A 50,092-nucleotide genomic window follows, 5' to 3' on the forward strand; every position below is an offset into this window, starting at 1 on the left:
AACCTAAAAGATGAATCAAAAGATCCATTAATCTCTCAAGATACTTCAAATTATTTGAAGGACTATTTAGCCATTCATTTCCCTGAAGCTGAATGGATTGAATTAGCAAAAATGAATGAATTAAAAAATTAGGCCATAAAAAACCGCTCTAAATTGAGCGGTTTTTTTGATTTAAAAGCTTTACTTAGAACTTTTTAAATCCACGGTTAAAACCAGTCGATTTGCGCTGATTGCCTGTGTTAGCTGGCGCTTCTTTTTCATCATCACGACGTTGCTGACGTAAGTAACCACCACGGCGTGCTGCCATTGGCTTTTCTGTCATACGTTCAGTGCGACGTTTTGCCATACCAAATAAGCCTGTACCTTGACGTGGTTTTAACTCAACAGATTTTGCCAAGTTATCGATGTCAGTTTTGTCGAGTTCCATCCAGCGACCAGTACGTAATTCGCGTGGTAAAATGACTGTACCGTAGCGAGTACGCAATAAGCGGCTTACTTTAAGGCCTTGTGATTCAAAAATACGGCGTACTTCACGGTTACGGCCTTCTTTCACTACAACTTGATACCAGCGGTTAATACCTTCACCACCAATTTCAGAGAAAGATTCGAATTTGGCAGGGCCATCTTCAAGCTCTACACCATTGACCATGTTTTGACGTAATTGTGGTGTTACTTCACCCATTACACGTACAGCATATTCACGTTCAATTTCATTAGATGGATGCATTAAGCGGTTAGCAAGCTCGCCATCGTTTGTAAAAAGTAATAAACCTGTACTGTTAATATCTAGACGGCCTACCATTACCCAACGGTCATTTGCAATTTGTGGTAAATGATCAAATACGGTTGGACGCTTTTCAGGGTCATTACGTGAACAGATTTCACCCTCTGGTTTATAATAAATCAGTACACGACGACGAATTTCATCTTCGATCTGGAACTGAACTTTACGGCCATCAATGCGTAATTCATCGCCTGGTTCAATGCGCTCGCCAACTTGGGCAACGCGGCCGTTCACACTCACGCGTCCTGCGGCAATAACCTCTTCCATATATCGGCGAGAACCTAATCCGATTCGCGCTAATACTTTTTGCAATTTTTCACTCATGACAGCACAACCTTAGACATAATGATCAACAGTCCACCTCTTTATGACTTCGGTGCATTTGCATCGAGAGCCATAAATGCTTCCTTGGCGTTCTGCAGGGGAGGCAATTGGCCTAGAGAGGCTAGACCAAAAGCATTCAGAAATTGAGGCGTTGTAATTAGCAACGCAGGTCTTCCGGGTAAATCTCTAAAACCGGCTTCTTTAATCCAGTTCCAGTCAAATAGCGTTCTGAGAATCTGACTATTATTAGATACACCACGAATTTGTTCAATATCAGCACGTGTGACTGGTTGATGATACGCAATGACAGCCAACGTTTCTAGTAATGATGGCGACAGTTTTGTTGGTCGCTCTGGCCAAATCTGCGCAATGATATTGCGATATTTGGATCTTACCTGAAAACGAAAGCCCTGCGCAGTTTCAATCAACTCAATGGAACGGCCATGTTGTAACAGGGCAAGCTGTTGTAAAAGCTGACGAAGCTGTTGTTTGTTATATTGATTATTAAATGCTTCTTTTAAACGGGCAATTGAGACAGGCGCTTCACTAGCAAAAATAATGGCTTCAAGCTGTAATAAAACTTCATGATGAATATCGGCTAATGACAAATCATTATTATTTTGTTCAAAACTGCTCATATTGAAGACCCTTGAATAGCTAGTGGAGCTTCAACTCCTGTAGCAATAATCTTAATCTTTTGTTGTCGGGTCAATTCTAAAACAGCCATAAAAGTTACAACCATTCCCATACGGCCTTGTTGGGGATTAAGTAATTCTTTAAAACTTAACACGTCGCCTGACTCTAATTTCTCTTCAATATAAGCAATACGTTCTTCTAACAGTACAGGCTCTTGCGCAATTGTGTGTGTTACAGGTTCCGGACGGTTAAATACACAGAACAAAGCATCGTGTAATGCTGAAACATCATAACCTTCATAAACAGGTGCAATATGACCTAAGCTTACATTGGCACTGAATGTATCACGGTCAAGAACTGGCATTTGGCCTAAACGTTCAGCGGCTTGTTTAATGCGTAAATAAGTTTCGAGTCGATCAATAAGATCTTGTTTAGGATCTTTTTCGATGCTTACTACAGTAGGCTTAGGTAAAAGTAAGCGAGATTTCAAATCAGCCAATAAAGCAGCCATGACCATATAGTCGGCAGTCAGCTCAATGTTTAAGGATTTCATACTATCCATATAAGCCAAATATTGAGTTGCAATAGGAGCAATATCAAGCTGGATGAGATCAAAACCGTTTTTTTGAATCAGATAAATTAAAAAGTCGAGTGGTCCTTCAAACTGTTCGAGCAAAATCTCAAAGGCAGCTGGAGGAATATAAAGATCCTCAGGAATCGTATCGTGCCACTCATCTAAAACACGGATGTGTGGAACGTCTTCCATGGATTGATGAAGTGATTGGTTCATTACGATTATAAGCCACGCGAATTTTCAAAAGCATGAGACTTGTTTTTCAAGTCAATAAGAGCTGTAGCAGAAGAACAGCAGATAGTGAGAAGCATTCTAAAGGAATTGTGACTTTTAATAAATTGCTTAACGACTAAAGTGTAAAAAAAATCCAAACTAAATAAAGAGTATTTTTTTTCTTGATAATGCTTTTTTTTAAACTATTGGTAAAAAATGAAAAGTAAGTGCTTATTCAAAAGCACTTACATCACCGACACCACGACGAATAATTTCAGGATGCTCACCTGATAAATCAACAATACTCGTGGTTGTTAAAGTACCAAAACCGCCATCAATAAAGACATCAATACGCTTAGCTAATTGATTTTCAATATCGTAAGGATCATCTAGTGGATCTTCTTGCCCCGGTAAAATTAATGTACTGGTGAGTAAAGGTTCACCGAGCTCTTTTAATAAAGCCTGACAAATTGGATTACTCGGAATACGTAGACCAATCGTTTTCTTTTTAGGGTGCATTAACCTACGTGGAACTTCACTGGTTGCCGGTAAAATGAAAGTGGTGATGGCTGGTGTATTTGCCTTTAGTAAACGGTACGTCGCATTATCAACTTTGGCATAAGTCGCGATATCTGATAAATCGCAACACATAATTGCATATTGATGTTTAGGACCTAAACCACGAATCTGGGCAATCCGTTCCATCGCATTTTTATTACCAATCTGGCATCCGATTGCATAGGCAGCATCGGTAGGGTAGACCACAACATCTCCGGCACGAATACGCTCAACCGCTTGTTCAATGAGGCGTTGCTGTGGATTTTCAGGATGTACATGTAAATGCAGCATATTTTAGAGACTCCATCACGCCATTATTAAAAATAGTATTAGACCTTTCAAACTTATGAAGCAAGTAACTTACGTAGTTTTTTTGTCATTTAATCAAGGAGTTCACGTTTAAATTCATTTAATTGTAATGCTGCACCTGCTCGCGTACATTGGCAAATACATTCAATGAATCTTGCTGCATCGGCAGGCAACTTTGCTTCACCAGAAAAGTAACGTTGAACTTGGGCATAAATATTATCTTTAAACTTTCTGCCATCTCCACCATCGCCCGTAAGGTTATCTAGCGAGACTCTGAATTTTCTGCCAAAAGACTGTGCAAATAACCATTCAATGGCTTGAGGTTTGATTTCTACTTGTTCAAATAAATCTTGCTGTTCTTTAGTTCTGCCATCTGGCGCATACCAATAACCTAAATCGGGTAATAGGCGACGTTTTGCACCTGCAATTGTCCAATGGCTAATTTCGTGAAGAGCACTATTGAAAAAACCATGAGCAAATTGAATTTTCGCTGGCTCATGATCGTTCGCCGGGAAATATTCTGGTTCAAATTCTCCACGAACTAATGTCACATTATGGTGGGAAAACCAGTGATTAAAGTGTAAAATAAGCCAATCAACTTGCTCAGACTCTAATTTTGAGCTTGGCCATGGTGAGAGTTGCACCACGTCAGGTAAAAGAGGGTTCTGGTGGGTTGAATGGGTGCAAACGAGTAATGAAGTGTTAACTTCAGGTTGCGGCTGCAACAGGTGCATTGCTTAATTTACCCCGAGTTCTGTCTAAAGAAGTACAAAATTGTATCTTAATCTTTGACAGAGTACCGATGAATTTGTAGAATTGCCGCCTTAATTATGTCAGCAAATACCTTTCCGGCACAGATTGAGCCGTTTAAATGGGCTGAACAAGGCTTTACATGGTCAGGTCAACTGCCATTGTCTCGCTTTGCTCGTATTGCTCGTGAAGCTGTTGGGTCAATTGATAACCAATTGATCAACATAGACTGTAAGCTATCAATGGATGCCTATCATCGCATTGTGTGGTTAGATGGTCACATGGAAACAAAAGTTCCAATGGAGTGCCAACGTTGTTTGGAACCTGTTGAAATGCCAATTGTTTCTGACTTTCATATTGCACTTGTAGATGATGAGTCACTGATAGAGCGCTTGGATGAGGATGCTGATTTCATCGTTTTAGGTGAAAGTGAGTCTTCGACAAAAGGTGATTTTGATACACCTGCCTCGATCAACTTACTCGCATTACTAGAAGATGAACTGTTATTGTTGATGCCTTTATCTCCCAAGCATGATGCTTGTGAACATAAACATCAACCTACCATTCAGAACGTTGTCGAAGAGAAACGGGATAATCCGTTTGATGTTTTGGCAGGTTTGAAGGGTAAACTTAACTCATAATTTGTGTTATGATTATGGGATAAGACAACTGAATTTGTTCTGATCCATTTTTTCGATCTTTGTAAGGAGCCATCATGGCCGTTCAGCAAAACCGTAAAAGTCGCTCTCGCCGTGACATGCGCCGTTCACATGACGCTTTAACCGAGAATGCATTAACAGTAGACCAAGCAACTGGTGAAACTCATCGTCGTCACCACGTGACTAAAGACGGTTTCTACCGTGGTCGCCAATTATTCGCTAAAGCAGCTGATGCTGAATAATTGCATGATATGCATTAAGCGTGATGCTTAAGTATAGAAAAAATGGGAGCGAAAGCTCCCTTTTTTTGTTGTTTTTCGCAATTATAAATATACAAATTAAATGTTAAATTTCCGCTCCAGAGAAATGAGTGAAAACCCAAAAAGGATTTCTTATGTCTGCTAAACGTCTTGAACAAGTAGCTTTAGCCACAAAAACTGCATTTGTGTTTCCAGGTCAAGGTTCACAAAAAGTTGGTATGCTCGCTGAACTCGCAGAACAGTTTAGTGGAGTTGGGCAAACTTTTGCCGAAGCTTCAGACGCGCTAGGATTTGATCTTTGGCACATTGCACAAAGTGGTGAAGGTTTAGACCAAACAGAAAATACCCAGCCTGTATTATTAACTGCCAGTATTGCTTTATGGCGTTTATGGTTAGATTTAGGTGGTTTAGCCCCTAAATACCTTGCAGGTCACTCTTTAGGTGAATACAGCGCTTTAGTTGCAGCAGGTTCAATGAGTTTGGCGGATGCAGTTAAGTTAGTTAATTTGCGTGGAAAACTCATGCAAAATGCTGTTCCTCAAGGGGAAGGCGCTATGGCTGCTATTCTTGGTTTAGCTGATGATAAAGTAGTTGAATTATGCCAGAGCGTGTCTGCATCAGGCCAAGGTTCAGTTGAAGCAGCAAACTATAATTCACAAGGTCAAGTTGTGATTGCTGGTAGTACTGCATCTGTACAGCAAGTTATGGCATTGGCAAAAGAACAATCTGCTAAAGCAATTGCTTTACCGGTTTCTGTTCCATCACATTGTTCATTGATGAAGCCGGCAGCAGAAAAATTTGCAGAAGCTTTGGAACAAACTGCCATTGAGCTACCTACCATTCCTGTAATACAAAATGTCAACGCGGGAATTGCTACCGATGTTGCTCAATTACGTCAGGCTTTAACAGCACAATTGTACCAGTCTGTACAATGGACACGTACCATGCAGTCTCTACAAGACCAAGGTATTCAGTACATTGTTGAGTGTGGCCCAGGTACAGTATTGAGTAATCTCGCAAAGCGTTTACCAAATATTGAAAAAGCTTTTTCTATTGATAGTAAGAGCAAAATGGAAGATGCCCTAAATGCTGTTTTAGTGGCAGAAGGAAAAATTGCATGACACAAGAACGCAAAGTTGCATTAGTAACGGGCGCGAGTCGGGGCATTGGCGCTGCAATTGCCCAGCAACTTATTCAAGACGGTTATTTTGTCGTAGGTACTGCGACTTCTGAATCTGGTGCACAAAAGCTAACTGATAGCTTTGGTGAACAAGGTGCAGGTTTGGCTCTCGATGTGCGTAATCTCGATGAGATTGAAGCAGTCGTGTCTCATATTGAACAGAACTATGGTCCTGTACTTGTTCTCGTTAACAATGCAGGTATTACGAAAGACAATTTGTTGCTTCGTATGTCGGAAGATGATTGGGATGACATCCTTAATATCCACCTTAAAGCCGTTTATCGTTTATCTAAACGTGTGCTTAAGGGTATGACGAAAGCACGTTTTGGTCGCATTATTAATATCAGTTCTGTTGTAGCTCACTTTGCAAACCCAGGCCAAGCAAACTATTCTGCTGCTAAAGCAGGTATTGAAGCATTTAGCCGTAGTCTTGCAAAAGAAATGGGTAGTCGCCAAATCACTGTAAACAGTGTGGCACCAGGTTTTATTGCAACAGAAATGACAGATGCACTTAGTGAAGACATTCGCAAAAAAATGAGTGATCAAGTGGCTTTAAATCGCTTAGGTGAGCCACAAGATATCGCAAATGCGGTGAGTTTCCTTGCAAGTGATAAAGCAGGTTACATTACCGGTACGGTATTACATGTAAATGGTGGTTTATACATGGCCTAACGCCGATGTATAAACTTTTAAAAATTTTTATATTCAATTAAACTAGTGGCAAATCAAACGCCACAAGCAATGAGGAGAATTCCTGTGAGCGATATCGAACAACGCGTTAAACAAGCGGTTGCAGAACAACTTGGTCTTAAAGCTGAAGAGATTAAAAACGAAGCATCTTTCATGGATGACTTGGGTGCTGACTCTTTAGATTTAGTTGAACTTGTTATGTCTTTCGAAAATGACTTCGACATCACTATCCCTGATGAAGATTCAAACGAAATCACTACAGTTCAATCTGCAATTGACTATGTAACTAAAAAACTTGGTTAATTCGCATATTGCTGATTAAAAAAGAAGGCCACCGTAAGGTGGCTTTTTTTATACGAGTAAGATAGTTGATAGAGATACATATTTTTACAAGATCAACCTCAATTGATAGCAGAGGCATCTCTTTTTTCAAGTATAACAATAAGGGTCAGTTTAATGACTTTACTATAAACAATAATATGAGGACTAAAAAATGGGTCTTTTTGATTTTGTAAAAGGTATTGGTAAGAAAAATACCGCGCCAGCAGAACCACAAGCAGCTCCAGCAACACCAGCAGAACCTTCTGCACAAGAAATTGCGAATAAATTATTGGGATTGATTAAAAGCTTAGGCCTTGGGGTGGAAGGCTTATCTGTAACATATAATGGCTCAACTGACACTGCTATTATTAAAGGGCAAGTCCAAAGCCAAGCAGATAAAGAAAAAATCATTCTTATTGTGGGTAATGTAGATCATGTGGCACAAGTAGATGACCAGATGACTGTTGCAACTCCTGAGCCAGAAAGCAAATTTTATACAGTGAAATCTGGCGATAATCTTTCAAAAATTGCCAAAGAGTTTTATGGTGATGCCAATCAATATCAAAAAATCTTTGAAGCGAATAAACCAATGCTGAAAGATCCAGATGAGATTTTTCCAGGACAAGTTTTACGTATTCCTCAGTAATAGGAATATAAAAAAGGCGCTTTAAGCGCCTTTTTTATTTATTGGTTAAAACCGTTTTGGAATCTTTTGTCCATTGGGTACAGGTGTTTCAGCATTTTTTAACACACCAAATAACCATGTTTCTGCATGTTGAACTGCAATTTTTAAAGAGTCACCTAGAGCTAAACGACCTGCAATAAAACTCGCTAATGAACAACCTGAGCCATGATATTCACCTTCAAGGCGCGGACATGTACTACTTGCTGCAAGCTCGCCATCAATATATAAACTATTTTTAATAAAGTTAGGTGTGTCTTCATGTCCACCTTTCACCAATACGGCCTTGGCACCCATTTCAAATAACTTTTGGGTTGCTTGATCTAAGTCGGTAACGCCTGTTAAAGCACGCAATTCAACTGTATTTGGAGTAATAAGTGTCGCTAGGGGAATCAGTTCAACAAATGCTTTAACTAAAGTTGCTTGGTCTCCTAACGAACCGCCACTGTTTGCAACTAAGACAGGGTCAAGTACATATTGATAGTCAGGATGAGCACGTAAAAATTCGGCTAGAGCCGCAATATTATCGGTAGTGCCTAGCATGCCAGACTTAACACATTTAATGGGTAAATCGCCTACAACAGCATTTGCTTGGGCTAATAATAGTTCTTTTGAGGTTGCTTCAAAGCCAAATACTTGTTGAGAATTCTGAATGGTGAGGGCTGTACATGCAATTGCTGCATGTGCACCACTTTGTCCAATCGCTTCAATATCGGCTTGTAAACCTGCACCACCTGAAGGGTCTAAACCCGAGAAACAAAGTACGGTTGGACGCACGGTTATTTCCTTTTCAATTTAAATTTACGTTAGTATAAGAGAGTTTAATTAAACTCTCGACCAATTGAATTAAATACTTTACTGGGTTAGTGATTGAATGGCTATAAAACATATTTTGATTGATTTAGATGGAACCTTAACAGACCCTAAAGTTGGTATCCATACATCAATTCGTTATGCAATGGATAAGTTAGGTTATCCATTAGCTGCCGATTTAAATATTGATTGGACGATTGGCCCACCTTTAAAAGCGTCATTAGCAAAATTATTAGCTACTCAAGATGATGCACTAGCTGAGCAAGCTTTACTTGCTTACCGTGAGCGTTTCTCGGTGATTGGTTTATTTGAAAATGAAGTATATCCATCTGTTGCGGAAACACTTAAGGCCTTAAAAGCAGAAGGGTATCGTTTGTTCGTTGCTACTGCTAAACCAACGATTTATGCAAAACGAATTTTAGATCATTTTGAATTAAGCCAATATTTTGTACAAATTTACGGTAGTGAATTAACGGGTGAGCGGACCAATAAAGCTGAGCTTATCCATTATATTCTTGAACGTGAGCAATTAAACCCAGAAGAATGCTTGATGGTGGGTGATCGTCAATATGATGTTTTAGGTGCCCGTCATAATGGTATTGAAGCGGTAGCGGTGACTTATGGTTATGGGACACCAGAAGAACTTGCTCAAGCACAACCTAAAGCAAAGATTACAAAATTTTCTGAACTTTTAGATTATGTTGAAGAACAGGCCGCACAAAAGAAAGTTTCTTAAATTTCAAGAATTATAATTTAGAGGTTTGACCTGCAAGTGAACAAGTCAAACCTTTTTATTTATTTTTAAATACCGTGTTGTTGACGATATTGTACAAGCTCTTCAATTGTAATCACGGTTAAATGATGAGTTTGAGCATATGCTAAAACTTGAATTCCTGATGCCATTGTCCCATCCGGATTGGTTAATTCGCATAACACTCCAGCAGGTTTTAAACCAGCTAATCTTGCTAGATCAATAGTCCCCTCCGTATGACCTCGACGGGTAAGCACGCCACCATTACGTGCGCGTAATGGGAAAACATGGCCTGGACGGTTAAGATCACTTGCAACAGCACCATCTTTAATAGCAGTTTTAATTGTGGTTACACGGTCTTTAGCAGAAACACCAGTGGTAACGCCTTGAGCAGCTTCAATAGTCACTGTAAATGCAGTATGAAACTGACTTGAGTTTTGAGAAACCATTGGTGGAAGTTCAAGATGATCAGCTAACTCTTCAGTAAGGCATAAACATACGATACCTGAGCCATCACGAATCATACGTGCCATGGTCTCAACAGTTAGGGTTTCTGCTGCAACAATTAAATCTGCTTCATTTTCACGATCGAAGTCATCCATCACCAAGACAGGTTTGCCTTGACGGATATCTTCTAATGCTTGTTGAATGCGTTGCTCAGCAGGAGAGAGGGCTGAGAAAAAAAGTTCTGGTTGAATTAAACTAGACATAATGAAACGCTCTCGTAAGAATACGGTTGAACATTTCAGGACTGATGCAAAAACAGGCTGGCACTGAAATAAAATGGATTTATTCCAGTTCGTCGTCTTCTTTCATCCGGACTATACCGTCGGCTTTGGAGTTTCACCAAATCTGCTCAAATTACATAATTTAAGCTCGTGGGCTTGTTAATTTAACAATAAAAATTAACTTTACCACCGGTGGGGAATTACACCCCGCCCTGAAGCGATGGGTTTTATTATAGCGCGCTTGGCAAAATTGGCTAGATGCTTTTGTAGAATGCTAAGTCTCTTTATGAATAAGTATTTTCATAAATTGAAATAGGCTTTTTAACAAGAGCTTACTTGTTGAGCTTAAAAGTGAGTGTTATGTTTTTTCTAGAAAATTATAAGTAAAACCGGTGTTTCATGCAGATAAGAGATTATTATCCTTTTAGGAATACTTTATTTATTCAGCATCTCCATATTTTCAGTTATGTATTTATGGCGCTCAGTATTCTGTACTTAATTGCTGCTAATTGGTTGATGCTTCCAGATAGCATTCAACTCATTATTCCACCTGTTATATTACTTATGACAGCTTGGGTGAGTGTCAAGAAGACTTTAAGTGAGGGAGTAAGGCAAACTTTACATGGTATCTGCGGGTTGATGGTCGGTTTGAGTTTGGCTGTAATTGGGCAAGTTTATCAAACTGGTGCAGACAGTTATTTACTTTTCTTGATTTGGACTTTGCTTTTATTGCCGTGGCTATATCGACCAAATATTGGAATCTTTGCTTTAATTTGTATTACAAGCCAACTCACCCTATTTTTATTTTTTAAACAGACTTTCTGGGCAGAAAAATTTCCCTATCTTTATCTTTTTGCTCTAAATCTATTAAGTCTTGTGCAGTTTTGGATCTGTCAAAAGAAATATACGGCTTTACGTTTTATTTTTATTGCTTGGTTTGCTGTTATTTCAATAACAGGAATGATTCAATTCCTATCAAGAGAAAATTTACCTTATCTGATCTCGGCTTTTTTTCTAGGAATCATCGCTTTTTATTATTTTTTTAATAAAGATGATCAGTTATGTGCCAGTTTAATGGCTGCTGTTCTTGGTGTGACGGCTACCATATGGCTTGTGGATGGTATTAATCAACTATTTAAAGATTCTAATGAGTTCATCTTTTTATTGATCGCGGGGATTATTTTTACTTGGTTTGCACTCATTAGTTATTTCTTAATCAAGATTTTCCGTCAAAGCCGTTTTTATATCATTCCTTTGGCAATTGGTGCTTGGCTTGCTGGTCTAGCGCTTGCAGCATTTACTTTGGTGTTTTGGGATACTATTTCCTTAATTATTGGAATCATCTTTGTTGCTGTAGCTATAACTTTACTAACAAAATCGCAAAGTTATTTCATCCGGCAGTTTGCATATTGTTTATTTGTGAGTGGACAGACTGCTTTTTTATTTCATCTTGGTTCTGAAACAGATCAAATTTTATGGGTATTGATTGCCCAGATCTTTATTTTATGTATTAGTTATTTTCTTAACCCTCACTGGTTCTTTATTTTAATTCAAATGCTTGCAACTTATGGTATAGCAGTAATCTATCTACTACAAATGGATCATTCATTATGGTCCTTAAACTCTACTCAGACTTATTTAAATTTAGTCTTACTTAACTATTTGGTTTTTAGCTCGGTACTACTGATAGGAAGTAAAGCGGTCGTATCGTATAAGCGGAGTATCTTCTTATGTACGCTCGTTGTAATTTGGGTGAGTTCATTCTTTGATACCTTTATAGGATTAGCACTTGTTGATTCGGCTGATCAGTCACTATGGTTCCTTTATGCATTGCCGTGCGTATGGTTATTATGCTTTAGTTTTTTCTATCTCTATCGGCAACTTCACGGTATAACTTTTTTTGCCTTTTTAATTTTTGGCATATTACTTATTGCACTCGGCTATTTTGAAGTATTCATCTTATTTGTTATTTTGACATGGACTTTAAAAAATAAAGTTCGCATTGTTTATGGTGCTACGCTCGTAGTATTTGCCTTTGTGCTTTGGCAACTTTATTACAGTTTACAATTAAGTTTTTTAGCTAAAAGTGCATCAATCTTGGTGTCGGGCATTATATTGCTGGCTCTATATGGGCTACTTATGAAAGAAGCTAAAATTAATTGTATTGAGGGAGAAAAGTAATGAAAAAGTATTTCTCTCTTATGCTTGCAATAGTCACTGTTTTATTTTTTGCAGGTTTAGTGATGAAAAATGAATGGCACCTGAATCAGAGTAAAAGTATTTTTATTAAGCTGAAACCAGTTGATCCTCGTTCTATTTTACAAGGGGACTACATGGCGTTGGCTTATGAATTAAATTTACAATCTCTCAAAGCTCTGACAGGAAGTGAAAGTGAAGCTTTAGATCAGGTGATTTTTAATCATGCTTCTGTTCCAGCAAAAGTTATTTTAGATTCACGAAATCGAGTAATCCGTACTATTTTAGACCCTAACTCTTTATCTAATGAGCAGAATTTAATTTTAAAAAATCCGGACAATCACTATCAATCTTTGTACCCAGCTTCTCGCAGTTTCTTATTTGCCGAAGGCTTAGCTCATTGCTATGAGAAAGCGAAATATGCTGAATTTAAGGTAAATGCAAAAGGAGAGGCGATTTTATTTGATTTACGTGGAGAAGAGCTACAGCCTCTAAATTGTAAGCAGCAACAGAGCTGGTGGAAGGGAACTGCCAGAAGTTTATAAAGTCTTATAAAAAAAGCCCGTATTTACGGGCTTTTTATTATTTTTAAATCTTTAATTAGGCAACTTGCACAGGAATACAGTTCGCTGTGTGATTGACTGTGTTATCTGGGTTTGCATATACCAAGCGTGGTTTATGGGCATTTGCTTCAGCTTCTGTGAAATCACCAAAAGTAGCAATAATAACTAAATCACCCACATCTGCTTGGTGAGCAGCGCCGCCATTTACTGAAATAATGCCAGAGTTATCTTCACCACGAATTGCGTAAGTTGTGAAGCGCTTGCCATTAGTTACGTTCCAAACGTGGATTTCTTCGTATTCACGAATACCAGCTAAGTCCATCAATACGCCATCAATTGCACAAGAACCTTCATAGTGAAGTTCAGCATGGGTTACAACTGCACGGTGAATTTTGCATTTTAATAAACGAGATAGCATGGCTAGCGTCTCCTGAGTAGATCTAAGATGAAGATCTTATGGTGAAATCTTTCGCCTTTGCCGCCGGCTAGGTGGCTGATGCGCATTTTGCTCCTAAAAAAGCAAGATAGCAAGCTTGATTGTTCAACAATTTAAGCTGGTTTATACGCATTAATTTGATTCATGGCCTGTGGTACTTGCCCTTGAACAAGTAACTTTACTTTAGAGAGAGCATGATCGATTGCTCCATCCATCAGGCTTTGTTCACTACTTGGTGCTTTCCCGAGCACATGTCCAGAAACTTTTTCTTTGGAGCCAGGATGTCCAATACCAATACGTAAACGATGAAAATTTGGGCCAATATGCGGGACAATATCACGTAAACCGTTATGACCGCCGTGTCCACCGCCTGTTTTGAGGCGAATTACACCAGGGTTCATATCAAGTTCATCATGAGCAATCAGAATTGCTTCAGGAGCAATTTGATAGAACTTTGAGAAAGGAACAACACTTTGTCCGGAACGATTCATATAAGTCATAGGTAGAAGTAAGCGAACATCGTGCCCTTCTATATTACCACGACCACTGATTCCGTGAAATTTTGGATCATTTTTTAATGTAATGCCATATTTATCTGCAAGCTGTTCGACGAACCAGAAACCTGCATTATGGCGGGTTTGGGCATATTCTGAACCAGGATTGCCCAAACCAACAATTAGCGAAATATTTGACACTAATCTACGCCTTTAAACACTTATGCGCGTTTGAAGTCAGCGTGCATAGGAGTGTTTTTAGCTGGGTGACGTTGTAACGCTTGGATTTTAACGTTTTCAACTTTGTCACCTACTTTGATTTCAACAACTTCTTCAAAGAAAGCGTTGCTTTCTAAAGCTTTTACAAGCTCACGAAGTTCTAAAGTAACTGCTACAGGCTCAGCGTTACCACCGTAGATGATAGCTGGAACTAAAGATTCGCGACGAAGGCGGCGGCTCGCACCTTTCCCTTGTTTGTCTTCAGCACGCGCTTGAGCGTTTAATACGAAGTTTGCCATGAGATAAATCCTCATTAAAGATTAAATAAACTAAACTTGCGACCAGTTTAGTGATAGAAAACCCCAGCCAAAGCTAGGGTTAAGAAAAAAGCTGCAATATTATAAACTATCGAACATCGCGCTGATAGACTCTTCGTTATTAATACGACGAATCGTTTCAGCAACCATGCTAGCAACAGAAACTTGGCGAATTTTACCTAAGTTTAATGCTTCTTCAGAAAGAGGAATTGTGTCAGTTACAACTAACTCATCAATAACAGAGTTACGTAAGTTCTCAATTGCTTTACCTGAAAGTACAGGGTGAGTTGCGTAAGCAACAACACGACGTGCACCGAATTGTTTAAGCGCATCAGCTGCTTTACACAATGTACCAGCTGTATCAACCATGTCGTCTACGATAACGCAATCACGATCTTTTACGTCACCAATCAAGTGCATAACTTGCGACTCGTTGGCTTTTTGACGACGTTTGTCGATGATTGCTAAATCGATATCACCCATCTGTTTAGCAACGGCACGAGCACGTACAACACCGCCAACGTCAGGAGAAACCACCATAAGGTTGTCATGTTGTTGTTGACGTAAGTCAGCAAGCAAAGCAGGAGTACCGTAGATGTTGTCGACTGGAATATCGAAGAAGCCCTGGATTTGGTCAGCATGTAAGTCAATCATTACGACACGGTCAATACCAACAGTGGTAAGCATGTCTGCAACAACTTTCGCTGTGATCGGCACACGTGCAGAACGTGGACGACGGTCTTGGCGAGCATAACCAAAATAAGGGATAACAGCAGTAATACGACCAGCACTTGCACGACGCAAAGCATCTGCCATAACCAAGATTTCCATAAGGTTGTCATTGGTTGGAGCACAAGTAGGCTGAACGATAAATACGTCTTTACCACGAACATTTTCAGTAATTTCTACTGAAATTTCACCATCAGAGAACTGACCGACTGATGCAGCACCTAGAGGGATATGTAAGTGACTTACGACTTTTTGAGCGAACTGTGGATGAGCATTTCCACTAAAAACGACAAGATTGGGCATGAAGCACCCTTGGCGGTTGGTATGTAATGAAGTAGATGGCAGGGGCGGCTGGATTCGAACCAACGGATGGCGGGATCAAAACCCGCTGCCTTACCACTTGGCGACGCCCCTAATGCGGCAGAACTTTAATATTTTTGCAATGCAATGTCAAGGTTAATCAACAAAAAGCAAGGCAATTAAGTCTGTCTTTTAAATAAGAGAATGGCAGGGGCGGCTGGATTCGAACCAACGGATGGCGGGATCAAAACCCGCTGCCTTACCACTTGGCGACGCCCCTAAATTCGATGCTGTATTAAGATGGCAGGGGCGGCTGGATTCGAACCAACGGATGGCGGGATCAAAACCCGCTGCCTTACCACTTGGCGACGCCCCTAATACAATCATCATTACAGGTGGAAAATGGCAGGGGCGGCTGGATTCGAACCAACGGATGGCGGGATCAAAACCCGCTGCCTTACCACTTGGCGACGCCCCTAACTTGCAACTTTAAAATGACGTAAAGGAGATTCTTTTAAACTATGTACCAAGTAAGCTTTACATGGTGCATGTTTAAGAATGTCATCAACATTCATTTCATCGGTTACCTCAGCAAAAACACAAGCACCTGTACCTGTAAGCTTTGCATGACCAAACTGGTCGAGATATTGCATTGCTTCTTCAACTTCAGGGTATAACTCTCTAGCCAGAGGCTCAAAGTTATTTCCGAAATTAGAAGGTTCTAACTGATAGGCGCAAAATGTAGTGGGCTTAGAATCTCTTGTCAATGTTTTTTGTGAAAAAAGCAGTTGAGTGCTGATAAAACAATCAGGTTTTAAAACAATGAATTGTTTTTGATCTAAGTCTATGAATGATAAATGTTCACCAATCCCTTCAGCCCATGCATTTAACCCATAAATAAAAATTGGAACATCGGCACCAAGCTTGACACCGAACTGAGCTAATTGTTCTTCAGTTAGACCACATTGCCATAATTGATTTAAGACAATAAGCGTCGTTGCTGCATTGGAAGAACCGCCACCTAAACCAGCACCCATCGGAATATTTTTTTCAATTTTTATATGGAGTCCGCAAGGATTTTGAGCGTGAGGGCGTAATATCTGTGCCGCCCGATAAATCAGATTTTGCTCAAGTTGAACTTCACCTAAACCTTCAATCTGAATCTCATCTTCAGATAAAGGCGTAAATGTCATCCAGTCATATAAATCAATAAGTTGGAAAATGGTTTGTAGTTCATGGTAACCATTTTCACGACGTCCTGTGATATGCAAAAACAGGTTGAGCTTAGCTGGAGAAGGTACTCGAATCATAGATTTATATAATAAGGATTAGCGGTTTTGGATCACCATTGTAATACGGTTTTCTTTATCTTCAGCAAGAGCCTGTTTTAAAACCAGTTTATTTGGTAGAGTTTGTTCACCATCATAACTAAAATTAACTGTCCAGCCATCTTCGATGAGTTGGCTCACACGATTTGCATTATCTTTACTAATTTGAGCACTTAAAGTTGCAGGTTTCGCTAAAATCCAACTGGTTAAATGAGTAATTGGTGCTTGCCAGCCAGTTGCACGCTCTAAAAGTTCTTCAGGAGATGCAGCCGTAATCAGTCCAGTTTTAGCACTGTTTAGAGTAACTTCACCAGGTTTACCCTGTATTTGTGTTTTTCCAACACCTAAAATACCGCTTAATTCGATATCGAAATTGTCTTGCTGTTGAATCCATGTAAAGAATGCACTACCAGTTTGCTGGGGGGTGCGTACTCCAATTTTACCTTGTAAATTGAAGTGTTTTTCGTCTTGTACTTGGTGGGTAACTGCAGCTTTAGGTTGAGTAAAATGCTGACAACCGGTTAAAAATAAAACACTTGATCCACAGATCGCTGTGCACAGTTGGGCAAGTTTGCTCATAAATTTAACTCTTTTTTGCAGATGTAGGTAAAATTAACGCATCAAGTTGTTGTAATTGTGGATCATTTGCGTGCTTTTGTTTCAGTTGTTGTAACACGGCACTGAACTGAGTTAATGATCCTTGCATATAAAGTGCCTTAGCGTAACGAATGCCAATATTTATGTTATGACTTAGTTCATATGCTTTGCCTAAAGCTTCCGCAGCCGCTTCATAATCATTTTGTAAAAATGCGATATAGCCTAGCGTATCCAGAATAGAAGCTTGTTCTGGGGCATATTCTAAAGCCTGTTCAGCATATTGACGTGCTTCCTTAAGCCTACGATTTTGCAAAGCTAATGTATAAGCATAGGCGTTTAGATACGTTGGGCTATTGGGTTCTAACTGCAATAATTGTTTGAGTGTTTTATCGAGTTTATCGCGGTCAGTATAAGGGTCTAATAATAAAACTTCTGCATAGATGAGCTCCGGATCATCCGGTAAGTTTTTGATCGCTTCATCTAATAAATTTAATGCAGCTTTTTTATTGCCCATCTTCTTTAAAATTTCAGCTTGAGCTTGGTAAAGAAAGCTTGCATGCTGAGGATAATTGACTCGCTCTTGGGTTAAAAAGCGTAAAGCGTCGTGTAAGTTTTCTTGTTTATCATAGATCGCAATGAGATTGCGTCTTGAAACAATATACAAACTACCATCGACTAAACGGTAGTAAGCTTTAGCAGTTTCATAATGTTGTTTTCTTTCAGCATTAATCGCTAAGTAGTAATACGCCTCATTTTGATATTTTGCAGAGTTGCGTAAATCAACCAAATATTGTTCTGCTTTGTCATATTGCTTAAGGTCAATACTGGTTAAACCAGCAATAAACAAAGCCTCTTCAGCATGAGGATTGCTTTCAATAATTTTCTCTAATTTTTCAAGAGCAAGCTGGGGTTGATTAATCTGGATGAGGTAACGTACTTCGGCTAGGCGAATATCTAGATTTTTCTTATATTTACGGCTTGATTTTGCATACCATTTTAAAGCACCTTCCTGATCACTGAGTGCGATTAGTAAATTGGCTTTCATTAAAATAAAGCTGGTCACTTTAGGACGACGTCGTAGTGCGCGATTAATGGTACTTAAGGCCGGTTCTAACTGACCATTTTGTGCTTCTAGGTTGGCAATAAGCGCTAAGATGGATGGGTTGTCTTTCTCTGCACTAGAACGTAAAGCGGTTAATAAAACTTCTCGATCCTGTGCATTTTCAGGTGCAATGCTTGCCAAAATTTGTTCAAGATCGGCAGTTGGATCTATTTTTAAAATTTTATCTAAAGTCTCGGCAGCAAGCTGATATTCGTGTGTTTTTAGTGCAATATGCGATAAATAAAATAGAGCAGGGACATCTTTAGGCTCTTGAACAACCCAATGTGTTGCAATATTTAGGGCAGCTTGTAAGTCGTTATATTCAAGTGCAACGTCTAATGCACGCTGTTTAATTGTTGTTGAGTTGCTTTTTATCGCAAGCACTGTGTAATTGTGCAGTGCTGTGGGAATATCGTCATAAGCTAAGGCAAATTCAGCAACCATACTCTGCTGTAAAGCCTGATCAAATGAATGCACGGCATAGGTCTCTTGCACTGGACGTGCATAGACATATGAGGACATGCTACCTAACAATAAGAATGTGGTAGAATACTGTCTTATCGAAGCACCGTTAAAATTAATACGGCTATTCATTTGACGCAATTTTTATTGATCCAAAGTAATGCTTTTTATGACACCGATGTTGCACAATAGCATAAATTTAGCGAAATGATGATCTGATATGTCTTTCTTTGCATTGGGTGTCAACCATCAAACAGCTTCTGTAGAACTCCGCGAGCAAATTGCTTTCAATGCAGAGCGATTAAGTAATTTGCTTGCCGAACAACGCCATCACGAGTCTTTAAAAGACTTAGTGGTTGTCTCAACGTGTAACCGTACAGAAGTCTACGCCATGGCGGAAGATGCCGAAAGCCTTCTGAAATGGTTAGCCGATGCCAATAATATTGATGTAAAGCAGTTAATTCATCATGTTTATCGTTACGAAAATGCTCAAGCCATCACACATTTAATGCGTGTAGCAAGTGGTTTGGACTCACTCATGTTGGGCGAACCGCAAATTTTAGGGCAGGTGAAAAGTGCTCTAGCATTGTCTAAAGAAGCGCAAACAGTTTCTCCCGAATTAAATAGTGTATTTGAGTACGCTTTTTACGCCGCTAAACGTGTGCGCTCTGAAACAGCTGTAGGTAGTCATGCCGTTTCAATGGGTTATGCAGTTGCCCAGCTCGCTTTACAGGTTTTTAGTAAACCTGAAAAACTAACGGTTATGGTGGTTGCTGCTGGCGAAATGAACAGCCTTGTTGCCAAGCATTTAGCTGAAATGGGCGTTGCCAAGATGATTATTTGTAATCGTAGCCGTGAACGCGCCGATCAATTGGCCCAAGAAATTGCACATCAAGTTGAAGTTGAGATTATTGATTTTTCAGATTTGGCTGAGAATCTATATCGTGCCGATGTTGTTTCAAGCTGTACGGGTAGTTTGCATCAGGTTATTGCTTATGCAGATGTCAAAACTGCATTAAAAAAACGCCGTTATCAGCAAATGTTAATGGTCGATTTAGCTGTACCGCGTGATATTGACCCTAAAGTAGAGTCGCTTGATGGGGTGTATTTATACGGCGTAGATGATCTACAAAGTGTGATCGATGAAAACTTGGCTCAACGTCGTCAAGCGGCTGTTGAAGCTGAGGTGATGGTTAATCAGCTAGCTACCCAGCTAATTACGCATCAAAAAGTCAAAGAGGCGGGCAGTACAATTCATGCTTATCGCCAACATAGTGAAGAAATTAGCCAGCGAGAGCTTACCCATGCATTAGAGGCTCTGCATCATGGTGGAAATCCTGAGCAAGTGTTGCAGCAATTTGCCCATCGTTTGACGCAAAAACTAATACATCCGACCTCTATGTTGTTGCGTGAAGCTGCAAAAGCAGAGAGTCCGGACTATTTTGAATGGTTACAGCAGCATTTACAGGATGTATTTGATCATGAGCGAAAACCCAAACGTTAAGAAAGAAGTCTTAAGCTAATCTGTTTGGTAAGTTCATTGAGTTGTTGTCTTAAGTTTCTTGACTCAACTAATGAGATTTTAGATTTTAGTTTTTGACGTAAATATCTTTCTTGTAAGCCTAAAGCATATTCTTTAGCGAGTTTATCTGCTACTTCCGGTGCTTGAGTTAAGGCTTGAATGTTGGTCCTTTGCATAATATCTGCAATTTCATGGCAATAACTGCTACAAGCACCTAAAACATAATAGGTAGCTAGTTCTTGGTCATCAGGCAATTCGTCAAATATACGGTTTAAAATTGCTAATATTTTAGCCAACAACTCATCTTGCGGAATATAAGCCCGTAATCCTTCAAAATGAATATAAAGAAACGGATGGTGCATCAAAATTGCAATTGCAAAGTCTTCATCTTTCGTTTGAATATTAAAAGATAGGGATGCATCGTGGCTAATTTGTGGAGTGAAGCGCTTACCTAAGCCTAATTTTTCACGGAAAGATTGGGTTAGTAGATAGCGAAAAGACCCTTGTTTTGGCAATAACTCGGTCAACTCTCTTAATTCGCCCATAACAAGACTTTTACCTTCGGGCGTACTAATGTCATGTTGCCCAGTAAGATGAGCAAAAACAAAGTCAGAAAGTAAAGGAGCTTGCTGTAGAAGCTTCTGGAAGTTTTCCACCCCTTCACGGCGGATTAAAGAGTCAGGGTCATGGTCATTTGGCAATACAAAGAATTTGAGCTCACGACCATCATTGAGTAAGGGTAATGCAATTTCTAAAGTTCGGCGTGCGGCCTTTTGACCTGCAGCATCACCGTCAAAAGCAATCGTAATCCGGTTATTTTGTTTAAATAAGATATTAAGGTGTTCGGTATTACTTGCTGTTCCTAAAGTCGCAACTGCACCAGTAATGCCATATTGCTGTAAAGCAATGACATCCATATATCCTTCGACCATTAACCAGTCATTTGCTTTTAATTTTCGGCCTTCATATAGCCCATATAGTAATTGATTTTTGTGGAATACTTCCGAATCGGGCGAGTTGATGTATTTAGGCTTAATTTCATCATTGAGTGCACGACCACCAAAGCCAACTACACGGCCTTTAGGGTCCCGAATTGGAAAAATAACACGATCACGTAAAAGGTCGAAGTCACGACCACTGTCACTTGAACGGATGAGACCAAGTTGCTTTAAGCCCTCAATATCATAAGGGAAAGCTTTTTCCAGATGCTGCCAGTCTTCAGGAGCATAACCTAAACGCCAGAACTGAATAGTCTGGTCACTTAAACCGCGTTGCTTAAAGTAATTTTTAGCTTTTTGACTAGTCGGTAATTGATGTTCATAAAACTGGGCAACATTTTCTAGAAGGTCATATAAATTACCTTCTTGTACTGGCTCATCAAAGCTAAATGGCTGTTCAAACTGGGCAAAGGGATCATCAAAATATACGGGTTCAAACGTATTGTACTGATCTTCTATAGGTGCTTGAGTAGTCGGTTCAGCAACTGTTTTGGGCGGTGTTGATGGCTTTGTAACTTGGCGCGTATAAGACAGTTTTTTATTATCATTATTATCTTTTGGTAATTCGATTCCCGTATTACTCGATAATTCCTTCATTACATCAATAAAGTTTCGGTTATCAATGTCCATTAGGAAGCGAATAGCGTTTCCGTTCGCCTGACAGCCAAAGCAGTGATAATACTGTTTATCGCGGTAAACATGGAAAGAAGGCGTTTTCTCTTGATGAAAAGGGCAACAACCAGAATAAGTTCGTCCGGTTTTTTTCAGTTTCACACGTTGACCAATCAGATCGACAATATCTGTGCGATCTAAGATCTGATCAATCGTATGCTGTGGAATTGCCATAATTCAGATAACCGTGTTTAAACTAATGATGCGATAGGTCAGATTATTCTGACATGATGAATCGAGATATGCCCGATAAATATTTTAATATTTTATAAAAACAAATAGGCAAGTGATATTACTTGCCTGTCTGTTGGTTATTTTTAAGCTTTTATTGCTTATTGAGCAGCGTCATCTGCTTCGTTATCTGCTGGTGAGGCACTCGGTGCTTCACTCGAAGATGTTGCTGGTACAATTGTTGCGCCTTCTGCTGCTTTTGGCTCAGGTTTATCTAATAAACCGAAGCTTAAGCGATTAGTCCAACTACGTTCACTTTTTGGTGCTTCAACAGGTGTGTTAGTTGTTTCTTCAGTTTCTTCTTTACCCGAGTTACCAATTAAACCAAAGCTTACGCGGTTTAGTAGACTACGTTTTGGTTCAGCTTCAGAAGAAGTAGTCGTATCTGGTGTTACAGACTTAGATTCACGACCAAGAATACCTAAGGTTGCACGGTTGATCCAGTTACCTTCTTTACGTGCAGCACGCATGTTGACAGTGCCGTTTTTATTGACAAGGCTCGGATAATTAAGTTTTAAAACTTCGATGTATTGTTGCGAAGTTGCCTTATCACCTAATTGATCATAGCTATATGCCAAAGTTGCTAAAGCTTCTGGTACTTGAGGTGTTTGTGGATAGTGTTCAATCACCCATTGTGAACGTTCAGCCGCGGCAATCCACGCTTTACGTTTAACGTTAAAACGCGCTGCATTCATTTCACTTTCAGCAAGCTCTTGTCCAATAAACTTCATACGCTGTGCTGCATCGACAGAATACTGGCTACTTGGGAAGCGACGGATAAGATCAACAAAGTTTTGATATGCAACTTTTAAATAACTCACATCACGGTGAGATTGTTGCAAAGAGGTGTAACGCAACAAGCTATCGTAGTTCATCTCCATATTAGATACGCCACGTACGTAGTAAGCATAATCTACATTTGGATGCTGAGGATTTAAACGAATAAAACGTTCTGCGAGTGCAATCGCACCTTCATAATCTTTTTGCTTAAATTTTGAATAGAGAAGTTCAAGTTGTGCTTGTTGTGCGTATTGTCCAGTTGGATAATAAGTATCAATCGCTTCTAAAGATTTGGTAGCGTCAAGATATTGACCACGATCAAGAGCTTTTTGAGCCTTGTCAAAATATGCTTGTTCACTTGATTGAGGGCCAGTATCGACCACTTCTTTTTTACTTGGATTGCTGCTACAGCCCACAAATGCAGACGCTACACCTAAAGATAAGGCAAGCATCGTAATTTTATAACGTGGTAGCGACATAAAAACTCCTCTGTTATGTTGGGCAATGAGCTACAATTGCGCTATTAAACCACTTTTATCTAAATGATCAAATGACTTCAGCACAATCTTCAAACACAAACTTCTCTGAAACAGACTTCAATTTACTAGAAGATTCTGAGGATGCAGATAACCATACTTCTGATACAACTGCAACACGTTTATCGTTGCAAGTTCAGTTAGATGAAAGCTACTTAGGGCAACGTATCGACCAAGTGGCAGCCATGGTGTGGAGTGAGTTTTCACGCGAAAAACTTAAACAATGGATGAAAGAAGGTCATCTGTTGGTAAATGGTAACATTGTCAAACCTAAATATCGCTGCGAAGGCAATGAAACGCTAACTTTAAATGTTGAGCTTGAAGCACAGACCAACAGTCAACCAGAAAATATTCCACTCGATATTGTTTACGAAGATGAAGATATTTTAGTCATTAATAAACCGGTAGGTATGGTGGTTCATCCGGGCGCAGGTAATACCTCGGGTACTTTGGTCAATGCTTTGCTTTACCATTCACCTAAGTCAGCCGAGCTTTCACGTGCTGGTCTAGTACATCGTATTGATAAAGATACCAGTGGTTTACTAGTTGTTGCTAAAAATCTCGAAGCACAATTTTCTTTGAGTAAACAATTGGGAGATAAATCTGTTTATCGTATTTATGACTTAGTCACTTATGGCAATATTATTGCAGGTGGCACAATCGATGAGCCGATTAAAAGACATCCGGTTGACCGTGTAAAAATGGCAATTTTGCCGGGTGGGCGTGATGCTGTAACGCACTATAACGTGAAAGAGCGTTTTAGAGACTTTACTCGTGTACAAGCGCAACTTGAGACTGGCCGTACCCACCAGATTCGCGTTCACTTTAGTTATATTGGACATGGTTTGGTCGGTGACCAAGTTTATATGAACCGTGTACGTATTCCGGCAGGGGCATCTGAGTTACTCATCGAAACTTTACGCGGTTTTAAACGCCAAGCACTTCATGCAGCTAAATTGGGCTTAAAACATCCTCGTACTGGTGAAGAAATGTTATTCGAAGCACCATGGCCTGAAGATTTTACGCAGTTGGTTAATGTTTTACGTACAGAAAACGCTGCATATTAAGGACTGGTATATGGAATTTGTTCAAGGTTTACCTCAAGGCGTATTCGTAGGGCAGACACGAGTTCATCACCCTTTGGCATTACCAGCAGAGCAAACAGAGCTAACAGGTTTTAATCTTGCTTTGCACGTTAAAGACGAAGCTCAGCGTGTCCAGCAGCATCGGATGATGCTGTTAGATGAATTTGCTCAGTTTGGGGTTAAAAAAATGACATGGATGACCCAAACACATAGCACGATTTGCCATACAGTAAATGAACAAATTCCTTTTACAGCTTTAATTGGCGACGGCTTGATTACGCAAACCAAAGGTCATGCTTTAATGATGATGACAGCCGATTGTTTACCTGTCGTGCTTGGTAATGCTGAAGGTACAGAAATTGCTAACTTACATGCAGGGTGGCGAGGTTTAGCGGGAGGTATTATTGAAAATACAGTTGCTGCAATGCAGAGCCCTCCAACATGGGCATGGTTGGGTGCAGCGATTAGTCAACCTTGCTTTGAAATTGGAGCAGAGGTAAAAACTGCTTTTTGTAGTAAATATCCTGAATTGGAAACTGCATTTATTGATGGGGCAGCTCCAAATAAATTTCATGCTGATTTGTATGCAATTGCTCGTTTTATCTTACAGAGCCTAGGAGTTGAAAAAGTTTTAGGGGGAGATCAGTGTTCATACCAACAGCAAGATGAATATTTTTCTTATCGCCGTGATGCTAAAACTGGTCGTATGGCAACTTTTGTTTTTATGTAGTTTTGAAAAATCATATTTCTTCTTAAGGATATGATTGTTGTAATAATACTCTCTTATGTTGTTTAAATTTCAAAATAGCATAAGAGAGTTTTTTATTTTGAATTTTCCATATTTATTCAAGAAATTAAGGCCAGTACTGAGATTTCATGTTTATAGAGGAAGGTTTAGCAAGTTTTAATAAAATGATAAAATAGAAAAAATCGCTCAAAATATTAAGCTTATGTCTTTGCCTGAAAAACATCTCTCTATTGTCTATCACAGTCCCTATGGTCACACTGCAAAGGTAGCGTCTGCTATCGCAAGTGGCGCCGAAGTGATGGGCGTCAAAGTACATGTGATGAATATTGAGCATATTGATTGGGATGTTTTAGATGCCTCACAGGGCATTATTTTTGGTTCCCCAACTTATATGGGAAGCGTAACTGCCGATTTTAAAAAGTTTATGGATAGTACATCTAAACGTTGGAAAAATCGTTTATGGCAGGGTAAGTTAGCAGCGGGTTTTGCAAATTCGGGCGGTTTAAGTGGTGATAAACTGGCGGTTCTGCAACAACTTAATATTTTTGCGATGCAGCACGGCATGTTGTGGTCAGGTTTACCTTTAATGACAACAGGCCATACTGAAACCGATTTAAACCGTTTATCGAGCTGTTTAGGGTTGATGACTCAATCAGATAATGCACCTGTTGAAATTACACCGCCGCAAGGTGATTTAGATACGGCTAAATGGTTTGGTGAATATATTGCTGGGCTTTTATATAGATTAAATTAGTGAAAAATAAAAAAGCCTCTATAAAGAGGCTTTTTAGTCTATTACTTATGAAATATACGTGCTTTATCACGTTGCCAGTCACGTTCTTTTTCAGTCGCACGTTTATCGTGAAGTTGTTTACCTTTCACGAGTGCAATTTCAAGCTTAACCAGATGACCTTTCCAGTAACATGCTAATGGAACGCAAGAATAACCTTTTTGGTTCACCGCACCCATAAGCTTTTCAAGTTCACGACGAGATAATAATAATTTTCGTGTACGTGTAGCTTCCGGCACAATATGTGTAGATGCAGAAAGGAGTGGTTGAATCTGAGCACCAAATAAGAATGCTTCACCATTTTTAAAAATGACATAACTTTCTGTCAAACTCATACGACCGGCACGTAAAGACTTTACTTCCCAGCCTAGTAAAGACATGCCAGCTTCAAATTTTTCTTCGATAAAATAATCATGACGGGCACGTTTGTTTTGTGCGATGGTTCCGCCATTATGTTTCTTTACTACTGTTGCTTTCGCCATAATTCAAACTTCCACAATTGTCCCTATTGTGCCGTAAACTGATGCCAAGGTGAAGTTTTTTCCCACATATCAATATTTCGTCTCATGTATAACTTTTGCTAAAATAGGCGCACAATACAATTAGAGTACTAGCGGATGTCTAAAACGCGTGTAATTTATCCTGGAACATTTGACCCTATCACGAATGGGCACGTTGATTTAGTTACTAGAGCATCAAGAATGTTTGATGAAGTTGTAGTAGCGATTGCAATTGGACATCATAAAAACCCTTTGTTCAGCTTAGAAGAAAGAGTTGCACTGGCGCAATCATCATTAGGCCATCTATCAAATGTTGAGTTTGTAGGTTTTGATGGTTTGTTGGTTAACTTTTTTAAAGAACAAAAGGCCACAGCAGTACTTCGTGGTTTAAGAGCAGTTTCTGACTTTGAATATGAATTTCAACTGGCCAATATGAACCGTCAGCTTGATCCACATTTTGAGGCGGTGTTTTTAACACCTTCTGAACAGTATTCTTTTATTTCTTCGACATTAATTCGAGAAATTGCTCGTTTAAAAGGAGATGTAACCAAGTTTGTTCCGCAAGCTGTGGTTGAAGCCTTTGAACGTAAACATCAACAAGGTTGGTAACGTGTCGTTATATATCACTGATGAATGCATAAACTGCGATGTTTGTGAACCAGTTTGCCCTAATGAAGCGATCTTTATGGGCGAAGTGATTTATGAAATCAATCCGGATTTATGTACAGAGTGCGTTGGTCACCATGACCAGCCACAGTGCCAATTATTTTGTCCAGTAGACTGTATTCCAAAAGATCCGCAGCATGAGGAAACGGAAGAACAGTTACTCGACAAATATAAAAGATTAATTGCTCAAAAAAGCACAAGCAATTAGTCAATAAATTTGTTAATATGCGCCCTCGAAGTGAGCCGGATGGTCGCTGCTGTGGAGGTCTCCGTGACTGAAGCAGGAGAGGAAAGTCCGGGCTTCATAGGGCAGGGTGCCAGGTAACGCCTGGGCGGTGAAAGCCGACGGAAAGTGCAGCAGAGAGTAGACCGCCTCATTCGTGAGGTAAGGGTGAAAGGGTGCGGTAAGAGCGCACCGCGTGTCTGGTAACAGTTCACGGCATGGCAAACCCCACCAGAAGCAAGACCAAATAGGAATCCTAGGTGCGGCCCGTACTGGATTCGGGTAGGTCGCTTGAGCGTATGAGTGATTGTACGCCTAGAGGAATGACCATCCTCGACAGAACCCGGCTTATAGGCTCACTTCACCTCATTTTATTGAAAATTTTTCTTGACGCGCGGTTAAGAAGCTAAGATAATGCGCGCACAGTTTACGGCTATGTAGCTCAGTTGGTTAGAGCACCGCACTCATAATGCGGGGGTCACAAGTTCAAGTCTCGTCATAGCCACCATTTTACAGACCACGCTCCTGCGTGGTCTTTTTTTATGCTTGTTTTTTTGATTAAACACAGTTTGTAAAGACCGACTTCATACTTCTGGCATTGTTTGTCTAAGCCAATTTCTTCATGTTCTTATAACACTTAACAAGGATGTTGAAGACATGAAAAGGTCATTATTATTTTTAGGAATTCTAAGTTTAACTGCTGGAACACAAGTCTCTGCAGCTGATTTGAGTTGGGGTGATCCAACTTTAGATTCGGGTCAATTTAAAGTATCTGGTGCAGTACGTTCTCGCTATTTTCATAAAGATTATGTGGTCGGGGCCAATGAAGGTTCCCAAAATGATGACTGGCGACTTACTGATATTAAATTAGTGTTAGGTTATGAAAACCCAAACTGGATTGCAGGAGCAGATGCTCGCTGTTATCAATATGATCGCTTGTGTGATGCGATTTTTCTAAAAAAAGCTTGGGTAGGGTATAAGTTATCTGACCAACAAAGAGTCACGGCAGGTTTGCAGCCTGTTGATTTTGGCTTTGGTGAATTTTGGGGAAGTAGTTATTACGAAACGCTTTTAAATACTGTTGGTTTAGAAGATATCGATAATCTGGGGATTAAATATAAATTTGCAGATGACAAATACAATTTAACCTTAGGATTCTATCCAACTGATGGAGGAAATTATAAGGGGACATCAAAAGACTCAAGCCGATATAGTGGTAATTTCGTTGAAGCTGATGATTTAACTACAGGAACCAATATTGAAGAAAAAAATATGTGGATTGCGCGGGCCTCTAGAAAATTTGAACTTGATAAAGCTCAAAAACTTTCAACCGAGTTAGGTGGTTCAGTTTGGTATTCTGATTTAGAAAATAAAAGAACAGATGAAGATGGACATCGCAAATCATGGAATGTATTTGCTCAAACGCAATATCAAGCATGGCAATGGATGTTCTTAGCAGGTAAGCAAGATGTCACTAATGGCGATAATTTATTGCCAAATAGCTCAACCATTGGAGCATTTGATTACCCGTATCAAGTTGCTAACAAAGGCAAATATCTGGTCAATGAAATTAACTATACCTTTGCTCAGCCATTCCACAAACTTGAAAATATTAAGCCCTATATCTCTCATAGCCGCTTTTTCAAAGATGAGGATGGATATAAAGACTCTGAGCGTTTAATTGCAGGCGTTTATTTTAATTACAAAGCCATTGGTATTCAGGGTGAATATATTATGAGTAAAAACGATCCAATGGTAGGTGGTGGGGCGAATGGCCTTGCACAAGGTAGCAGTAATGATTGGGATAAACTGTTTTATCTTTCAATTGGATATTATTTCTAAAAGTTAAAAGTAAACTATTGCCCTAAGTGAACAGGCCCACTTAGGGCTTTTTTTATAGAAAGACTTTTTCAGGCGGTGGTTCTCGTTTGACCGCTGGTGAAATGAGTTGACCACGGCTTAGGTTTTGCACATGCTGTAAACGATTGAGCAATTCATTTTGAATAAACAAAATACAGGTTTGCAGTTTGGAGGAGCTTTTGAGTCGTGATGGATAAACTGCCCAGACATCTGCATCTTGCCAGTACTCAGGCAAAATATGCTGAAGTTGGCCGGTAATCAATTCATCTGCAACATCCCAAATCGAACGGAAAATAATACCGTGACCTTCTATGGCAAGTTGATGAATAATTTCGCCGTTATTTGAAACAAAGCGGGGTTTGATATGCACTGAGACATCTTCGGAAGCATGCCTAAATTTCCATAAAACCGAGGATTGGTCGCGTTCACTAATTGTTAAACAGTCATGTGTTTGTAAATCTTCAATACTGTCCGGTACGCCGTGTTTAAGTAAATAACTCGGTGACGCGCACAAAATACGAAAATTAGAAGCCAGCTTCTTCGCAATCATATTGGGTGCAATTTCATTACCAATTCTAATGTCTAAATCAATACTGTGTTGAATCAGGTCTTTGGTATTGTCGATGGTATCAAAATGAATCTGTAGTTTTGGATACAGCATCATTAATTTAGACAAAATTGGTGCGACATGTTTTCTGCCAAAACCAAAGCTACTAATAATATCCATACGACCCGTAGGTGTACTGAGCGGGTTATTGACCAGTTCGCAGACTTCATCAAATTCTTCAAGAATATTTGAAACTCTCTCAAGTATGAGTTTGCCATCTTCTGTCAGGCTAACGTGACGTGTACTGCGGTGAAAAAGTTTGCAGCTCAACGTGTTTTCTAAAATATTAATTCGCTTGCTAATAAAAGCTGGCGATGTCCCGAGTTCCTCAGCAGATTCGACAAAACTTTTTAGTTTGGCGACTGTGCAAAAAACCTTTAAATCCGATAGGTTAGGTAGATTATTCACGATCCGTGTCCATTGGAGTGATAGTTCTGTTGTTGATCATTTTTGCTTAAAACATCATTTTTAAGCCATACAAGGATATTAGTCGAAGGTGTGAAGGAAGCTTATGGCAAAAAGATATAAAGTTGCCACGATTGCAGGCGATGGCATTGGTTTAGAAGTTCTACCCGAAGGTATTAAGGTTGTAAAGGCAGCAGCAGAGAAGTACGGCATTGATCTTCAGTTAGATGCTTTCGATTGGGCAAGCTGCGATTACTATCTTGAGCACGGCAAAATGATGCCAGATGACTGGTTTGAAACTTTGCAGGGCTACGATGCAATTTATTTTGGTGCTGTAGGCTGGCCAGATAAAGTGCCTGACCATATTTCGCTTTGGGGTTCGCTGCTCCAGTTCCGTCGTGGTTTTGACCAATATGTGAATTTACGTCCAGTGCGCTTAATGCCGGGTGTGAAATGTCCATTGGTAGGTAAAAAACCGGGCGATATCGATTTCTACGTGGTTCGTGAAAATAGTGAAGGTGAATACTCAGCGATTGGCGGTAAAGCTTTTGAAGGAACAGACCGCGAGTTTGTTTTACAAGAAGCCGTATTTACACGTCATGGCGTAGATCGAATTTTGCGTTATGCATTTGAGTTTGCAAATCAGCGAGATGCGAAAAAAATTACCGCAGCGACCAAGTCAAATGGTATTGCAGTGAGCATGCCGTACTGGGATGAGCGCGTTGATGCGATGGCAAAACAGTATCCACAAATTCAAGCTGATAAACAGCATGTTGATATTTTAGCGGCTCGTTTTGTTTTACAACCTGAACGTTTTGATGTGGTTGTGGCATCGAATTTATTTGGCGATATTCTTTCCGATTTAGGTCCTGCATGTACGGGAACCATTGGTTTAGCGGCATCGGCAAATTTAAACCCAGAAAGAAAATTTCCATCACTGTTTGAACCTGTCCATGGTTCAGCACCAGATATTTACGGTAAACAAATTGCCAACCCAATCGCTGCGATTTGGTCGGGTGCCATGATGTTCGAATTCTTTGGTGAAGAAGACGAGCGCTGTATCCAAGCGGGTCAAGATATTATGCAGGCGATTGAGAATGTATTAATTAATGGCCCAAAAACAGCCGATATCGGCGGTCAGGCAAAGACTTATGAGGTAGGAGATGCAATTGCATCATGTGTAGCCCAAACTAAAATGGACGTATTCGCTATGGAATAACGCCATCCAAAAATGGATGTATGGATATGGATAATCAAAACACAAAAATTTATACGGATAAATTTCTTGCCGTAACCAGCCTACTGTTTGTATTTATTTCAGTTGCTGGTTTGGCGATTTATTCGCAAGAATCGATAAAGATTGCTGCAACATGGATGCAGTGGACGACATCGGTATTTACAACCCCAGTATTACTGTTTGCTTTTTTAGCCATTATTTTTACTTTTGGTCTTGCCTTTAGTAAATACGGAAAAATTAAGCTTGGAGAAGGAAAACCTCAATACAGCACAATGTCATGGATTTTTATGTTCATCTTGTCGGGTATTGGGTCTTCTACATTGTACTGGGGCTTTTTGGACTGGGCCTACTATTATCAAACCCCGGGTTTGAGCTTACCGCCTGAGTCAGCAGAAGCATTGAAATATAGCGTGGCTTATTCATTTTTTCACTCAGGTTTAAGTGCATGGGCAATTTATGCTTTGGCATCAATTTCTTTGTGCTACAGCTATCATGTGAGAAAAAACAAGGGATTAAGTTTAGCTTCAGTGATTGAGGCTGTGACAGGCTTTAAATCAACCGGCGTGGTTGGTCGTTTAGTCGACTTAATGTTCTTGCTTTGCATGTTCGGTGCATTGACGATTTCATTGGTACTCACTGCCGTGACATTTACCAATATTTTGTCTCAGCTCACAGGTATTCCAAATACCTTTATGACCAAGGTCATCATTATTTTGGCAGTTTCAGTTCTGTTCGCACTCAGTTCATATGTAGGTATGGACAAGGGCATGCAGCGTTTAAGCCATATGGTGTGCTTGGGTGTAGTGTTATTTGCAATTTATGTACTTTGCTTTGGTCCGACTCAATTCATTTTGAATAATTCATTAATGAGTTTCGGATTAATGGCAACTAACTTTGTCGATATGAGCTTGTTTACCGATCCAATGGGTGACGGCAAGTTTACCCGTGAATGGACTGTTTTCTACTGGTTATGGTGGATTTCATATGCACCGGGTGTGGCACTCTTTGTAACGCGTGTTTCTAAAGGCCGTACTATTAAAGAAGTGATCTTTGCCATGGTGATTGGTGGTAGTGTCGGTCTTTGGTTCATCTTTGGTGTGTTTGAAAACTATAGTGTTTATAGCTTTATTCATGGGGCTGTAAATGTACCGCAAATCTTGAGCCAACAAGGTGGTGAGGTTGCGATTGGTCAATTGCTTAGCCTATTACCTGCCGGAAAACTCATGATGTGGATTTTCCTCGGCATTATGGTGGTGTTCTTGGCAGCGCATATGGATGCAGTTGGGTATGCAGTTTCAGCAACATGTACACGCGGTTTAAGTGAAGGGCAAGACCCATCGCCAAATGCACGTCTGTTCTGGTGTGTCATGCTGACTTTGGTTCCAATTGCCATGATCTTTAGTAAAGCACCATTAGACACCATGAAAACGGCAACTATTGTGACGGCTTTACCATTCATCGTGATTATTCTGATTCAGACCTATGGCTTAGTGAAATGGCTCATACAGGATTATGCCAAAGTCCCATCACATTTAATTGAGCAACAAGGTTATGATGAGCAGGAAATTGGTTTAAACCAGACTCAAGATGAACATGCAAAACGGATGCAGCTTGAGCTTGCAAGCTCAATCAAACTGGATAGAAAAACCAGCTAGAGGGAACGGTAATGACGACATATGAACAGGCTACTTATGCCTTAAGTGAAGAAATGCAAAGCCTTGTGTATTGGAGCAGCATTTATTCACCAGCAGATGCAGATATTGACTCAGTCCGTGCGGCATATGATGCCATGTGCCGACACTACACTTTGCCACGTGATGACAAGTTAGATGTAGAAGATCAAGTGATTGCAAATGAAGAGCATCCTGTGCCTGTTCGTGTGTATTTACCAAAAACAAATCGACCTGAGTCTGGTTGGCCATGTGTGTTGTATCTACATGGTGGTGGTTGGATGGTGGGTGGACTCGATTCACATGAGTTTATTACCAGTTATTTGTGTAAGGACTTAAATGCGGTTGTTATTAGTGTGGATTACCGCTTGGCACCAGAGCATCGCTTTCCGGCAGCTTTTGAAGATTGTTTAGCAGTTTATCAATGGCTTAAACAACATGGTTCAGCTTGGCAAATCGATAGTGAAAATATCGTTCTAGCAGGCGATAGCGCGGGCGGTAATTTAGCAGCTGCCCTTGCAGTGGAACTACAACATAGTGGTTTACAAGCTCAAGGGCTGGCATTGGTTTATCCATGTTTAACGACAGCATTTGATACCCCATCCGCACAAAAGCACGCCCATGCGCCGTTGTTAACGACAGAAGATATGCATTTTTATTTAAAGGAATATGCTCCGGACTCACAAGATTGGCAGGATTTACGTCTAGCCCCTTTATTGGCAACTGATTTTTCAGATATGCCTACAAGTTTTGTAGCCGTTGCTGAATATGACCCTTTAAGTGATGACGGTTATCTCTTTACCCAAAAACTGGAACAAGCAGGCATCCCTAACGAGTTTCATTTAGGTAAAGGTTTATTACATGGCAGTCTACGTCTGATGCGTGACTGTCCGGAAGTTCAACATTTATATCAAAACATGCTAAGTGCAATACGTCGCATGTTGAGCAGTGCCGAAAAGACATCAATGTAATATCGAGTCATTTGGACGAAAAGAATTTAATGGAGTAAAAACATGAGTGCAGTTGAAAAATTACCTGAAGATTTTTGCGCAAACCCAGATGTTGCATGGACTTTCCCTAAAGTTTTCTATACTTCATCTCAAGTTTTCGAGCACGAGAAAGAGGCAATCTTTGCTAAAAGCTGGATCTGCGTTGCACATGGTAGTGAGTTGGCTCAGCCAAATGACTATATTACCCGTAAAGTGATTGGTGAAAATATTGTCATCATTCGTGGTAAAGATAGTGTTCTACGCGCATTTTATAATGTGTGCCCGCACCGTGGTCATGAACTTTTAAGCGGTAGTGGTAAAGCAAAAAATGTAATTACCTGCCCATATCATGCATGGACGTTTAAGCTAGACGGTAGCTTAGCTTTGGCACGTAACTGTGACCATGTTGAATCTTTCGATAAAGAAAACTCAAGCATGGTGCCTTTAAAAGTCGAAGAATATGCAGGTTTCGTATTTATTAATATGGATGAAAATGCGACTTGCGTAGAAGACCAGCTGCCGGGCTTTGCTGAACGTTTAAATCAAGCATGTGGTGTGATTAAAGATTTAAAATTGGCAGCACGCTTTGTGACAGAAACACCAGCAAACTGGAAAGTGATTGTTGATAACTACATGGAATGCTACCACTGTGGACCTGCACATCCAGGCTTTGCTGACTCTGTACAAGTCGATAAATACTGGCATACAACACATCAAAACTGGACATTGCAATATGGTTTTGCACGTTCATCTGAGAAGTCATTCAAACTTGATCCATCAGTAACATATCCTGAGTTTCATGGTTTCTGGACTTGGCCTTGTACTATGTTCAACGTGCCACCAGGCAGCAACTTCATGACAGTTATCTATGAATTCCCTGTTGATGCAGAAACAACTTTGCAGCATTACGATATTTACTTTACGAACGAAGAACTGACTCAAGATCAAAAAGATTTGATTGAGTGGTATCGCAATGTATTCCGCCCAGAAGATTTGAACTTGGTAGAGAGCGTACAACGTGGATTGAAATCACGTGGTTATCGTGGTCAAGGCCGTATCATGACTGACAAGCAACGTTCTGGTATCAGTGAACATGGTATTGCTTACTTCCAACATCTTGTGGCGCAGTACCATCAATAAAAACAAAGGGATTTATTCAGGTGTAAACATGACTTACACCTGATTTTTCAGTTAGGAAGACGATATGTCGAGTTTACAAAGTACTGAACTATTTCAGCAACAAGCCTATATTAATGGGCAATGGCTAGCTGCACAGTCAAATGCCACGGTTCCGGTGAGTAACCCAGCTACAGGCGAAGAAATTGGCACAATTCCTAATATGGGAGCAGCGGAGGCAACCCAAGCAGTTGAAGCTGCCTATACGGCTTTACAAAGTTGGAAAGCTTTAACGGCACAAAACCGTGCTGATATCTTATTGGCTTGGCATAAACTGGTTCTCGATCATACCGATGAACTTGCTTTAATCATGACCATTGAGCAAGGCAAGCCTTTAGCAGAAGCAAAAGGCGAGGTTCGCTATGCTGCATCATTTATTCAATGGTTTGCCGAAGAAGGCAAGCGTATTTATGGTGATGTGATTCCAACCGTAAATAACCAGCAGCGCTTTATTATCAGTAAAGAACCTGTGGGTGTGGTGGCTGCGATTACGCCGTGGAATTTCCCAATTGCCATGATTACCCGTAAAGCAGCGCCAGCTCTAGCAGCGGGTTGTACGGTCGTGATTAAGCCAGCCAATGAAACACCTTACTGTGCATTAGCGATTGCAAAGCTTGCAGAAAAAGCAGGTATTCCAGCTGGTGTGATTAATGTTGTTACTGGTAAATCTCAAGAAATTGGCTCGGTATTTACTTCACATGAAAAAGTGAAGAAGTTAACTTTTACTGGTTCAACGCCAGTGGGCCGTTTATTGATGCAGCAGTGTTCAAGCACCATTAAAAAATTGGCGCTTGAGTTGGGTGGAAATGCTCCTCTGATTGTGTTTGATGATGCCGATTTAGATAAAGCTGTACAAGGCGCGATTTTTGCCAAGTTCCGTAATGCAGGCCAGACCTGTGTTTGTGCTAACCGCATTTATGTACATGACAATATTTATCAAGCTTTTGCCGAGAAGTTTGTACAAGAAGTACAAAAGTTTAAAGTCGGTAATGGACTTGAAGATGGCGTACAAATTGGCCCATTAATTAATGAAAAAGCAGTTTTGAAAGCACAGCAGTTAATTGATGATGCAGTGAGCAAAGGCGCTAAGATTGCCTGTGGTGGTAAGCAGCATGCTTTAGGACAAACCTTTTACGAACCATCAGTTTTAACTAACGTTGACCGTACAATGGAAATTGTCCAAGAAGAAATTTTTGGTCCAGTTGCGCCGCTCATTCGCTTTACAGATGAAGCAGATGTGGTTGCTCAAGCAAATGACACTATCTTCGGTTTGGCAGCGTATGTTTATAGCGAAAATATTTCACGTTTATGGCGAGTGTCAGAACAGCTTGAATATGGAATGGTCGGTATGAATGCCACTGCAATTTCAAATGAAGTTGTACCATTTGGCGGTGTGAAACAATCAGGTGTTGGGCGTGAAGGCTCAAAATATGGTCTTGAAGAATTCATGACCATTAAATACATGTGTTTAGGGCTTTAAGGATAAGCCCTAACAACAAAAATATGCGGTAAAAGAAGGATTCTAATATGGCGAGTCATTATGAAATGTTCCCAGCGGTTGTTACTCGTGTGGAACAGCTAACCCCTTTAATCAAACGGTTTACGTTCAAACGTCAAGATGGGCAGAACTTTCCTCGATTTAGTGGGGGAAGCCATATTATTGTCAAAATGAATGAACAACTTTCCAATGCCTACTCATTGATGAGCTGTACGCAAGATTTATCAACTTACCAAGTCTGCGTTCGTAAGGATGTGGAAGGTAAGGGTGGATCAGTTTTCATGCATGATCAGTGCAATGAAGGCTGTGAAATCCAGATTTCAGAACCAAAAAATTTATTTCCATTAGCTGAAACAGGCAATAAACATATCTTGATAGCTGGTGGTATTGGTATTACACCATTCTTACCTCAAATGGATGAGCTGGCAGCACGTGGAGCAGAGTATGAGCTGCACTATGCTTACCGTTCACCTGAACATGCAGCTTTACTTGATGAGCTAACACAGAAACATGCAGAGCACGTATTTAGTTATGTCGATTCAGAAGGCAGCATGCTTAATTTAGACGAATTAATTTCATCGCAACCAAAAGGCACACATGTATATGTATGTGGACCTAAACCTATGATTGATGCGGTGATTGATTGTTGTAACAAGCACCGTTACCGCGATGAGTACATTCATTGGGAGCAATTTGCCTCAACAGTTCCTGAAGATGGTGAAGCATTTACGGTGGTACTTGCCAAATCTAATCAGGAAATTGAAGTACAAAGTAACCAGACTATTTTACAAGCCATCGAGACATTAAATATTGATGTGGAATGTCTATGCCGAGAAGGGGTTTGTGGTACATGTGAAACCGCTATCTTAGAAGGTGAAGCAGAACACTTCGATCAATACTTAAGTGATGCCGAAAAAGCTTCACAAAAGAGCATGATGATTTGTGTATCAAGAGCAAAAGGTAAAAAATTGGTATTAGATCTTTAATATATTTCTGTGGCCGATCAATTGCTTAAAGTAAGAATTTGCTAAAAAATGAACAAATAATGGTGATCTGAATCATATTTGTTCATTTGGTGGGCATAAAGAGTTTTGAAGTATTGACCTGCTATACAGAACTATAGATAATGCGCACACAGTTTACGGCTATGTAGCTCAGTTGGTTAGAGCACCGCACTCATAATGCGGGGGTCACAAGTTCAAGTCTCGTCATAGCCACCATTTTAAAAACCACGCTCCTGCGTGGTTTCTTTTTATCTATTTTTTACTCACTAAAATGTTTTTCAATTATATTGAGTGTTTTTGAGCTTTGATAAAAAGGAGCTAAGAGCGCTTGAAGTAACGGTTCCAAAATACCGTGTTCATTAAAGGCATCCATAACTTTTGGATAAAAACGTAAAGCTTCAGTTTGTAAGTCAGTTTCGGATAAACCAATTGCACTTAATACTTCAAATAAACTCTGATCTTTATAAAAATCATAAAAAACTTCGACACCATACAAAATAAGACCTTGCATAAATTGTGACTGTCGTAATTCTTTCCAGTATTCATAAATTAAAACAAAGAACTCCTCAACATCGAGAGGAGTGAGCTGTTTCATAAACTCATAGATTTTTTTATGTCTAATATCTTCCCAAATATGACGTACTAAGCTTTCTAAATCTTCAGCCGATAAAAGGCTTAATTCTGTCAGTTGTTCATGAATAAAGCTGGCAATCCACGTTTCAAGTTTATGCTCAAGACGCTGTTGCTGTAAAAAAGAGAATTTTTTAAGTTTATGTTGCCATTCAAAATGGTAATCATCCACTCTAGATGCTGTTAGAACTTTAGGTAATTTTTGTTCTAAGGTTGAAGTGGCAATATATTGGCAAAGTTGTTGGACAGATGGGCTAGTTCTTAAAAACTGATTGAGATAATGTGGAATATGCTCCATTTCCAAAAACTTGGAAAGCCACATTTCAAACTGGTGATCGGATACCAAGTCTTGTAGCTGAACTGGAGATTTCATGGCAGATAAATAAATACGCTGTGCAATTTCCCCAATAAACTCAAGCAAGCCTGCACCAAGCTGCATTTCAAAAGCATAGCGTTTCACAACGGCTTGTAATTGTTCTAAATCCACAACTTCATAAAGTTTAATTTCATCGGCATGTTGCATAAAAAGCTGAATAAATTGCCGGAAATAAATAGGTGAGTTTTCTATAGATAATTGTTTTTTGAAAAATTCCACCTGCTCAAGCAAAAGTGCTTGAGCAAGTGCTGTAGTTTTTGATGAGTTTTTCTGCTCAGTCATTCGCTGTCCAGCCGTTGACAATCGGATAACGTCGTTCGCGACTAAATGCACGAGAAGTAATTCTCGGGCCAATCGCACCTTGACGACGTTTATATTCATTACGATCAACTAGACGGATGACTTTTTCAACAACTTCTTTATCAAAACCTTTGGCAATAATGTCTGCCTGACCTAAATCTTCCTCAATGTATGCATAAAGGATAGCATCCAATACATCATACGCTGGTAAAGAGTCTTGGTCTTTTTGATCTGGACGCAGTTCTGCTGAAGGTGGGCGAGTAATTACACGCTCAGGAATAACCGGAGTTTCACTTAAGCTATTACGGTATTTTGCTAATTCAAACACGATTGTTTTATAAACATCTTTGAGAACAGCAAAGCCACCCACCATGTCACCGTAAAGTGTGCAATAGCCAACTGAAAGTTCAGATTTATTACCTGTAGAAAGAACTAAATTACCAAACTTGTTAGATAAGCCCATAAGCAATGTGCCACGAGCGCGCGCTTGTAAATTTTCTTCAGTCGCATCGGCTGGTGAATTACCAAAGAACGGATACAAAGTTTGCATGAAGCTATTTACGATTGAATGAATTTCGGCAATACCGAAAGTCACGCCCATACGGCGAGCTTGTTCCGCTGCATCTTCTACACTAATTTGAGAAGTGTAAGTATATGGCATCATCACAGCTTGAACTCTCTCTGCACCGATTGCATCAACTGCGATAGCAAGCGTAAGGGCAGAGTCAATACCACCAGAAAGACCTAAAATTACTCCAGGAAAACCTGAGCGTTCTACATAGTCACGTGTTGCCATGACTAGGCCTTGATAGATCTCTGCAAAAGTTTCTAATGCAGGAGCAGACTCGACAACTTTATATAATTTTGTATCGCGGTCAAATTCAGCAATATAGAGATCTTCTTTAAAGCTAGGTGCTTGTAAAGCAATTTCACCATTTTGATTGCTGACAAAACTTGTGCCATCAAAAATTAAATCATCTTGTCCACCAACTTGGTTAACATAAACAATATTTAAATGAAGCTGCTTTGCAAGCTCACTTAATGTCTGTTTACGATGCTGTGGTTTACCCACTTCATATGGCGATGAATTAAGCACAAGTACAGTATCAACATTTAATTGGCTTAATTGTTTTACTGTATTGATTGACCAGATATCTTCACAAATGAGTACACCGAACTTATGGCCTAAATACTCAAACACCAAGTGCTGATGGCCTTTTTGGAAATAACGTTTTTCATCAAAAACGCCATAGTTTGGCAAGTTATGTTTATTGAAGACACCTAAAACCTGACCGTCTTTCATGACAGCAGCTGAATTATAACGTTGGCCATCTTCTGTCTGGTTTACGAAGCCGAAAACCATCACAATATCTTTAACTTCACTAAGTTGAGCAAAAGCCTTTTGCATCCGCTTATTTAAATTTGGACGTAACAATAAGTCTTCAGCTGGATAACCAATCACAGAAAGCTCAGGAAAAATAATCAGGTCAGCGTCTTGTTTTTTCGCCTGATTTGCTTGCTCAATCATCTTTTGGGTGTTTGAGTCAATATTGCCAATATGCGGAGAAAACTGAGCAAGGGCAACTTTAAAACTTTTCATTCAAACCTAATCCTAGATCATAACGAATATAAATACACATAGTGTTGATTTTTATGGATATAATTTTTCAACGATGTGTATAGCACGATAATAAACACGTAAAATAGTAAACAAAAATGTCAAGATCAATAATATATACCAATCACATATTTTCTGCGTAAAAATAACGAGATTTTCTGTATACAATAGAAACAAGCTTCATTATTTTTATTGTTTGTATACTGCCTTATCGCTCAAAAATTTGAAATAAGTTTTTATACTTATTTTCAATAATTTGACATTAATAAATTTAGATCTCAACTTTATTTTTATGTTTTTTGTTTATCAAATTTCTATTGATAAGTTAGCAAAAAAGTTACGTTGAAAACAAACTGGATTATTTGGTTACAAATCAAGTTGAGGTAAACAAATGATATTTGGCAGTTTACCTGAACAGATATCTCTAGCAATTTCTCCTTGCTGCTCAATATTGTAAGAACTAAACGCTTTCTGAGGATGGTAAGTATATTTATAAGGGTTGTAATACTTAAAACTCAGATAGTAGGCGGATTGCAGTAACGCACCTTTTAGTAATACATGAATACCTCGTTGGTATTGCATAACATGAGCTAGCTCATGAATAAAAATCCCTTGTATGAATTTAGACTCTAGCGCGTAATTACTGCTGTAGTCAGAAAGATTGACGTATATATTCCCATTTGGAGCCATCAAAATTCCATGCGCTTGCCACGGTAAGTAACGAGTAGCAATAATTTTAGGACGTTCACAATCTAGCAAACTCCCAAACACCCTTTGTGCTAAAGCTTTTTCTTCCGGTGTAAGAAATCGAATCGGATAGCTTTTTAAGTGACGAAATATAAAAAGGGTGAAAATAATAAATTGTCGATATATGACAAGTTTAAAAGCGTTGAGAGTGAACATAGTTTTGCTAGTAAATAAGTTCATCTATTGGTTTGTAGCATAACATACATCAACTATGTTGAAAGACAGACGCAAATAACTGTCATTTGTTTCTCATGCGGCAGTTAGCCTGTTTTACTTGGCAAATCTTCCATTTTTAATATCATCATAGGCTTGTAAAATCTCATCATAAGTATTCATTACAAATGGACCATGACCATTAATCGGTTCTGTGATGGGTTGTCCTGTCAAAATAAGTAATTTGCAGCTTTGCAGGGCAGTAATAGAGAAATGCTCTCCTTGGTTTGACATGACTGCTAGGCCTTGTTCCTCTAAAATGTCTTCATCTTTTTGAAATTGTGCCCGACCTGAACGTAAATAAACTAAAGCTGTTTCACCGGATTGAGCAGGGAAGGCGGCTTGTTGACCTGCCTGAAGCTCTACATCTAATACGGTAATAGGAGTGTGAGTGAGTGCAGGGCCTATAACATGCTTAAACTGCCCTGCAATAATACGTACAAATCCAGCTTCATTTTCCAGTTTCACTATCGGTATTTCAGCTTTCTTTAAACTTTGATAGCGCGGAGAATTCATTTTATTTGCTGCTGGTAAATTGACCCAAAGTTGAATCATTTCAAAAGGACCACCAGATCGAGAATACTCTTCACTAAACAATTCCCGATGAATCACACCAGAGGCTGCGGTCATCCATTGCACATCACCAGCACTTATAAATCCACCTCCACCAGATGAATCTTTATGTTCCAGTTCACCTGCATAAACAAGTGTTACCGTTTCGAATCCACGATGGGGATGATCATTAACTCCTCTACGTTTCATAGAAGGTGCAATTTTTCCGGGACCTAAATGGTCGAGTAGTAAGAAGGGTGAGAGGGTATTGCCTAACTCATGGTAGGAAAAAACAGAAAGAACTGGATAAAAATCACCGACCGCAAAGCGAGTATCGTTACGATGAATAAAAGCCAGACTTTTCATGCTTTATCCTTTCTGTTGATTGAATTTATAAAAAAGATGAGATGTTTTTATAAGAATGTATTAAGACTGGTATAAAAGTCTTTTGCTCTGAATAATAAATTATGAATAGGTTGAGTCAGTAAAATGTATAAGAGGATGAGATGAGAGTCCTAGATAATAAAAAACCCCAGTTAAAACTGAGGTTTTACAACAACTAAAATCACAACAGCAAATAAAATTAAGGTTGGCATTTCATTGAAGAAACGCCAGAACTTATGTGATTTGTAGTGAGCATTTCCAATAAGCTTTTTGCGATAGTAACCACAAACTAAATGGTAGATCACTAATAAAGCCACTAATCCAACTTTTAGATAAAACCAAGTGGCTTCATGGTAATGTCGAGTTGCATCGCCCCACTCTACAAGAAAGTGTGCGGTAATTAATGTGGCAATCATAGACGGCCACATAATACCTCGATACAACTTACGTTCCATCACTTCAAAGCGCTGATGGCTGGTAGCATCATCACTCATTGCATGGTAAACATAAAGACGTGGTAAGTAGAACAAAGCAGCGAACCAACAAACCACAGCAATAATATGTAATGCTTTTACCCACAAAAAGGCATCAGAAGGTGCATCCATCGATAATCCTACGCGGGATTATGCATCCCACTTCTTGAAAATTAGGCAAGCGTTAACACCGCCAAAGCCAAAACTGTTACTCATTACAGTATTCAATTTTGTATCACGTTTTTCAAGCACAATATCAAAGCCTTCAGTACCTTCATCAAGCTCAGTCACGTTGATGTTTGGCGCGATAAAGTCATTTTGAAGCATTAATACAGAGTAAATTGCTTCATGAACACCAGCAGCACCTAAGCTGTGACCGGTCATAGATTTAGTTGAACTAAGTGGTGGAACTTTACCTTCACCGAAAGCACGTTCCATTGCTTTAAGCTCAGTCACGTCACCTGCTGGTGTAGAAGTACCATGCGTATTTACATAGTCAATTTTATCTACGCCGTGTTGTTTCGCTTCTTCAAGAGCCATCAAAATACAGCGAGTTGCACCTTCACCACTTGGAGCTACCATGTCAGCACCGTCACTGTTTGCAGCATAAGCAACAACTTCAGCAAGAATATTTGCACCACGTGCTTGAGCATGTTCAAGAGATTCAAGAACAACGAAACCGCCACCGCCAGCAATGACGAAACCGTCACGGTCTTTAGAATATGGACGAGACGCTGTTTCAGGTGTGTCGTTGTATTTAGAACACAAAGCACCCATTGCATCAAACAATAGGCTTTGAGACCAGTGATCTTCTTCACCACCACCAGCAAGCATAAGATCTTGTTTGCCTAGAGCGATAAGGTTATATGCATAACCAATTGCGTCTGCAGAAGTTGCACAAGCACTTGCAATTGAGTGAGCAATACCTTGAAGTTTAAATGCTACACCCACGTTTGCAGTGATTGTATTTGTCATGTTACGTGGAACAAAGAAAGGACCAACTTTACGAGCACCTTTAGTTTCTAAAAGTTCAGTCATTTCTACAACAGAAGCAGTTGAACCACCGCCTGAACCACCGGCAATACCATAACGTGGATTATCTGCTAAATCTTCTGCTTTTAAGCCAGCATGTTCAACAGCTGCAACAGCAGAGTTATAAGCATACATTGCACATACGCCCATGAACCGTTTTAATTTACGATCAATATTGTCAAAATCTTGTTCTGCCGCAGCGCTGACATGACTTTTAAAATTGAGTTCAGCATAAGTTGGGTTAAAACGTGTCCCGGAGATTCCATTTTTAAGTGAATGAGTAACTTCTTCTAAAGAGTTACCGATACATGAGTTAATACCCATACCAGTGATTACAACACGTTTCATCTACAGGTCCCTTTATGGTGATATTTAAAGTCTATGATCATGAGCAGCTATTAAATGATAGGAGAATATAGCTGTAAGAACAGTAGACCCATGTTTTCGTTGCTACCATGATAGCAGAAAGGTTTTTTATTTCTTATGGCAAATCTTTATGTCAATTTTGCATTTAAAAAAAATAACCAAATACACAGTATGTTGCATTTAGGGTTAACTAAAATACACACATTCAAGTTGAGATAAATCCACATTCCACCTAGTATTTATCTCTAATTAGATAAATTAAAAAATCGAGGTACTGGATGACAAAATTTAATAATAATCAATCTGACAATTTGTTTTCTCAGGTCTTCGGAGTGGCTAAAAAGCTCAGTTCTACTGGTTTAAACATCTTGCAGCAAAGTCAAATTGGTGAGGTAAGTAAATTGGTTGAGCCACTTTCAAATGGCAAAACAGTAGAAGGTAGTGCCAGAAATAAAAGTCCGTTTGAAGTGGAGCAGTATGAAAGCCCACAACAAATGTTACGTGAACATTTACCTAAAGTTACTCGTCAGGTATTTGGACGCCATTTTAGAAAGGTCAATGGTATCGCTACATTTATTTCACCTGACTGGAATGAAAAAATATCAAGCTATTTATTTGATTGGTTGAATGACTTTAGTTCGAAAAGTACGTTAACTGAAAAAATTTTAGAAGAAGCGGGGGCTAAAGACTTATTTGAGCTTACAAAAGATACCTCACGCTCCCAACGTTTAAGTCAGGCACTTATTGAACAAAATAAATTGATTGCCAGTATTCAAGGTGCAATTACGGGCGTATCTGGAATGGTTGGAGCAGCCGTAGATATTCCAGTTTCATTAGTCTTAGTTTTGAGAACAATTTACCAAACAGGTAGATCACACGGCTTTGATTTAATTGAAGCAACTGACCAAGACGTTGTTGAATTTATTTTTAAAGAAGTTGATATCAGCTTAATTGCGGAAAAGCAGACTTTACTCTTGGCACTTAAAGCCTTACGAAATATGTTGGAGACTCAAGACATTCAACAGTTCCAGCAAGTACTTGGCTCTTCAAATGATATTGAAACCTTAAAAAGCTGGTTAGTTGATGAAAATGGTGAGTTTAAATGGAACTGGTTAAATAAAGTTCCACAACTTGCTGTGGTAGGCAAGTTTACTCCAGTAGCTGGTGCAGTGCTTAGTGCTGTTTATAGTTGGAAGTTACAAGAAGATGTAGGCCATAAGGCACAAGCTATTTTCGGTGCAGCAAGACATTATTTAAATGAACATCCAAATGAGCATTTATCACCATTACAGGCTTACTATGCGGCGGTAACTCTAATTCAAAAAGCGAGTCCACGTCTTTTAAATGTGGGTGAAAATGGTAGTGTCCATGCTACGCAGCATCATAAAATTGAAAATCATGATGTAATTTCAAAAGTATCTGTTGTGGTCAAATCAAATACTTCTGAAAAAAGCGAAGAAAAAGTTCAAGAAAATGTTCACCAAGGAATTGAGCATCTTGCAGAGAAACATGTAGTTGAACATGAACATAGTGAACAAAAGCCAGCATTAGAGCCTGAAAGTGAAGAAAATGATGACGTTATAGAGGGGCAAAAGTACTCTTAACAATACAATTACAAAGGTAGGGTTTAAAAACTAAATTTCAACCCTATTTAAATTTGTAAATAATCCTGTCAATCATTGATATGGTCAACATTTGGCAACTGCTGCCATGTTGACCATTTTTGCATCTTGGCTTACAATTATGTGCCCTTAAAAAGAGGTGTTTTCTTTTTAAGGTTTTTTAATAACGGGAGAATTGCCATATGGCAACAACGAATCAGTTGATCCGTAAGGGTCGTACGACTTTGGTTGAAAAATCCAAAGTTCCTGCGTTGAAGGCTTGTCCACAACGTCGTGGTGTTTGTACACGTGTTTATACAACTACACCTAAAAAACCTAACTCAGCTATGCGTAAGGTTTGCCGTGTTCGCTTAACTTCAGGTTTTGAAGTATCTAGCTACATCGGTGGTGAAGGCCATAACTTACAAGAGCACAGTGTTGTTCTTATCCGTGGTGGTCGTGTTAAAGACTTACCGGGTGTACGTTACCATACCGTTCGTGGTTCTTTAGACTGTGCTGGTGTTAAAGATCGTAACCAATCACGTTCTAAATACGGTGCTAAACGTCCTAAGAAGTAATTCTGGGAAACTAGTCCAAAAGCCCTTTAGCGTTTCGCTTGTTTGAATTCTTCATAGATTTGTAATTCAAGCGACGTATAGTAAGGCCAGCGTCGTGTACATGACACTTGTACAAACTGCTGGATCATCCTGAAGTGTCATATTATTAGGTGTATTAAAATGCCAAGACGTCGCGTAGTCGCTGCTCGTGAGATCCTTCCAGATCCTAAATTTAGCAGCCAAACAATCGCTAAATTCATGAACCACGTAATGCAAGATGGTAAAAAATCTATTGCTGAAAGTATCGTTTACGGTGCTTTAGAACGCGTTCAAGAAAAAAACAAAGTAGACCCAGTTGAATTTTTCGAGACTACTCTTGAAAAAGTTCGTCCTATGGTCGAAGTAAAAGCACGCCGTGTTGGTGGTGCTACTTATCAAGTACCTATGGAAGTACGCCCATCCCGTCGTACTGCCTTAGCAATGCGTTGGTTAGTAGATGCTGCTGCTAAGCGTTCTGAAAAAACTATGGCTTTACGTCTTGCTGGCGAGTTGCTTGATGCAGCTGAAGGCAAAGGTGCTGCGATCAAAAAACGTGAAGACGTGCACCGTATGGCAGAAGCTAACAAAGCCTTCTCTCACTACCGTTTCTAAGCGGATAAAACAGTCCCTAATCAGGAGAATACTCATGCATACAGTAGCTAGATTCAACATTGCTCTCTACCAAAGTGGGGGCTTTGCGGGTATTTAAGTTGCCCCGCTTGAGTATTCGTGCGCATCAATTTAATTGGTGCGCCCTGTTTTAAAGATAACATTTAGGAATGTAGACATCATGGCTCGCCAAACCCCAATTACTCGTTACCGTAACATCGGTATCTCTGCGCACATCGACGCAGGTAAAACAACTACAACTGAACGTATTTTGTTCTACACAGGTGTATCTCACAAAATTGGTGAAGTACACGACGGTGCAGCAACAATGGACTGGATGGAACAAGAGCAAGAGCGTGGTATTACAATTACCTCTGCTGCAACAACTTGTTTCTGGTCTGGTATGGGTAACCAATTCCCACAACACCGTATCAACGTAATTGATACACCGGGACACGTTGACTTCACAATCGAAGTTGAGCGTTCTATGCGTGTTCTTGACGGTGCTTGCATGGTTTACTGTGCAGTTGGTGGTGTACAGCCTCAGTCTGAAACTGTATGGCGTCAGGCTAACAAATATAAAGTGCCTCGTTTAGCATTCGTGAACAAGATGGACCGTACTGGTGCAAACTTCTTCCGTGTTGTTGAACAAATGAAAACACGTCTTGGTGCGAATCCTGTGCCAATCGTTGTGCCAATCGGTGCTGAAGACACATTCACTGGTGTAGTTGACCTTATCGAAATGAAGGCAATTATCTGGGATGAAGCTTCTCAAGGTATGAAGTTTGAATACGGCGAGATTCCAGCTGACCTAGTTGATACTGCTCAAGAATGGCGTACAAACATGGTTGAAGCTGCTGCTGAAGCTTCTGAAGAGTTAATGGACAAATACCTTGAAGAGGGTGATCTTTCTAAAGAAGACATCATCGCAGGTTTACGTGCTCGTACATTAGCTTCTGAAATCCAAGTAATGCTTTGTGGTTCTGCATTCAAGAACAAAGGTGTTCAACGTATGTTGGACGCTGTAATTGAATTCTTACCATCACCTACAGAAGTTAAAGCGATCGAAGGTATCCTTGACGATAAAGACGAAACTAAAGCGTCTCGTGAAGCATCTGACGAAGCTCCGTTCTCTGCGCTTGCGTTCAAAATCATGAACGACAAATTCGTAGGTAACTTAACATTCGTACGTGTTTACTCTGGTGTTCTTAAACAAGGTGATGCTGTTTATAACCCAGTTAAATCTAAGCGTGAACGTATCGGTCGTATCGTGCAAATGCACGCAAACGAACGTCAAGATATTGATGAAATCCGTGCAGGTGATATCGCAGCGTGTGTAGGTCTTAAAGACGTTACTACTGGTGATACATTATGTGATGAGAAAAACATCATTACACTTGAACGTATGGAATTCCCGGATCCAGTAATTCAGTTAGCGGTTGAACCAAAAACTAAAGCTGACCAAGAAAAAATGTCTATCGCTTTAGGCCGTTTGGCTAAAGAAGACCCTTCATTCCGTGTTCACACTGATGAAGAATCTGGTCAGACAATTATTGCTGGTATGGGTGAGCTTCACCTTGACATCATCGTTGACCGTATGAAGCGTGAATTCGGTGTTGAAGCGAATATCGGTAAACCAATGGTTGCTTATCGTGAAACGATTAAGAAAACTGTTGAGCAAGAAGGTAAATTCGTACGTCAAACAGGTGGTAAAGGTAAATTCGGTCACGTATATGTTCGTTTAGAACCGCTTGACGTTGAAGCTGCTGGTAAAGAATACGAATTCGCTGAAGAAGTTGTTGGTGGTGTAGTACCTAAAGAATTCTTCGGTGCAGTTGACAAAGGTATTCAAGAACGTATGAAGAATGGTGTCTTGGCTGGTTACCCAGTTGTAGGCGTTAAAGCTGTTCTTTTTGACGGTTCTTACCACGATGTCGACTCTGACGAATTGTCGTTCAAAATGGCTGGTTCTTACGCATTCCGTGATGGTTTCATGAAAGCAGATCCTGTTCTTCTTGAACCTATCATGAAAGTTGAAGTTGAGACTCCAGAAGACTACATGGGCGATATCATGGGTGACTTAAACCGTCGTCGTGGTATGGTTCAAGGTATGGACGATCTTCCTGGTGGAACAAAAGCAATTAAAGCAGAAGTTCCACTTGCTGAGATGTTTGGTTACGCGACTCAAATGCGTTCTATGTCTCAAGGTCGTGCGACATACTCAATGGAATTTGCTAAATATGCTGAAACTCCACGTAACGTGGCTGAAGGCATCATCGCTAAATTCCAAGCTGGCGGTAAAAAAGGTGACGACGAGTAATCTTTCGATTACTATAAGCCCTAACTAATTCTTAGTTAAAAACCAAGTGCTCATGGAGTGACCCTCCATGAGTAGTTAATAAAGGAAGATCATCATGGCTAAA

51 protein-coding genes, 6 tRNA genes, 1 other RNA gene and 1 riboswitch (1 of these 59 running past the window's edge) are annotated in these 50,092 nt (G+C 39.7%); of the genes, 30 read left to right on the forward strand and 28 right to left on the reverse strand.

Annotated features, from left to right (window positions below):
• Positions 1-132, forward strand: the 3' portion of a protein-coding gene (bioD, locus tag RFX69_RS12820) for a dethiobiotin synthase (RefSeq protein ID WP_289332887.1). 525 nt of this gene lie to the left of the window's left edge; 132 of the gene's 657 nt are visible here — the last part of the coding sequence; the start codon falls outside the window, past its left edge; it ends in the stop codon at positions 130-132.
• A gap of 52 nt (positions 133-184) precedes the next feature.
• Here bioD and rluB read toward each other — a convergent pair whose 3' ends face one another.
• From rluB to RFX69_RS12845, 5 genes are all read right to left on the reverse strand, one after another.
• The gene (rluB, locus tag RFX69_RS12825; protein WP_001291249.1) at positions 185-1,108 is read right to left on the reverse strand and encodes a 23S rRNA pseudouridine(2605) synthase RluB; all 924 of its coding nucleotides are present in this window, start codon (positions 1,106-1,108) and stop codon (positions 185-187) included.
• Positions 1,109-1,149: 41 nt separating this feature from the next.
• The gene (gene scpB / locus RFX69_RS12830; protein ID WP_000093856.1) at positions 1,150-1,746 is read right to left on the reverse strand and encodes an SMC-Scp complex subunit ScpB; all 597 of its coding nucleotides are present in this window, start codon (positions 1,744-1,746) and stop codon (positions 1,150-1,152) included.
• Entirely contained in the window at positions 1,743-2,534 is a 792-nt protein-coding gene (locus RFX69_RS12835) for a ScpA family protein (protein ID WP_001076479.1), read from the reverse strand. Before RFX69_RS12835 ends, scpB begins: the two co-directional genes overlap by 4 nt.
• 228 nt (positions 2,535-2,762) lie before the next feature.
• On the reverse strand, positions 2,763-3,380 hold the full coding sequence (locus tag RFX69_RS12840) for an L-threonylcarbamoyladenylate synthase (protein ID WP_000902820.1): 618 nt from the start codon (positions 3,378-3,380) through the stop codon (positions 2,763-2,765).
• 89 nt (positions 3,381-3,469) lie between these two features.
• Positions 3,470-4,132, reverse strand: a complete 663-nt coding sequence (locus RFX69_RS12845) for an elongation factor P hydroxylase (protein ID WP_289332888.1) — start codon at positions 4,130-4,132, stop codon at positions 3,470-3,472.
• A 96-nt stretch (positions 4,133-4,228) separates the two neighbouring features.
• Here RFX69_RS12845 and RFX69_RS12850 point away from each other — a divergent pair, with 96 nt between their 5' ends.
• From RFX69_RS12850 to lysM, 6 genes are all read left to right on the forward strand, one after another.
• Entirely contained in the window at positions 4,229-4,789 is a 561-nt protein-coding gene (locus RFX69_RS12850) for a DUF177 domain-containing protein (protein WP_001275712.1), read from the forward strand.
• A gap of 74 nt (positions 4,790-4,863) precedes the next feature.
• On the forward strand, positions 4,864-5,049 hold the full coding sequence (rpmF, locus tag RFX69_RS12855; protein WP_000290730.1) for a 50S ribosomal protein L32: 186 nt from the start codon (positions 4,864-4,866) through the stop codon (positions 5,047-5,049).
• Positions 5,050-5,201: 152 nt separating this feature from the next.
• The gene (fabD, locus tag RFX69_RS12860; protein ID WP_001274818.1) at positions 5,202-6,188 is read left to right on the forward strand and encodes an ACP S-malonyltransferase; all 987 of its coding nucleotides are present in this window, start codon (positions 5,202-5,204) and stop codon (positions 6,186-6,188) included.
• A complete protein-coding gene (gene fabG, locus RFX69_RS12865; protein WP_000191300.1) occupies positions 6,185-6,919 on the forward strand; it encodes a 3-oxoacyl-ACP reductase FabG in 735 nt (244 codons plus the stop codon). Before fabD ends, fabG begins: the two co-directional genes overlap by 4 nt.
• A gap of 84 nt (positions 6,920-7,003) precedes the next feature.
• Positions 7,004-7,240 (forward strand): acyl carrier protein, encoded by a 237-nt coding sequence (gene acpP, locus RFX69_RS12870; RefSeq protein WP_001279871.1) that lies wholly within the window; start codon positions 7,004-7,006, stop codon positions 7,238-7,240.
• Between the two features lie 190 nt (positions 7,241-7,430).
• Positions 7,431-7,904: a peptidoglycan-binding protein LysM gene (gene lysM, locus RFX69_RS12875; RefSeq protein ID WP_000522216.1), complete on the forward strand. Its 474-nt coding sequence runs from the start codon at positions 7,431-7,433 to the stop codon at positions 7,902-7,904.
• A gap of 45 nt (positions 7,905-7,949) precedes the next feature.
• Here the strand turns inward: lysM and RFX69_RS12880 are convergent, their stop codons facing one another.
• Positions 7,950-8,717: a hydroxymethylpyrimidine/phosphomethylpyrimidine kinase gene (locus RFX69_RS12880; protein WP_001247943.1), complete on the reverse strand. Its 768-nt coding sequence runs from the start codon at positions 8,715-8,717 to the stop codon at positions 7,950-7,952.
• Positions 8,718-8,814: 97 nt separating this feature from the next.
• Between RFX69_RS12880 and RFX69_RS12885 the strand changes: the two genes are divergently transcribed.
• Complete coding sequence (locus RFX69_RS12885) at positions 8,815-9,489, forward strand: HAD-IA family hydrolase (RefSeq protein ID WP_000985174.1); 675 nt, start codon at positions 8,815-8,817, stop codon at positions 9,487-9,489.
• Between the two features lie 65 nt (positions 9,490-9,554).
• Here the strand turns inward: RFX69_RS12885 and ribB are convergent, their stop codons facing one another.
• The gene (gene ribB, locus RFX69_RS12890; protein ID WP_000096537.1) at positions 9,555-10,214 is read right to left on the reverse strand and encodes a 3,4-dihydroxy-2-butanone-4-phosphate synthase; all 660 of its coding nucleotides are present in this window, start codon (positions 10,212-10,214) and stop codon (positions 9,555-9,557) included.
• A gap of 90 nt (positions 10,215-10,304) precedes the next feature.
• A riboswitch (FMN riboswitch) is annotated at positions 10,305-10,455 on the reverse strand.
• A 176-nt stretch (positions 10,456-10,631) separates the two neighbouring features.
• Between ribB and RFX69_RS12895 the strand changes: the two genes are divergently transcribed.
• Both RFX69_RS12895 and RFX69_RS12900 read left to right on the forward strand, forming a co-directional pair.
• Complete coding sequence (locus RFX69_RS12895) at positions 10,632-12,413, forward strand: DUF2157 domain-containing protein (RefSeq protein ID WP_289332889.1); 1,782 nt, start codon at positions 10,632-10,634, stop codon at positions 12,411-12,413.
• Positions 12,413-12,973 (forward strand): GDYXXLXY domain-containing protein, encoded by a 561-nt coding sequence (locus tag RFX69_RS12900; protein WP_289332890.1) that lies wholly within the window; start codon positions 12,413-12,415, stop codon positions 12,971-12,973. The genes RFX69_RS12895 and RFX69_RS12900 overlap by 1 nt, the downstream gene beginning before the upstream one ends.
• A gap of 55 nt (positions 12,974-13,028) precedes the next feature.
• On the opposite strand, the gene panD is transcribed toward RFX69_RS12900, so the two are convergent.
• The 11 genes from panD to RFX69_RS12955 form a co-directional block, all read right to left on the reverse strand.
• Complete coding sequence (gene panD / locus RFX69_RS12905) at positions 13,029-13,409, reverse strand: aspartate 1-decarboxylase (protein WP_000952664.1); 381 nt, start codon at positions 13,407-13,409, stop codon at positions 13,029-13,031.
• A gap of 131 nt (positions 13,410-13,540) precedes the next feature.
• On the reverse strand, positions 13,541-14,122 hold the full coding sequence (pth, locus tag RFX69_RS12910; protein WP_000065592.1) for an aminoacyl-tRNA hydrolase: 582 nt from the start codon (positions 14,120-14,122) through the stop codon (positions 13,541-13,543).
• 20 nt (positions 14,123-14,142) lie between these two features.
• On the reverse strand, positions 14,143-14,439 hold the full coding sequence (gene rplY, locus RFX69_RS12915) for a 50S ribosomal protein L25 (RefSeq protein ID WP_001273421.1): 297 nt from the start codon (positions 14,437-14,439) through the stop codon (positions 14,143-14,145).
• 99 nt (positions 14,440-14,538) lie between these two features.
• The gene (locus tag RFX69_RS12920) at positions 14,539-15,489 is read right to left on the reverse strand and encodes a ribose-phosphate pyrophosphokinase (protein WP_001133287.1); all 951 of its coding nucleotides are present in this window, start codon (positions 15,487-15,489) and stop codon (positions 14,539-14,541) included.
• 36 nt (positions 15,490-15,525) lie between these two features.
• Positions 15,526-15,600: transfer RNA gene (locus RFX69_RS12925), tRNA-Gln, on the reverse strand.
• A 91-nt stretch (positions 15,601-15,691) separates the two neighbouring features.
• A tRNA-Gln gene (locus tag RFX69_RS12930) sits at positions 15,692-15,766 on the reverse strand.
• A 21-nt stretch (positions 15,767-15,787) separates the two neighbouring features.
• Positions 15,788-15,862: transfer RNA gene (locus RFX69_RS12935), tRNA-Gln, on the reverse strand.
• 27 nt (positions 15,863-15,889) lie between these two features.
• Positions 15,890-15,964: transfer RNA gene (locus tag RFX69_RS12940), tRNA-Gln, on the reverse strand.
• Positions 15,963-16,796 (reverse strand): 4-(cytidine 5'-diphospho)-2-C-methyl-D-erythritol kinase, encoded by an 834-nt coding sequence (ispE, locus tag RFX69_RS12945; protein ID WP_000621870.1) that lies wholly within the window; start codon positions 16,794-16,796, stop codon positions 15,963-15,965. Before ispE ends, RFX69_RS12940 begins: the two co-directional genes overlap by 2 nt.
• An 18-nt stretch (positions 16,797-16,814) precedes the next feature.
• Complete coding sequence (gene lolB, locus RFX69_RS12950) at positions 16,815-17,393, reverse strand: lipoprotein insertase outer membrane protein LolB (RefSeq protein ID WP_000039823.1); 579 nt, start codon at positions 17,391-17,393, stop codon at positions 16,815-16,817.
• Positions 17,394-17,397: 4 nt separating this feature from the next.
• Positions 17,398-19,107, reverse strand: coding sequence for a tetratricopeptide repeat protein (locus tag RFX69_RS12955; protein ID WP_001088484.1), 1,710 nt, complete (start codon positions 19,105-19,107; stop codon positions 17,398-17,400).
• A gap of 88 nt (positions 19,108-19,195) precedes the next feature.
• Between RFX69_RS12955 and hemA the strand changes: the two genes are divergently transcribed.
• Entirely contained in the window at positions 19,196-20,479 is a 1,284-nt protein-coding gene (hemA, locus tag RFX69_RS12960) for a glutamyl-tRNA reductase (protein ID WP_000007423.1), read from the forward strand.
• On the opposite strand, the gene RFX69_RS12965 is transcribed toward hemA, so the two are convergent.
• Together RFX69_RS12965 and RFX69_RS12970 are read right to left on the reverse strand one after the other, a co-directional pair.
• Complete coding sequence (locus tag RFX69_RS12965; RefSeq protein WP_230349114.1) at positions 20,476-22,341, reverse strand: DNA primase; 1,866 nt, start codon at positions 22,339-22,341, stop codon at positions 20,476-20,478. The genes hemA and RFX69_RS12965 overlap by 4 nt on opposite strands.
• A gap of 158 nt (positions 22,342-22,499) precedes the next feature.
• Complete coding sequence (locus RFX69_RS12970) at positions 22,500-23,657, reverse strand: outer membrane protein assembly factor BamD (RefSeq protein ID WP_000056815.1); 1,158 nt, start codon at positions 23,655-23,657, stop codon at positions 22,500-22,502.
• Between the two features lie 71 nt (positions 23,658-23,728).
• On the opposite strand from RFX69_RS12970, the gene rluD reads away from it, so the two are divergent.
• From rluD to RFX69_RS12985, 3 genes are all read left to right on the forward strand, one after another.
• Complete coding sequence (gene rluD / locus RFX69_RS12975) at positions 23,729-24,781, forward strand: 23S rRNA pseudouridine(1911/1915/1917) synthase RluD (RefSeq protein ID WP_000199621.1); 1,053 nt, start codon at positions 23,729-23,731, stop codon at positions 24,779-24,781.
• Between the two features lie 10 nt (positions 24,782-24,791).
• Positions 24,792-25,529, forward strand: a complete 738-nt coding sequence (gene pgeF / locus RFX69_RS12980; RefSeq protein WP_000397514.1) for a peptidoglycan editing factor PgeF — start codon at positions 24,792-24,794, stop codon at positions 25,527-25,529.
• Between the two features lie 220 nt (positions 25,530-25,749).
• Positions 25,750-26,301, forward strand: coding sequence for a flavodoxin family protein (locus RFX69_RS12985; protein ID WP_000056378.1), 552 nt, complete (start codon positions 25,750-25,752; stop codon positions 26,299-26,301).
• Positions 26,302-26,342: 41 nt separating this feature from the next.
• Here the strand turns inward: RFX69_RS12985 and smpB are convergent, their stop codons facing one another.
• Entirely contained in the window at positions 26,343-26,819 is a 477-nt protein-coding gene (gene smpB / locus RFX69_RS12990; protein WP_001029798.1) for an SsrA-binding protein SmpB, read from the reverse strand.
• 135 nt (positions 26,820-26,954) lie between these two features.
• Here smpB and coaD point away from each other — a divergent pair, with 135 nt between their 5' ends.
• From coaD to RFX69_RS13015, 5 genes are all read left to right on the forward strand, one after another.
• Entirely contained in the window at positions 26,955-27,446 is a 492-nt protein-coding gene (gene coaD / locus RFX69_RS12995; RefSeq protein WP_000047853.1) for a pantetheine-phosphate adenylyltransferase, read from the forward strand.
• Position 27,447: 1 nt separating this feature from the next.
• Positions 27,448-27,711, forward strand: a complete 264-nt coding sequence (locus tag RFX69_RS13000; protein ID WP_001979799.1) for a YfhL family 4Fe-4S dicluster ferredoxin — start codon at positions 27,448-27,450, stop codon at positions 27,709-27,711.
• Positions 27,712-27,738: 27 nt separating this feature from the next.
• Positions 27,739-28,093, forward strand: an RNA gene (gene rnpB, locus RFX69_RS13005) — RNase P RNA component class A.
• A gap of 64 nt (positions 28,094-28,157) precedes the next feature.
• Positions 28,158-28,234, forward strand: a tRNA-Met gene (locus RFX69_RS13010).
• 149 nt (positions 28,235-28,383) lie between these two features.
• Positions 28,384-29,568 carry a porin gene (locus RFX69_RS13015; protein WP_289332891.1) on the forward strand — a complete coding sequence of 395 codons (1,185 nt, stop codon included), beginning with the start codon at positions 28,384-28,386 and terminating at the stop codon, positions 29,566-29,568.
• Between the two features lie 52 nt (positions 29,569-29,620).
• On the opposite strand, the gene RFX69_RS13020 is transcribed toward RFX69_RS13015, so the two are convergent.
• A complete protein-coding gene (locus RFX69_RS13020) occupies positions 29,621-30,601 on the reverse strand; it encodes a LysR family transcriptional regulator (RefSeq protein ID WP_001061609.1) in 981 nt (326 codons plus the stop codon).
• A gap of 103 nt (positions 30,602-30,704) precedes the next feature.
• On the opposite strand from RFX69_RS13020, the gene RFX69_RS13025 reads away from it, so the two are divergent.
• From RFX69_RS13025 to RFX69_RS13055, 7 genes are all read left to right on the forward strand, one after another.
• Positions 30,705-31,817 carry a tartrate dehydrogenase gene (locus RFX69_RS13025; protein WP_001129656.1) on the forward strand — a complete coding sequence of 371 codons (1,113 nt, stop codon included), beginning with the start codon at positions 30,705-30,707 and terminating at the stop codon, positions 31,815-31,817.
• A 20-nt stretch (positions 31,818-31,837) separates the two neighbouring features.
• Positions 31,838-33,490: a BCCT family carnitine transporter gene (locus tag RFX69_RS13030; protein ID WP_002041792.1), complete on the forward strand. Its 1,653-nt coding sequence runs from the start codon at positions 31,838-31,840 to the stop codon at positions 33,488-33,490.
• Between the two features lie 11 nt (positions 33,491-33,501).
• Positions 33,502-34,476, forward strand: coding sequence for an alpha/beta hydrolase (locus RFX69_RS13035; protein ID WP_289332892.1), 975 nt, complete (start codon positions 33,502-33,504; stop codon positions 34,474-34,476).
• A gap of 42 nt (positions 34,477-34,518) precedes the next feature.
• The gene (cntA, locus tag RFX69_RS13040) at positions 34,519-35,634 is read left to right on the forward strand and encodes a carnitine monooxygenase subunit alpha (protein ID WP_309169474.1); all 1,116 of its coding nucleotides are present in this window, start codon (positions 34,519-34,521) and stop codon (positions 35,632-35,634) included.
• Between the two features lie 64 nt (positions 35,635-35,698).
• A complete protein-coding gene (locus RFX69_RS13045) occupies positions 35,699-37,150 on the forward strand; it encodes an NAD-dependent succinate-semialdehyde dehydrogenase (protein WP_000096957.1) in 1,452 nt (483 codons plus the stop codon).
• Positions 37,151-37,197: 47 nt separating this feature from the next.
• A complete protein-coding gene (cntB, locus tag RFX69_RS13050) occupies positions 37,198-38,154 on the forward strand; it encodes a carnitine monooxygenase, reductase subunit CntB (RefSeq protein ID WP_000146424.1) in 957 nt (318 codons plus the stop codon).
• Between the two features lie 157 nt (positions 38,155-38,311).
• Positions 38,312-38,388, forward strand: a tRNA-Met gene (locus RFX69_RS13055).
• A 43-nt stretch (positions 38,389-38,431) separates the two neighbouring features.
• Here RFX69_RS13055 and RFX69_RS13060 read toward each other — a convergent pair.
• From RFX69_RS13060 to RFX69_RS13085, 6 genes are all read right to left on the reverse strand, one after another.
• Complete coding sequence (locus tag RFX69_RS13060; RefSeq protein WP_289332893.1) at positions 38,432-39,460, reverse strand: hypothetical protein; 1,029 nt, start codon at positions 39,458-39,460, stop codon at positions 38,432-38,434.
• On the reverse strand, positions 39,453-41,078 hold the full coding sequence (locus tag RFX69_RS13065; RefSeq protein ID WP_000834616.1) for an NAD+ synthase: 1,626 nt from the start codon (positions 41,076-41,078) through the stop codon (positions 39,453-39,455). Before RFX69_RS13065 ends, RFX69_RS13060 begins: the two co-directional genes overlap by 8 nt.
• 384 nt (positions 41,079-41,462) lie before the next feature.
• A complete protein-coding gene (locus RFX69_RS13070) occupies positions 41,463-42,023 on the reverse strand; it encodes a hypothetical protein (protein WP_001048354.1) in 561 nt (186 codons plus the stop codon).
• Positions 42,024-42,113: 90 nt separating this feature from the next.
• A complete protein-coding gene (locus RFX69_RS13075) occupies positions 42,114-42,974 on the reverse strand; it encodes a pirin family protein (RefSeq protein WP_289332894.1) in 861 nt (286 codons plus the stop codon).
• A 170-nt stretch (positions 42,975-43,144) separates the two neighbouring features.
• On the reverse strand, positions 43,145-43,597 hold the full coding sequence (hemJ, locus tag RFX69_RS13080; protein WP_000339890.1) for a protoporphyrinogen oxidase HemJ: 453 nt from the start codon (positions 43,595-43,597) through the stop codon (positions 43,145-43,147).
• A gap of 18 nt (positions 43,598-43,615) precedes the next feature.
• Positions 43,616-44,845 (reverse strand): beta-ketoacyl-ACP synthase II, encoded by a 1,230-nt coding sequence (locus tag RFX69_RS13085; RefSeq protein ID WP_000832710.1) that lies wholly within the window; start codon positions 44,843-44,845, stop codon positions 43,616-43,618.
• 296 nt (positions 44,846-45,141) lie between these two features.
• Here RFX69_RS13085 and RFX69_RS13090 point away from each other — a divergent pair, with 296 nt between their 5' ends.
• The 4 genes from RFX69_RS13090 (at position 45,142) to fusA (ending at position 49,989) form a co-directional block, all read left to right on the forward strand.
• Positions 45,142-46,467: an EcsC family protein gene (locus RFX69_RS13090; protein ID WP_279726603.1), complete on the forward strand. Its 1,326-nt coding sequence runs from the start codon at positions 45,142-45,144 to the stop codon at positions 46,465-46,467.
• Positions 46,468-46,667: 200 nt separating this feature from the next.
• Positions 46,668-47,042: a 30S ribosomal protein S12 gene (rpsL, locus tag RFX69_RS13095; protein ID WP_000246374.1), complete on the forward strand. Its 375-nt coding sequence runs from the start codon at positions 46,668-46,670 to the stop codon at positions 47,040-47,042.
• A 159-nt stretch (positions 47,043-47,201) separates the two neighbouring features.
• Positions 47,202-47,672: a 30S ribosomal protein S7 gene (gene rpsG / locus RFX69_RS13100; protein WP_001138055.1), complete on the forward strand. Its 471-nt coding sequence runs from the start codon at positions 47,202-47,204 to the stop codon at positions 47,670-47,672.
• 178 nt (positions 47,673-47,850) lie between these two features.
• A complete protein-coding gene (fusA, locus tag RFX69_RS13105) occupies positions 47,851-49,989 on the forward strand; it encodes an elongation factor G (RefSeq protein ID WP_000113824.1) in 2,139 nt (712 codons plus the stop codon).
• Positions 49,990-50,092: the final 103 nt, after the last annotated feature.

Source organism: Acinetobacter sp. 148 (assembly GCF_031196675.1).
Lineage (GTDB): Bacteria > Pseudomonadota > Gammaproteobacteria > Pseudomonadales > Moraxellaceae > Acinetobacter > Acinetobacter baumannii.

Excerpts from the sequence above, each read along its gene's own strand:
- rluB (WP_001291249.1), bottom strand. The coding sequence starts at position 1,108 with ATGAGTGAAAAATTGCAAAAAGTATTAGCGCGAATCGGATTAGGTTCT.
- scpB (WP_000093856.1), bottom strand. The coding sequence starts at position 1,746 with ATGAGCAGTTTTGAACAAAATAATAATGATTTGTCATTAGCCGATATT.
- RFX69_RS12835 (WP_001076479.1), bottom strand. The coding sequence starts at position 2,534 with ATGAACCAATCACTTCATCAATCCATGGAAGACGTTCCACACATCCGT.
- RFX69_RS12840 (WP_000902820.1), bottom strand. The coding sequence starts at position 3,380 with ATGCTGCATTTACATGTACATCCTGAAAATCCACAGCAACGCCTCATT.
- RFX69_RS12845 (WP_289332888.1), bottom strand. The coding sequence starts at position 4,132 with ATGCACCTGTTGCAGCCGCAACCTGAAGTTAACACTTCATTACTCGTT.
- RFX69_RS12850 (WP_001275712.1), top strand. The coding sequence starts at position 4,229 with ATGTCAGCAAATACCTTTCCGGCACAGATTGAGCCGTTTAAATGGGCT.
- rpmF (WP_000290730.1), top strand. The coding sequence starts at position 4,864 with ATGGCCGTTCAGCAAAACCGTAAAAGTCGCTCTCGCCGTGACATGCGC.
- fabD (WP_001274818.1), top strand. The coding sequence starts at position 5,202 with ATGTCTGCTAAACGTCTTGAACAAGTAGCTTTAGCCACAAAAACTGCA.
- fabG (WP_000191300.1), top strand. The coding sequence starts at position 6,185 with ATGACACAAGAACGCAAAGTTGCATTAGTAACGGGCGCGAGTCGGGGC.
- lysM (WP_000522216.1), top strand. The coding sequence starts at position 7,431 with ATGGGTCTTTTTGATTTTGTAAAAGGTATTGGTAAGAAAAATACCGCG.
- RFX69_RS12885 (WP_000985174.1), top strand. The coding sequence starts at position 8,815 with ATGGCTATAAAACATATTTTGATTGATTTAGATGGAACCTTAACAGAC.
- ribB (WP_000096537.1), bottom strand. The coding sequence starts at position 10,214 with ATGTCTAGTTTAATTCAACCAGAACTTTTTTTCTCAGCCCTCTCTCCT.
- RFX69_RS12895 (WP_289332889.1), top strand. The coding sequence starts at position 10,632 with ATGCAGATAAGAGATTATTATCCTTTTAGGAATACTTTATTTATTCAG.
- RFX69_RS12900 (WP_289332890.1), top strand. The coding sequence starts at position 12,413 with ATGAAAAAGTATTTCTCTCTTATGCTTGCAATAGTCACTGTTTTATTT.
- panD (WP_000952664.1), bottom strand. The coding sequence starts at position 13,409 with ATGCTATCTCGTTTATTAAAATGCAAAATTCACCGTGCAGTTGTAACC.
- rplY (WP_001273421.1), bottom strand. The coding sequence starts at position 14,439 with ATGGCAAACTTCGTATTAAACGCTCAAGCGCGTGCTGAAGACAAACAA.
- RFX69_RS12920 (WP_001133287.1), bottom strand. The coding sequence starts at position 15,489 with ATGCCCAATCTTGTCGTTTTTAGTGGAAATGCTCATCCACAGTTCGCT.
- ispE (WP_000621870.1), bottom strand. The coding sequence starts at position 16,796 with ATGATTCGAGTACCTTCTCCAGCTAAGCTCAACCTGTTTTTGCATATC.
- lolB (WP_000039823.1), bottom strand. The coding sequence starts at position 17,393 with ATGAGCAAACTTGCCCAACTGTGCACAGCGATCTGTGGATCAAGTGTT.
- RFX69_RS12955 (WP_001088484.1), bottom strand. The coding sequence starts at position 19,107 with ATGAATAGCCGTATTAATTTTAACGGTGCTTCGATAAGACAGTATTCT.
- hemA (WP_000007423.1), top strand. The coding sequence starts at position 19,196 with ATGTCTTTCTTTGCATTGGGTGTCAACCATCAAACAGCTTCTGTAGAA.
- RFX69_RS12965 (WP_230349114.1), bottom strand. The coding sequence starts at position 22,341 with ATGGCAATTCCACAGCATACGATTGATCAGATCTTAGATCGCACAGAT.
- RFX69_RS12970 (WP_000056815.1), bottom strand. The coding sequence starts at position 23,657 with ATGTCGCTACCACGTTATAAAATTACGATGCTTGCCTTATCTTTAGGT.
- rluD (WP_000199621.1), top strand. The coding sequence starts at position 23,729 with ATGACTTCAGCACAATCTTCAAACACAAACTTCTCTGAAACAGACTTC.
- pgeF (WP_000397514.1), top strand. The coding sequence starts at position 24,792 with ATGGAATTTGTTCAAGGTTTACCTCAAGGCGTATTCGTAGGGCAGACA.
- RFX69_RS12985 (WP_000056378.1), top strand. The coding sequence starts at position 25,750 with ATGTCTTTGCCTGAAAAACATCTCTCTATTGTCTATCACAGTCCCTAT.
- smpB (WP_001029798.1), bottom strand. The coding sequence starts at position 26,819 with ATGGCGAAAGCAACAGTAGTAAAGAAACATAATGGCGGAACCATCGCA.
- coaD (WP_000047853.1), top strand. The coding sequence starts at position 26,955 with ATGTCTAAAACGCGTGTAATTTATCCTGGAACATTTGACCCTATCACG.
- RFX69_RS13015 (WP_289332891.1), top strand. The coding sequence starts at position 28,384 with ATGAAAAGGTCATTATTATTTTTAGGAATTCTAAGTTTAACTGCTGGA.
- RFX69_RS13025 (WP_001129656.1), top strand. The coding sequence starts at position 30,705 with ATGGCAAAAAGATATAAAGTTGCCACGATTGCAGGCGATGGCATTGGT.
- RFX69_RS13030 (WP_002041792.1), top strand. The coding sequence starts at position 31,838 with ATGGATATGGATAATCAAAACACAAAAATTTATACGGATAAATTTCTT.
- RFX69_RS13035 (WP_289332892.1), top strand. The coding sequence starts at position 33,502 with ATGACGACATATGAACAGGCTACTTATGCCTTAAGTGAAGAAATGCAA.
- cntA (WP_309169474.1), top strand. The coding sequence starts at position 34,519 with ATGAGTGCAGTTGAAAAATTACCTGAAGATTTTTGCGCAAACCCAGAT.
- RFX69_RS13045 (WP_000096957.1), top strand. The coding sequence starts at position 35,699 with ATGTCGAGTTTACAAAGTACTGAACTATTTCAGCAACAAGCCTATATT.
- cntB (WP_000146424.1), top strand. The coding sequence starts at position 37,198 with ATGGCGAGTCATTATGAAATGTTCCCAGCGGTTGTTACTCGTGTGGAA.
- RFX69_RS13060 (WP_289332893.1), bottom strand. The coding sequence starts at position 39,460 with ATGACTGAGCAGAAAAACTCATCAAAAACTACAGCACTTGCTCAAGCA.
- RFX69_RS13065 (WP_000834616.1), bottom strand. The coding sequence starts at position 41,078 with ATGAAAAGTTTTAAAGTTGCCCTTGCTCAGTTTTCTCCGCATATTGGC.
- RFX69_RS13070 (WP_001048354.1), bottom strand. The coding sequence starts at position 42,023 with ATGAACTTATTTACTAGCAAAACTATGTTCACTCTCAACGCTTTTAAA.
- RFX69_RS13075 (WP_289332894.1), bottom strand. The coding sequence starts at position 42,974 with ATGAAAAGTCTGGCTTTTATTCATCGTAACGATACTCGCTTTGCGGTC.
- hemJ (WP_000339890.1), bottom strand. The coding sequence starts at position 43,597 with ATGGATGCACCTTCTGATGCCTTTTTGTGGGTAAAAGCATTACATATT.
- RFX69_RS13085 (WP_000832710.1), bottom strand. The coding sequence starts at position 44,845 with ATGAAACGTGTTGTAATCACTGGTATGGGTATTAACTCATGTATCGGT.
- RFX69_RS13090 (WP_279726603.1), top strand. The coding sequence starts at position 45,142 with ATGACAAAATTTAATAATAATCAATCTGACAATTTGTTTTCTCAGGTC.
- rpsL (WP_000246374.1), top strand. The coding sequence starts at position 46,668 with ATGGCAACAACGAATCAGTTGATCCGTAAGGGTCGTACGACTTTGGTT.
- rpsG (WP_001138055.1), top strand. The coding sequence starts at position 47,202 with ATGCCAAGACGTCGCGTAGTCGCTGCTCGTGAGATCCTTCCAGATCCT.
- fusA (WP_000113824.1), top strand. The coding sequence starts at position 47,851 with ATGGCTCGCCAAACCCCAATTACTCGTTACCGTAACATCGGTATCTCT.